This is a genomic window from Ensifer sp. GW823-FHT05D09 (assembly GCF_058795755.1).
This window is the reverse complement of sequence record NZ_JBXAIA010000008.1, coordinates 285,376-337,866: the sequence shown is the minus strand read 5'-3', so window position 1 is coordinate 337,866 and position 52,491 is coordinate 285,376. Positions and strand designations below refer to the sequence as shown.

General features: G+C 63.1%; 48 protein-coding genes (1 of these 48 only partly in view). 18 read left to right on the top strand and 30 right to left on the bottom strand.

Annotated elements, in window-relative coordinates:
* Both AC1Q80_RS22710 and AC1Q80_RS22705 read left to right on the top strand, forming a co-directional pair.
* The coding region (locus AC1Q80_RS22710) for a sulfate/molybdate ABC transporter ATP-binding protein (RefSeq protein ID WP_492361928.1) at positions 1–1,054 on the top strand (1,054 nt) is incomplete at its 5' end.
* Positions 1,055–1,146: 92 nt separating this feature from the next.
* Positions 1,147–2,511, top strand: coding sequence for an FAD-binding oxidoreductase (locus tag AC1Q80_RS22705; protein ID WP_492361927.1), 1,365 nt, complete (start codon positions 1,147–1,149; stop codon positions 2,509–2,511).
* 16 nt (positions 2,512–2,527) lie between these two features.
* Here AC1Q80_RS22705 and AC1Q80_RS22700 read toward each other — a convergent pair whose 3' ends face one another.
* The 13 genes from AC1Q80_RS22700 to bcsN form a co-directional block, all read right to left on the bottom strand.
* The gene (locus AC1Q80_RS22700) at positions 2,528–3,034 is read right to left on the bottom strand and encodes an RES family NAD+ phosphorylase (RefSeq protein ID WP_492361926.1); all 507 of its coding nucleotides are present in this window, start codon (positions 3,032–3,034) and stop codon (positions 2,528–2,530) included.
* Positions 3,034–3,405: an antitoxin Xre/MbcA/ParS toxin-binding domain-containing protein gene (locus tag AC1Q80_RS22695; protein ID WP_492361925.1), complete on the bottom strand. Its 372-nt coding sequence runs from the start codon at positions 3,403–3,405 to the stop codon at positions 3,034–3,036. The genes AC1Q80_RS22700 and AC1Q80_RS22695 overlap by 1 nt, the downstream gene beginning before the upstream one ends.
* A 61-nt stretch (positions 3,406–3,466) precedes the next feature.
* Entirely contained in the window at positions 3,467–4,264 is a 798-nt protein-coding gene (locus tag AC1Q80_RS22690) for a crotonase/enoyl-CoA hydratase family protein (RefSeq protein ID WP_492361924.1), read from the bottom strand.
* Positions 4,261–5,130 (bottom strand): hydroxymethylglutaryl-CoA lyase, encoded by an 870-nt coding sequence (locus AC1Q80_RS22685; protein ID WP_492361923.1) that lies wholly within the window; start codon positions 5,128–5,130, stop codon positions 4,261–4,263. Before AC1Q80_RS22685 ends, AC1Q80_RS22690 begins: the two co-directional genes overlap by 4 nt.
* Complete coding sequence (locus AC1Q80_RS22680; RefSeq protein WP_492361945.1) at positions 5,127–7,115, bottom strand: acetyl/propionyl/methylcrotonyl-CoA carboxylase subunit alpha; 1,989 nt, start codon at positions 7,113–7,115, stop codon at positions 5,127–5,129. Before AC1Q80_RS22680 ends, AC1Q80_RS22685 begins: the two co-directional genes overlap by 4 nt.
* 16 nt (positions 7,116–7,131) lie before the next feature.
* Complete coding sequence (locus tag AC1Q80_RS22675; protein WP_077502463.1) at positions 7,132–7,515, bottom strand: RidA family protein; 384 nt, start codon at positions 7,513–7,515, stop codon at positions 7,132–7,134.
* A 9-nt stretch (positions 7,516–7,524) separates the two neighbouring features.
* Positions 7,525–9,132: a carboxyl transferase domain-containing protein gene (locus tag AC1Q80_RS22670; protein ID WP_492361922.1), complete on the bottom strand. Its 1,608-nt coding sequence runs from the start codon at positions 9,130–9,132 to the stop codon at positions 7,525–7,527.
* A gap of 53 nt (positions 9,133–9,185) precedes the next feature.
* Entirely contained in the window at positions 9,186–10,349 is a 1,164-nt protein-coding gene (locus AC1Q80_RS22665; RefSeq protein ID WP_492361921.1) for an isovaleryl-CoA dehydrogenase, read from the bottom strand.
* 284 nt (positions 10,350–10,633) lie between these two features.
* Entirely contained in the window at positions 10,634–12,847 is a 2,214-nt protein-coding gene (locus AC1Q80_RS22660; protein ID WP_492361920.1) for a tetratricopeptide repeat protein, read from the bottom strand.
* Positions 12,844–13,893, bottom strand: coding sequence for a family 8 glycosyl hydrolase (locus AC1Q80_RS22655; protein ID WP_492361944.1), 1,050 nt, complete (start codon positions 13,891–13,893; stop codon positions 12,844–12,846). Before AC1Q80_RS22655 ends, AC1Q80_RS22660 begins: the two co-directional genes overlap by 4 nt.
* A gap of 2 nt (positions 13,894–13,895) precedes the next feature.
* Positions 13,896–16,241 carry a cellulose biosynthesis cyclic di-GMP-binding regulatory protein BcsB gene (locus tag AC1Q80_RS22650; protein WP_492361919.1) on the bottom strand — a complete coding sequence of 782 codons (2,346 nt, stop codon included), beginning with the start codon at positions 16,239–16,241 and terminating at the stop codon, positions 13,896–13,898.
* The gene (gene bcsA / locus AC1Q80_RS22645) at positions 16,238–18,415 is read right to left on the bottom strand and encodes a UDP-forming cellulose synthase catalytic subunit (protein WP_077502468.1); all 2,178 of its coding nucleotides are present in this window, start codon (positions 18,413–18,415) and stop codon (positions 16,238–16,240) included. Before bcsA ends, AC1Q80_RS22650 begins: the two co-directional genes overlap by 4 nt.
* A 112-nt stretch (positions 18,416–18,527) precedes the next feature.
* The gene (gene bcsN / locus AC1Q80_RS22640) at positions 18,528–19,412 is read right to left on the bottom strand and encodes a cellulose biosynthesis protein BcsN (protein ID WP_492361918.1); all 885 of its coding nucleotides are present in this window, start codon (positions 19,410–19,412) and stop codon (positions 18,528–18,530) included.
* Positions 19,413–19,808: 396 nt separating this feature from the next.
* On the opposite strand from bcsN, the gene AC1Q80_RS22635 reads away from it, so the two are divergent.
* Together AC1Q80_RS22635 and AC1Q80_RS22630 are read left to right on the top strand one after the other, a co-directional pair.
* Positions 19,809–20,978 carry a methyltransferase gene (locus AC1Q80_RS22635; RefSeq protein WP_492361917.1) on the top strand — a complete coding sequence of 390 codons (1,170 nt, stop codon included), beginning with the start codon at positions 19,809–19,811 and terminating at the stop codon, positions 20,976–20,978.
* A gap of 716 nt (positions 20,979–21,694) precedes the next feature.
* Positions 21,695–21,817 carry a hypothetical protein gene (locus AC1Q80_RS22630; protein ID WP_268833724.1) on the top strand — a complete coding sequence of 41 codons (123 nt, stop codon included), beginning with the start codon at positions 21,695–21,697 and terminating at the stop codon, positions 21,815–21,817.
* Between the two features lie 68 nt (positions 21,818–21,885).
* Here the strand turns inward: AC1Q80_RS22630 and AC1Q80_RS22625 are convergent, their stop codons facing one another.
* Entirely contained in the window at positions 21,886–22,749 is an 864-nt protein-coding gene (locus AC1Q80_RS22625) for a LysR family transcriptional regulator (protein ID WP_492361916.1), read from the bottom strand.
* A gap of 75 nt (positions 22,750–22,824) precedes the next feature.
* On the opposite strand from AC1Q80_RS22625, the gene AC1Q80_RS22620 reads away from it, so the two are divergent.
* Genes AC1Q80_RS22620 through AC1Q80_RS22610 form a run of 3 tightly spaced genes read left to right on the top strand, consistent with a single transcriptional unit; the run spans position 22,825 to position 25,685 of the window.
* Positions 22,825–24,003 carry a four-carbon acid sugar kinase family protein gene (locus AC1Q80_RS22620; RefSeq protein WP_492361915.1) on the top strand — a complete coding sequence of 393 codons (1,179 nt, stop codon included), beginning with the start codon at positions 22,825–22,827 and terminating at the stop codon, positions 24,001–24,003.
* Positions 23,996–25,000 carry a 4-hydroxythreonine-4-phosphate dehydrogenase PdxA gene (gene pdxA / locus AC1Q80_RS22615; RefSeq protein WP_492361914.1) on the top strand — a complete coding sequence of 335 codons (1,005 nt, stop codon included), beginning with the start codon at positions 23,996–23,998 and terminating at the stop codon, positions 24,998–25,000. Before AC1Q80_RS22620 ends, pdxA begins: the two co-directional genes overlap by 8 nt.
* 1 nt (position 25,001) lies before the next feature.
* Positions 25,002–25,685 (top strand): 4-hydroxythreonine-4-phosphate dehydrogenase, encoded by a 684-nt coding sequence (locus AC1Q80_RS22610; protein WP_492361913.1) that lies wholly within the window; start codon positions 25,002–25,004, stop codon positions 25,683–25,685.
* A gap of 32 nt (positions 25,686–25,717) precedes the next feature.
* Here AC1Q80_RS22610 and AC1Q80_RS22605 read toward each other — a convergent pair whose 3' ends face one another.
* The 8 genes from AC1Q80_RS22605 to AC1Q80_RS22570 all read right to left on the bottom strand — a co-directional run bounded on the left by AC1Q80_RS22605 (position 25,718) and on the right by AC1Q80_RS22570 (position 34,217).
* Positions 25,718–26,269 carry a gluconokinase gene (locus AC1Q80_RS22605; RefSeq protein ID WP_492361943.1) on the bottom strand — a complete coding sequence of 184 codons (552 nt, stop codon included), beginning with the start codon at positions 26,267–26,269 and terminating at the stop codon, positions 25,718–25,720.
* Between the two features lie 214 nt (positions 26,270–26,483).
* Positions 26,484–27,179 (bottom strand): class II aldolase/adducin family protein, encoded by a 696-nt coding sequence (locus AC1Q80_RS22600; protein ID WP_176355482.1) that lies wholly within the window; start codon positions 27,177–27,179, stop codon positions 26,484–26,486.
* Positions 27,180–27,199: 20 nt separating this feature from the next.
* A complete protein-coding gene (locus AC1Q80_RS22595; protein WP_492361912.1) occupies positions 27,200–28,645 on the bottom strand; it encodes an FGGY-family carbohydrate kinase in 1,446 nt (481 codons plus the stop codon).
* Between the two features lie 43 nt (positions 28,646–28,688).
* Complete coding sequence (locus AC1Q80_RS22590; protein ID WP_209790097.1) at positions 28,689–29,537, bottom strand: sugar phosphate isomerase/epimerase family protein; 849 nt, start codon at positions 29,535–29,537, stop codon at positions 28,689–28,691.
* Between the two features lie 2 nt (positions 29,538–29,539).
* Positions 29,540–30,538 (bottom strand): ABC transporter permease, encoded by a 999-nt coding sequence (locus AC1Q80_RS22585; protein ID WP_492361911.1) that lies wholly within the window; start codon positions 30,536–30,538, stop codon positions 29,540–29,542.
* Entirely contained in the window at positions 30,535–31,536 is a 1,002-nt protein-coding gene (locus AC1Q80_RS22580; protein WP_492361910.1) for an ABC transporter permease, read from the bottom strand. The genes AC1Q80_RS22585 and AC1Q80_RS22580 overlap by 4 nt, the downstream gene beginning before the upstream one ends.
* Positions 31,529–33,043: a sugar ABC transporter ATP-binding protein gene (locus AC1Q80_RS22575; protein ID WP_492361909.1), complete on the bottom strand. Its 1,515-nt coding sequence runs from the start codon at positions 33,041–33,043 to the stop codon at positions 31,529–31,531. The genes AC1Q80_RS22580 and AC1Q80_RS22575 overlap by 8 nt, the downstream gene beginning before the upstream one ends.
* A gap of 181 nt (positions 33,044–33,224) precedes the next feature.
* The gene (locus AC1Q80_RS22570; RefSeq protein ID WP_492361908.1) at positions 33,225–34,217 is read right to left on the bottom strand and encodes an autoinducer 2 ABC transporter substrate-binding protein; all 993 of its coding nucleotides are present in this window, start codon (positions 34,215–34,217) and stop codon (positions 33,225–33,227) included.
* A 242-nt stretch (positions 34,218–34,459) separates the two neighbouring features.
* Here AC1Q80_RS22570 and AC1Q80_RS22565 point away from each other — a divergent pair, with 242 nt between their 5' ends.
* The 3 genes from AC1Q80_RS22565 (at position 34,460) to AC1Q80_RS22555 (ending at position 36,682) form a co-directional block, all read left to right on the top strand.
* Positions 34,460–35,518: a LacI family DNA-binding transcriptional regulator gene (locus AC1Q80_RS22565; protein WP_173423177.1), complete on the top strand. Its 1,059-nt coding sequence runs from the start codon at positions 34,460–34,462 to the stop codon at positions 35,516–35,518.
* 87 nt (positions 35,519–35,605) lie between these two features.
* The gene (locus tag AC1Q80_RS22560) at positions 35,606–36,055 is read left to right on the top strand and encodes an Lrp/AsnC family transcriptional regulator (RefSeq protein ID WP_173423178.1); all 450 of its coding nucleotides are present in this window, start codon (positions 35,606–35,608) and stop codon (positions 36,053–36,055) included.
* 3 nt (positions 36,056–36,058) lie between these two features.
* Complete coding sequence (locus tag AC1Q80_RS22555) at positions 36,059–36,682, top strand: LysE family translocator (RefSeq protein ID WP_492361907.1); 624 nt, start codon at positions 36,059–36,061, stop codon at positions 36,680–36,682.
* 33 nt (positions 36,683–36,715) lie between these two features.
* Here AC1Q80_RS22555 and AC1Q80_RS22550 read toward each other — a convergent pair whose 3' ends face one another.
* From AC1Q80_RS22550 to AC1Q80_RS22535, 4 genes are all read right to left on the bottom strand, one after another.
* Complete coding sequence (locus AC1Q80_RS22550; protein ID WP_209790103.1) at positions 36,716–37,132, bottom strand: GFA family protein; 417 nt, start codon at positions 37,130–37,132, stop codon at positions 36,716–36,718.
* A gap of 165 nt (positions 37,133–37,297) precedes the next feature.
* A complete protein-coding gene (locus tag AC1Q80_RS22545; RefSeq protein WP_492361906.1) occupies positions 37,298–38,302 on the bottom strand; it encodes a DUF535 family protein in 1,005 nt (334 codons plus the stop codon).
* Positions 38,303–38,517: 215 nt separating this feature from the next.
* Positions 38,518–39,690: an ATP-binding protein gene (locus AC1Q80_RS22540; protein WP_492361905.1), complete on the bottom strand. Its 1,173-nt coding sequence runs from the start codon at positions 39,688–39,690 to the stop codon at positions 38,518–38,520.
* Positions 39,687–40,382: a response regulator gene (locus tag AC1Q80_RS22535; RefSeq protein WP_173423182.1), complete on the bottom strand. Its 696-nt coding sequence runs from the start codon at positions 40,380–40,382 to the stop codon at positions 39,687–39,689. Before AC1Q80_RS22535 ends, AC1Q80_RS22540 begins: the two co-directional genes overlap by 4 nt.
* Before the next feature lie 358 nt (positions 40,383–40,740).
* Here AC1Q80_RS22535 and fabZ point away from each other — a divergent pair, with 358 nt between their 5' ends.
* Both fabZ and AC1Q80_RS22525 read left to right on the top strand, forming a co-directional pair.
* Positions 40,741–41,229, top strand: coding sequence for a 3-hydroxyacyl-ACP dehydratase FabZ (gene fabZ, locus AC1Q80_RS22530; RefSeq protein ID WP_492361904.1), 489 nt, complete (start codon positions 40,741–40,743; stop codon positions 41,227–41,229).
* A 254-nt stretch (positions 41,230–41,483) separates the two neighbouring features.
* Complete coding sequence (locus AC1Q80_RS22525; protein ID WP_492361903.1) at positions 41,484–42,281, top strand: phosphatase PAP2 family protein; 798 nt, start codon at positions 41,484–41,486, stop codon at positions 42,279–42,281.
* A 39-nt stretch (positions 42,282–42,320) separates the two neighbouring features.
* Here AC1Q80_RS22525 and AC1Q80_RS22520 read toward each other — a convergent pair whose 3' ends face one another.
* Entirely contained in the window at positions 42,321–43,322 is a 1,002-nt protein-coding gene (locus AC1Q80_RS22520) for a LacI family DNA-binding transcriptional regulator (protein WP_173423185.1), read from the bottom strand.
* 192 nt (positions 43,323–43,514) lie between these two features.
* Between AC1Q80_RS22520 and AC1Q80_RS22515 the strand changes: the two genes are divergently transcribed.
* The 4 genes from AC1Q80_RS22515 to AC1Q80_RS22500 all read left to right on the top strand — a co-directional run bounded on the left by AC1Q80_RS22515 (position 43,515) and on the right by AC1Q80_RS22500 (position 48,821).
* Positions 43,515–44,543, top strand: a complete 1,029-nt coding sequence (locus AC1Q80_RS22515; protein ID WP_209790107.1) for an ABC transporter substrate-binding protein — start codon at positions 43,515–43,517, stop codon at positions 44,541–44,543.
* Positions 44,544–44,680: 137 nt separating this feature from the next.
* Positions 44,681–46,918 (top strand): ABC transporter permease, encoded by a 2,238-nt coding sequence (locus AC1Q80_RS22510; protein WP_492361902.1) that lies wholly within the window; start codon positions 44,681–44,683, stop codon positions 46,916–46,918.
* Positions 46,915–47,976 (top strand): ABC transporter ATP-binding protein, encoded by a 1,062-nt coding sequence (locus tag AC1Q80_RS22505; protein ID WP_492361901.1) that lies wholly within the window; start codon positions 46,915–46,917, stop codon positions 47,974–47,976. The genes AC1Q80_RS22510 and AC1Q80_RS22505 overlap by 4 nt, the downstream gene beginning before the upstream one ends.
* 32 nt (positions 47,977–48,008) lie before the next feature.
* Complete coding sequence (locus tag AC1Q80_RS22500) at positions 48,009–48,821, top strand: inositol monophosphatase family protein (RefSeq protein ID WP_173423189.1); 813 nt, start codon at positions 48,009–48,011, stop codon at positions 48,819–48,821.
* A gap of 21 nt (positions 48,822–48,842) precedes the next feature.
* On the opposite strand, the gene AC1Q80_RS22495 is transcribed toward AC1Q80_RS22500, so the two are convergent.
* Both AC1Q80_RS22495 and AC1Q80_RS22490 read right to left on the bottom strand, forming a co-directional pair.
* Positions 48,843–49,616, bottom strand: a complete 774-nt coding sequence (locus AC1Q80_RS22495; protein ID WP_492361900.1) for a slipin family protein — start codon at positions 49,614–49,616, stop codon at positions 48,843–48,845.
* Positions 49,617–49,642: 26 nt separating this feature from the next.
* On the bottom strand, positions 49,643–51,001 hold the full coding sequence (locus AC1Q80_RS22490) for an NfeD family protein (protein WP_492361899.1): 1,359 nt from the start codon (positions 50,999–51,001) through the stop codon (positions 49,643–49,645).
* Between the two features lie 244 nt (positions 51,002–51,245).
* Here AC1Q80_RS22490 and AC1Q80_RS22485 point away from each other — a divergent pair, with 244 nt between their 5' ends.
* Both AC1Q80_RS22485 and AC1Q80_RS22480 read left to right on the top strand, forming a co-directional pair.
* A complete protein-coding gene (locus tag AC1Q80_RS22485; RefSeq protein ID WP_492361898.1) occupies positions 51,246–51,947 on the top strand; it encodes a DUF2161 domain-containing phosphodiesterase in 702 nt (233 codons plus the stop codon).
* 19 nt (positions 51,948–51,966) lie between these two features.
* Positions 51,967–52,335 (top strand): YbaN family protein, encoded by a 369-nt coding sequence (locus AC1Q80_RS22480; protein WP_209790112.1) that lies wholly within the window; start codon positions 51,967–51,969, stop codon positions 52,333–52,335.
* Between the two features lie 142 nt (positions 52,336–52,477).
* Here AC1Q80_RS22480 and AC1Q80_RS22475 read toward each other — a convergent pair whose 3' ends face one another.
* Positions 52,478–52,491, bottom strand: partial view of a NapC/NirT family cytochrome c gene (locus tag AC1Q80_RS22475; RefSeq protein ID WP_173423194.1) — the 3' end only. Its footprint extends 682 nt past the window's final position; 14 of the gene's 696 nt are visible here — the last part of the coding sequence; its start codon lies beyond the right edge, outside the window — the gene reads right to left on this strand; it ends in the stop codon at positions 52,478–52,480.

Here is a 52,491-nt window from a genome sequence, read left to right as displayed (position 1 = left end):
TATCCGCTCGGGCGAGCTGATCGCGCTGCTCGGTCCCTCCGGCTCGGGCAAGACGACGCTGCTCAGGCTGGTGGCCGGTCTTGAAAGCCCGACCGACGGCACGATCTTCTTCGGCGACGACGATGCCTCGCAAAAGACCGTGCAGCAGCGCAACATCGGCTTCGTCTTCCAGCACTATGCCCTGTTCCGGCATATGACGGTGCTCGACAATGTCTCCTTCGGCCTCAAGGTGCGGCCATCCAATCGCCGGCCGCCGGCGGCCGAGATCCGCAGCCGAGCCCTCGACCTGCTCGATCTCGTCCAACTCTCCGGCCTTGAGAAGCGCTATCCGGCGCAGCTGTCGGGCGGCCAGCGCCAGCGCGTGGCGCTCGCCCGCGCCATGGCGGTCGAACCCAATGTGCTTCTGCTCGACGAACCGTTTGGCGCGCTCGATGCGCAGGTCAGAAAAGAACTCCGGCGCTGGCTGCGCGAGATCCACGACCGCACCGGCCACACCACCATCTTCGTCACCCATGACCAGGAAGAGGCGCTGGAACTCGCCGACCGGGTCGTGGTGATGAGCAAGGGCGCAATCGAACAGGTCGGCACCCCCGACGAGATCTACGACCATCCGGTCTCGCCGTTCGTCTTCGGCTTCATCGGCCAGTCGAACGCGCTGTCCGTCACGCTTCAAAACGGTGAGATCTGGTTTGAGGACCGGCCGATCGGCCTCAGAGCCCCGACCGAGCCCGATGGTGCGGCCACGCTCTACTTCCGCCCGCATGACATCGAGCTGATCGATGGCTGCGGCGGCTGTCTTGCTGGCCTCGTCACCGCCAGCCGCCGTGTTGCCGGCACTCGCCATCTCGAACTCGACCTCGGCCGCAACCACCCGCATGCCGAAATCGAACTGCCGCCCGAACGCACAACAACACAGGACCGCGCAAGGGTCGCATTCCGGCCGACAAAGTGGAAACTCTTCAGGGACGACAAGGCGGGCGCCGAGGTCACCAGCACCGATGTCGAAGCGGAAACGCAGGCACAGCCGTTCGAACTGGCACGCACCGGAACCTGACGGGTTTTCCGCCGCCCGGTCCACCCAATTCCCGTTTCTCACGAGATGCGCTACAGCGTGCTATGCGGTGAGAAAAGCGGGAGACCAGGCGCATGTCCGTCATTGACGATTTGAAACAGGCACTCGGCGATGCCGTGCTGACGGGCACCGAGATCGGTGAGCGTTATCGCAGCGACGCCAGCCTCACCGGCCGCACCCTGCCCAAGGCCGTCATTCGCCCCGCAAACACGCACGAGGTCTCAACCGTGCTTCGCATCTGCGACGCCTACGGCCAGGCGGTCGTCGTGCAAGGCGGCCTGACCGGCCTTGCCGGCGGCGCCAACCCGGATAATGACGCCATTTCCCTCTCGCTCGAGCGCCTCGTGGGCATCGAGGAAATCGATCCGCTTTCCGCAACCATGACCGTCCTTGCCGGCACGCCGCTCGAAGTCGCCCAACGCGCCGCCGACGATGCAGGCTTCCTGCTACCGATCGATCTCGGCGCGCGCGGCTCCTGCCAGATCGGCGGCAATCTCGCCACCAATGCGGGCGGCATCCGCGTCATCGCGCACGGCGTCACCCGCGACAACGTGCTTGGCCTGGAAGCTGTGCTTGCCGACGGTACGATCCTTTCCTCGCTCAGCAAGATGATCAAGAACAACACCGGCTACGATCTGCGCCAGTATTTCATCGGCTCGGAAGGCACACTCGGCGTCATCACCCGCGCCGTCCTGCGATTGAAGCCGCGCCCTGCAGGCCGCCTGACGGCGCTTTGTGCGCTCGACAGTTATGATCAGGTCGTCGCCTTCCTGGCGCGGGCGCAAAGAGGGCTGCCGGGCCTCTCGGCATTCGAAGCCATGTGGGACGGATACTTCCGCTTCAATTGCGAGGCGGAAGGACAGCGCTTCTTCGAGACGCCCCCCGCCTTTGCGGTGATCGTCGAGCAGGATGTCCAGGGCCGTGACGAAGAAAGCGAGGATTTCGAGAATTTCCTCGGCGCCGCCCTTGAAGACGATGTCATTGCCAACGCTCTCATCGCGCAGTCGGAGAAAGAAAGCCGGCTGTTCTGGCAGGTGCGCGAAGGGCACGCGATGGACCGCCTGCTGCCGGGACTGATCAATCTCGATGTCAGCCTGCCCATCGGCGAAATCGGCCGTTTCGCGGCGGAATGCGGCACGGCGCTCGCCGCTCGCTTTCCGCAGGCGCACATCTCCTTCTTCGGTCATGTCGCCGACAGCAACCTGCACATCGCCTTTTCAACGCCTGAAAGCGACGAGCACACCCAGCATACGGTCGATGGCATCGTCTACGACATCGTCCGTCGTTATCGCGGCTCGATCTCCGCCGAACACGGCATCGGCACCTTGAAGCGGGAGTTCCTCGGCCATTCGCGCAGTGCTGCTGAACTCGAGGTAATGCGCCGGATCAAGAACGCGCTCGACCCGAAAGGCATCCTCAACCCCGGCAAGGTGATTTGAAACGGGCTTGCCTGCATCACAGCCACGAAGCAGGAGTCTTCGGCAAGCGATTTTCCGGATCGACTACCGTCAGCTCCGCCCCGCCTGCATTCCACCGCCAGAGTGCGACGCAGCTACCGCCCGGGGACATGAAGGAGGGGTAGATCAGGCCATCGAAGCCGCGTGCGGCCAGATCCGCCTGTAGGCGATGCGTCGCAGGCACGACGCCGCGATCGAGCGCGTCGCGCCATTCCTCACGATGAATAGCCTCGGTCACGCCGAGATCGGCGAGTACATCCGCCGCCATCGTGTCCGCAAGCCGCGCATGCCGGAGTTCCAGCTGAGCGATGAGCGCCGGATGCTGGACAAAGCCCTGGTTATATTCCGCCCAGGCGGTCGACAGTTCGCGCGCTGCATAGATCGTCGGCAGCCCGACCGGGTTCCAGCGGCCACCGAAGCGCGCCGCACCATCGCCCGAAAACGGCGCATGCGCCCAGCGCGGCACATAGGCACGCCAGAGGCGCACCGGCTCCTCCGTCGACATCAGGCGTAGACACCCGACCGAACGGCTTCGAGATAGGCGAGAACCTTGTCGGCATTGCCTTCTCCCACAAGATCATAGGCGGTCTTGCCCGCCCATCCCGGGATTGGCTGGTGCTTGAACCAGATGACCGCCCGGCTCTCTTCACCGGCCATTTCCGCAGCCATCGCCAGGATTCGCACGACATTGCTGAGCGCTGAATCGACCTTGCGGGCGCTCGACTTCGCCGTCAGCGTGTTTCGCGCGACGCCGATCAGCTTCGCCAATTCGGCAAGTGTTACGCCAAGACGGTCCGCGACCAGCCGCGCTGACAGAAAGGACGACTGGCTTTCGCCGAAATGCGAAGCAGAGATGTTGAAACCGACCGCTGACATGGCACAATACAATCTCATTCTGATCACTACTGGATCAAAATAAGCTCAAAATCCGCCCAAATCAAGGAAGAGACGGTTGTCGCCAGGAGGGGTCGCGCCGCTCGAAGAAGGCGGCAACGCCTTCGCGCGCCTCTGCGCTTTCCCAGCAGTCGGCAAGCTGCTCGATCGTGGCGGCGATGGTCGCCTCGGTGATCGGCTGCCCGAGCGAGCGAGCAAGCCGCTTCGCCCGTCCCGTCGCGGCGGGCGCCGTCTGAAGATAGGGCTCGATTTCCGCTTCGATGGCTGCATTCAGCGCATCGGGCGCGGCAATCGACGTCACCAGCCCCGCCTCCCTTGCCTCTTCGGCGCCGAACAGGCGCGCGGACATGAACAAAGGCCGCGCCCTGCCCTCGCCGATGCGGGCAACAACATAGGGGCTGATGGTCGCTGGAATGAGGCCCAGCCGGGTTTCCGTCAGCCCGAAGCGCGCATCGGCAGACGCGATGACGGCATCGCAGACGCTCATGAGGCCGACGCCGCCGCCAAAGGCATTGCCGTGCACGCGCGCGATCACCGGCTTGGCGATCTCGTTCAATGCCTTGAACATCAGTGCCAGCCGCGTTGCCTCGGCGATACGGGTCGACCGATCCGCCTCGAACTGCTCGCGCATCCAGGCGAGATCACCGCCGGCGCAGAAGCTGCGCCCCTCGGCATCCAACACCACGACGCGCACTGCTGCATCGGCTGACAATCGTACCGCCGCCTCGGTCAGTTCACTGATCATGACGGCGGAAAGGGCATTGTGCTTTTGCGGCTGCGCCAATGTCAGCCGGGCGACACCTTTCGCATCGACGGCGTATCGGATCGTTTCGAACATCATGCAGAACTCCTCAACGATCTGGCGAAGGCGGCAGCCTCTTCAAGCTTTGCCGCATCCAGCCCCGTCGAAAATCCGCGGCCGAGGACAAAGGCGTTGACTGCCAGCGTGTCAATATTGCCGGCCGCACCCGGCGCGTAGGGGCATCCGCCGAGGCCGCCGGCCGAGGCGTCGAAGACGCGCAAGCCACGCTCGAGCGCGACGCCGATATTGTCGAGTGCACGTCCGGACGTGTCGTGAAAATGGCCCGCCAGTTGTCCGGCCGGCACTTGCGCCAGCACGGTTGCCAGCATCGTGTCCACCGCCTCCGGCGTGCCGCGTCCGATCGTATCGCCGAGGCTGATCTCGTAGCAACCGAGCGCCAACAGGGCGGCGGCGACTTGAGCAGCACTCTCCGGGGCAATCGCGCCTTCGTAGGGGCACTCGACGACGCAGCTGACATAGCCTCGCAACGGCACTCCGTTGGCGCGGCAGGCTTCGGCAACGGGGCGAAAACGCTCGATGCTTTCAGCAATCGAGCAATTGATGTTCTTCTGCGAGAAGGTCTCCGACGCAGAGGCAAAGATCGCCACTTCGTCGGCCTTGGCCGCAAGGGCCGCTTCAAAGCCCTGCATGTTCGGCGTCAGCACAGTGTAGCGCGTGCCCGGCCGACGCCGGATTCCGGCCATGACAGCCGCCGCATCCGCCATCTGCCGCACCCATTTCGGGCTGACGAAGCTCGTCACCTCGATGCGTTGATAGCCGCAGGCCGACAGGAGATCGACAAGGCGGATCTTGTCGGTCGTATCGACAAGCCGCTTTTCGTTCTGGAGGCCATCGCGCGGCGCCATTTCGACAAGCGTCACATGCTCGGGCGCCGCCACGCTCATTCGCCGCTCTCCGCCTTCAACACCACGAGGATCGCCCCGGCACTCACCTGTTCGCCAGACGAGATCAGCACATTCTCGATGATGCCATCGCGTGATGCCGCCAGCGTCAGCTCCATCTTCATCGCCTCCATCACCACCAGCGGCTGGCCTTTCGTCACCGGGTCGCCGGCGCTGATATGGATGAGTTTGACGATACCGGGCATTGGCGCCGCAATCTCGTCCGCGGCCGCCTCGCCCGCATGAGCTTCGGCAAGTGGATCGGGAAGGCGAAGAACGAATGTCTCGCCTCCAACAAAAAGCGTGATTGTCTCCCCTTCGCGCAGAAAGCGGAAGACGCGCTGCTCGCCTGAGATCTCCACCCGGGCACCATCGTCGAACCGATCGAGTACGAGCACAGGAAAGGTGCTTTCACCAGCCCGGACCGCGAACTGATCGCGCCCGCGGGCTGCAAGCGTGACGACCGATCGTCCGCCGGCATGCTCGACGGCGACGCTTCTGTGCGCATCTCCCCAGATCTGCCAGTGGCCGAGTGACGACCAGGGATCGTCGGATTTCATCGGTCGCAGCACGCCGGTGGCGGCGATGGCGGCCAACGCCAGTGCCTCATCTCCCGCGACGACCGGCGTGGTCAATTGCTCGATCGACCGGTCGATCAGCCCGGTGTCCGGCCGCCCGGCACGAAACTCGGGCTCGGCGGCGAGCCGGGCGAGGAAATCGAGGTTGGTGATGGTGCCGCCGATGCGGCAGGCCTTGAGCGCACTCTCCAGTCGGGCAAGTGCTGAAGAGCGGCTTGGACCATGCACGATCAGCTTGGCGATCAACGGATCGTAATAGGGGGCGATGACGTCGCCCTGCCGGACGCCGGCATCAACCCGGACGCCGTCGACAGGAAAATCGAGCATGGCAAGCCGACCGGTCGCCGGCAGAAATCCGCGCGACGGGTCTTCGGCATAAATCCGCGCCTCGAACGCCCAGCCATCGATGGCGATTTCGTTCTGCCGCTTGGGCAAGGCCTCGCCGACGGCGGCGCGCAACTGCCATTCGACGAGGTCAATGCCGGTGATCGCCTCGGTGACGGGATGTTCGACCTGCAGCCGGGTGTTCATCTCCATGAAGTAGAACTGGTCCGGCCAGAGCCCGTTGGTGACATCGGCGATGAATTCCACCGTGCCGGCACCGACATAGCCGATCGCCCGCGCCGCTTTGACCGCCGCCTCGCCCATGGCGCGGCGCACTTCTGCCGTCATGCCAGGGGCCGGCGCCTCTTCGATCACCTTTTGATGGCGGCGCTGCAGCGAGCAGTCGCGTTCGAACAGGTGCAGGATGTTGCCGTGGCGATCGCCGAAGACCTGGACTTCGATATGCCTGGGCTTGGTCAGGTATTTCTCGATCAGCACCGCGCCGTCGCCGAAGGCGGCTTCGGCTTCGCGGCGCGCTGCTTCCAGGGCCGCGACAAATTCATGCGGTTGCTCGACCTTGCGCATCCCCTTGCCGCCACCGCCGGCGCGCGCCTTGATCAACACAGGAAAGCCGACCTCGGCCGCCCGGTCCGCCAGGTAGGACGGGTCCTGTTCATCGCCGTGGTAACCGGGCACGACGGGCACACCAGCCTGTTCCATCAGCGCCTTGGCCGCATCCTTCAGCCCCATGGCGCGAATGGCGGCCGGAGACGGACCGACGAAGGTCATGCCCGCCGCTTCGACAGCCTCGGCAAACTTGGCGTTTTCCGACAGGAAGCCGTAACCCGGGTGAATGGCATCGGCATCGACGCTTCTCGCCGCAGCAATAATGCGCTCGATCGAGAGATAGCTTTCGGATGCCGCCGCCGGTCCGATGCGGATCGCCTCGTCGGCCAACGTCACATGCAAGGCATCGACGTCGGCGTCGGAGTAAACAGCAACGGTTCGGACGCCCAGACGTCTGGCGGTGCGGATAACACGGCAGGCGATTTCACCGCGGTTGGCAATCAGAAGCTTTGAAAACATCGGCATATGGCCCGCCCTATTGCGCCGCTATCACTTCGACTTCGAGCAACCAGCCGGCGTCGAAGATGCCGGCAATCACCACTGTCATCGCCGGCGCAAGCGGACCCAGATATTCCGCCCGGGCCGCACGGTTGGCCATGGTGTGGTTGCGGTCGGCGAGAAATGCCGTGACCTTGACGATATCGGCCTTGCTCATGCCAGCGGCCTTCAACTGGGCATCGATGTTCAACCAGACCTGCCGGGCCTGCGCCTCGAAGCTGTCGGGCAGTTCGTCGTCCGAATTGAGCGGCACCTGACCGCTGACGAAGACCAGCCGCTCGAAATTCTCAAGCCGCACGGCCTGCGAGTAGCCGCCGCGCGGTTGCGGCGCATTCTTGGCGTTGACGTTTTCGCGCTTCATCGCGATCTCCTACATTCTGAACAGGCCGAAACGCGTTTCTTCGATTGGTGCATTGAGCGCCGCCGAAAGCGATAGTGCCAGCACGTCACGGCTCTTGCGCGGGTCGACGACGCCGTCGTCCCAGAGCCGGGCGGAGGCATAGAGCGGATGGCTCTGGCGCTCGAAGAGATCAAGAACCGGTTGTCGGAACTTGGCCTCCTCCTCTTCGTTCCAGGGCGTTCCCGCCCGCTTCAGCGCCTCGCCGCGCACCGTCGACAGCACGCCTGCCGCCTGTTCGCCGCCCATCACCGAAATCCGGCTGTTCGGCCAGGTCCACAGGAACCGCGGCGAGAAGGCCCGACCGCACATGCCGTAGTTGCCCGCACCGAACGAGCCGCCGACAAGCATGGTGATCTTCGGCACCTGCGCCGTCGCCACGGCGGTCACCAGCTTGGCGCCGTGCTTGGCAATGCCTTCGGTCTCGTATTTGCGCCCGACCATGAAGCCGGTGATGTTCTGCAGGAAGACGAGCGGGATCTTGCGCTGGGCGCAGAGCTCGACGAAATGCGCGCCCTTCAGGGCGGATTCGGAAAACAGCACGCCGTTGTTGGCGATGATGCCGACAGGAACGCCGTGAACATGGGCGAAACCGCAGACGAGCGTGGTGCCGTAGCGCGCCTTGAACTCGTCGAAGCGGGAGCCATCGACAAGACGGGCGATGACTTCGCGGATATCGTAGGGCGTGCGCAGATCGGCCGGGACAATACCGGCAATTTCCTGCGGATCGTAGAGCGGCGGCTCCGGGCTCTGCAGCTCCACCGACGCCGGTTTGTGGCGGTTAAGTGCTGCAACTGCCCGGCGCGCAAGTGCCAGCGCATGGGCATCATCACGCGCCATATGGTCGGCAACGCCGGACAAGCGGGTGTGCACGTCGGCGCCGCCAAGATCCTCGGCCGAGACCACTTCGCCGGTCGCCGCCCGCACCAGCGGCGGGCCGGCCAGGAAGATCGTGCCCTGGCCCTCGACGATGATCGTTTCGTCCGACATGGCGGGCACGTAGGCGCCGCCCGCCGTGCATGACCCCATGACCACGGCGATCTGCGGAATGCCGGCAGCGGACATATTGGCCTGGTTGTAGAAGATCCGGCCGAAGTGATCCCGATCCGGAAAGACCTCATCCTGGTTCGGCAGGTTGGCACCGCCGGAATCGACCAGATAGATGCATGGCAGCTGGTTCTCGGCAGCGATCTCCTGTGCGCGCAGATGCTTCTTGACCGTCATCGGATAGTAGGTCCCGCCTTTGACGGTCGGGTCGTTGCAGACGATCATGCATTCACGGCCGGACACCCGGCCGATGCCGGTGATCAGGCCTGCTGCCGGCGCATCGCCGTTGTACATGCCGTGGGCAGCGGTCGAGCCGATCTCGAGGAAGGGCGTTGCCGGATCGATCAGCGCGGCGACCCGGTCACGCGGCAGAAGCTTGCCACGGCTGACATGGCGCTCGCGCGCCGTGTCGCCGCCACCGCCGACCGCCATCTTGACGGCATCCTCCACGGTCGCGATCGCCTCCGCCATCGCCGCCTGATTGGCCCTGAACACGTCGGATGAGGGCGAGATGTGGGATTTCAGAACAGTCATGAAGTCCTCATTCGATCAAGGCGGATTGCAGCTTCGGCGGCTCGTTCGGGCGACTATCTGGTCTCGTTGAACAGTTCGCGACCGATCAGCATGCGGCGGATTTCACTGGTTCCGGCGCCGATCTCATAGAGCTTGGCGTCACGCAGCAGCCGCCCCGCCGGATAGTCGTTGGTATAGCCATTGCCGCCGAGCGCCTGGATTGCCTCCAGCGCCAGCGCCGTTGCCTTCTCGGCAGCGTAGAGAATGCAGCCGGCCGCGTCCTTGCGGGTGGTCTCGCCGCGATCGCAGGCCGCGGCCACCGCGTAGACATAAGCGCGCGCTGCGTTCGCCGTGACGTACATGTCGGCAAGCTTGCCCTGCATCAGCTGGAACTCGCCGATCGCCTGACCGAACTGCTTGCGCTCGTGGAGATAGGGGACGACGACGTCAAGGCAAGCCGACATGATGCCGAGCGGTCCGGCGGACAGGACCACACGCTCATAATCAAGGCCGGACATCAGCACGCGGACGCCGCCGCCCTCGTTGCCAAGGATGTTTTCCGCCGGCACCTCGCAATCGCGAAAAATCAGCTCGCAGGTGTTGGAGCCGCGCATGCCGAGCTTGTCGAGCTTCTGGCCGGTGGAAAACCCGACGAAACCCTTTTCGACGAGAAAGGCGGAAATGCCGCGCGGGCCTGCACTGGGGTCCGTCTTGGCGTAGACCACCAGCACATCTGCATCCGGCCCGTTGGTGATCCACATCTTGCCGCCGTTGAGGACATAAGCGTCGCCGCGCTTCTCTGCCCGCAGCGTCATGGACACGACGTCGGAGCCGGCACCCGGCTCGGACATGGCGAGCGCGCCGACGTGCTCGCCAGAAATCAGCTTCGGCAGGTAGCGCGCCTTCTGCGCCTCGTTGCCGTTGCGGCTGATCTGGTTGACGCAGAGATTGGAATGGGCGCCGTAGCTCAAGCCCACGGAAGCGGATGCACGGCTGATTTCTTCCATGGCGACGCAATGGGCGACATAGCCCATGCCCGCACCGCCATAGGCCTCGTCTGCGGTGATGCCGAGCAGGCCGAGATCGCCCATTTCCCGCCAGAGCGGTGTCGGGAAAGCATTGCTGCGATCGGTCTCGTCCGCCAGCGGCGCGATACGCTCGGCCGCAAAACGGCGCACGCTGTCGCGCAATGCGTCAATGTCCTCGCCGAGCGCGAAGCTCAATCCGCCCTGAAACATCTCTCGTCTCCTCCCCTCGGCCCTGTCGGCGATCTCCTCACCGCCAACCGGGTCGTCTGCGCTCCATCCTCTACGCGCCACGCGGCGATTGCAATGATGCTCAACGCCGCGAAGTCGAGCGACGATAGCACCGCGCCTTGCTAATTTCCTTCCAAAGAGGAAATCCGCAAAGCACGATCTGCAAAGTTTAAGAGCGTTTGGCGATGCATCCGCTGCGCGAAGCGGTTTCGGTCAATCTGGCTCGCCGCAGCGTTCGCGTTGCGATGGAATCGCTTGCTAAGCGTTTACTTGTTCGGCCAGATTTCCTGCGCCTTGCCGACGTCGGCAAGGCCGCGCTGCGCGTCCCGGTTGCCAGTCGCAGCGACAGCCTCGAAGATGCGCCGGGCTTCGGCGTAGCGCTTGAGATTGAGATAGGCGTAACCGCGCAGCACCATCAGGTCCGACCGCTGCGTCGAGATCTGCCCAAGCTGATCGAGGAAAATCAGCGCCTCGCGATACCGTTTCGCATCGAAAGCGGCAATCGCCCTGTCGGAGAGAATGGCGCTCTGCAATTCGTCGGCACGGCGACGGCTCTGGGTCGATTGCGTCGCGGCCACCGCAGCCCTATTGGTCAGCCCGGCCCGCAGATAGGCAAGGCTTTGGCCATAGGCGGCATCTTCGCGCATCTGCGATGCCGGTGCCTGCAAGGCGACCGCGAAGGCTTCGGCCGCTTCCAGCGGACGATTGAGGTCCATCAGGCACCAGCCGCGCGTCAGCGCCGCCTGCGGTGAAAGCCGCGCCGGGTTAATGGTCGTCCGGCATCCCGTTGCGTTCCTGCCAGTCGTTTGCGTTTGCCGCGCAACCGCAACAGGCTGCTCGACCACATAGCGCGTCGCCGTTCGCGGCGCTGCCTGCGTCACGACCGCAGGTGCCCTTTGTTGCCCACCGGATATGGGTGCCTGCTCGCGCGCCAGCGGCTGTTGTTGCCGGGCAATGGCGTCGCGCCGTTCCTCCTCGGTCTCGCCCAGGCGCGCAATGCGCTCGGAGCGTCCCGCCCAAAGCCTCTGGATTTCCGCGACGCCGGCGGCATCACCGAGTTGGTTGCGGCTCAGCGCCAGACCATAGGCCGAAGGCTCATCATCCGGCTTCCAGCGTAGGGCCGTTGTGAACCATTGTGCAGCCGTCGCCGGCTGTTCCATGGCACGGGCATACCAGCCGAACTGCTGCGCGGTGGCCGGATCACGCCCCTTTGTCGTCTCCTGCGCGATGCGGCTCAGCACTTCCTCGCTGAGCGCCACGGGCGGCTCGATCGCCAGCAGGTTTGCCGTCGCGGCAAAATAGGTGGCCTTGGCATCCTCCGACGCGTCGCGCCAGGGATACAGCACCTTCTCGGCGTCCTCATGCGCCTTGCGCGCGATCAACGTCAGCGCCAATCCTTGCGAGGCAGATGCGGAATCCTCTTTGTCATGGGCGCGCCGGAACCATTGCTCGGCCGCGCTCATGTTGTCGCGGCGCAGCTGGTACCAGCCCAGAAGAAGGGCATCGCTCGCCAAGCCATCGGTTTCTACCAGGCGTTCGAGGCGCAGGATGTATTTCGGGTCGACGGCCAGCTTGCCATCCCCATCGCCTTCGGCGACGAAGCGTCGGGCCAGATCGTCGCCAATGCTCTCGAACTCGCCGCCGCCGCCGGGCGCCGTGCGTTCAAAGGCCAGCAGTTCCTGGGCAATGTCATAGGGCAGTCCGGATACCGCCTTCTGCACGGTCGCCAGCCGTTCCGGGGCACTGTCGCAATTCTTCAGCACATAGAGATAGGCATCTCGAGCGCGATCCGGCCGCTTGGTCTGCGCGAACGCATCAGCCACCCGCCAGAGCACGTCCACTTCAGAACACGTCAGCAGGCTCGGCGTACTCGCCGCCACTTCGATGACCGTCTCGTACTGCTTGAGATCGGAGGCATTCACCAACCGCGCTCGGGCTTCGGCAACATTCAGCCGCTCGAGCAGATCTGCCGGCGGCTTCCAGGCGGCCTCGGCTGCCTGGCGCTCGGCGATCGCTTTTCGAACTTCCGCGTAGCGCCCCTCCGAATAGAGCTGCCACATCGTTTCGAGCTGGGTATCCTTGTTGCGCGGAACGGCCAGGGGATCCTCGGGAGGCGTCCAATCGGGATAGAGCGCCCTCAGCCGCGATATCTCGGCCTGCAGCCGGGCCGTATCGCCCTTGCTTGCGAAATAGCGCAGCGCCGATTCGTCGACCACCGGCGCCGTTGCCTGCGGCCGCGTTGCCTCGGCGGCAGGCTGCGTGTTCTGCGCGACCTGGCGAAACTCGGGTGCGGCCTGTCTCGATGCCTTGTCAACTATGCCGAACGACGCCTCGCCGGGAGGCCCGCTTCCCTGCTCGCCGTTGATCGGCGTACCGGCGACGCCGCTCAAATTCTTGCGCAGAAGCCCGTCGTCGGCAAATCCGGCAATCCCGGCCGCCGTGAGCATAATGCCGGCGATGACAACGGTTGAGGACTTCATAGACACTCCGGACGCTTCTCCTTCGCATAAGACAACCCGAGAAGGTGCAGTGTCGAAGGATAGTATTGCGTCGGGCTGAACACCTTGACGCTGTCGGGCAACGGTACCCGCTCCAAGACACAGGCCAGAATATGGTTAACAAATTGATAACCGGGGTCCGTCAAGGCCGACCGGACGGCCCCCGTCGCGACGTCACTGATGAGCAAATCGCCATTGCTGCCAAGCATGCCCTGCCGCAATCTTGAAAGCAGTTCGGTATCACCATTGCCTGCGCGAACGAGATAGAGGGGGATGCGCAGGGCGTTGTAACCGAACTCCGCCGGAAAGCCCTCGGCCGCCTTGAGGCGCGTCCTGGCACTGACCCAATCGGCCGGCATCTTGCGCGGCCCGAGCTGCAATGCGTCGAGCATGCTCTCACCATCGACTCGCAGGGATTCCCATTTCGGCGAAGGTGCCACACGGTTGAGGACGGGGAAAGCCTCGAAGATCCAATAGGAAGGGTTTATGACAGGGCCATCGTTTCGATCGGTGGCAGAAAACCCGGCAACGCCCGGCAGCAACAACGTCCGGCCGCCATAGTCGATCACGGCCCTGTCGAGGATTGCCTGGGCGATCTTGGCCGCCGCCGCGAGATAGTCCTCCCGTTTCCATTGTTCGCCGGCCAGTGTCAGCGCATAGGCGATCAGGATATCGCCATCGGTCGCATTGTTGACGTCGATGACATGGGGTTTTTCAGCCGGGCTCCATTTCCAGGCTGCAAGTCCGTCGTCGCGCAGGAGCAGTTCACGTAGCGTGAAGGACCAGATCAGCTCGAAATCGGCAGCGTTGTCCGCGAGCACCGCCAGCAACAGGCCGTAGCCTTGACCCTCGCTATGGCTGATGCCGCCGTTGCCGTCGTCAATGATGCGCCCGCCGGCGTCGACGAACTTGGCCTTGTACGTCTGCCAATCCTCAGCACTCACGGTTCCGCTCCGTCCCTGGGCTATCGCGGGCGCCTGCGGTAGAGCAGCGACAAGAGCAAGGGCGAGGACGAGAACCGCGCGCAAGCTCATGGCCGGCGCCCGAGCCGGCTGAGCATGGACGACGTGGCAAGCCCGAGCAGCACCGACAACACAACCAGCGCCACGGCATAAAAGAGGATGTTGCTCGAAAGCCAGTTGGCAATGATCAGACGGTAGTTGCCGATCGATGCCGGCCTTGTCTGCACAAACGTGAAATTGGTCACCGGCACCACGTTGATGGCGCTACTGGCCGGCTCGTAGGTCGCGATGTGTCCGGCGATCCGTTGCCATTGACGGATGTCGGAAATGGCTGACACGCCGTCGTTCAAAAGCTTGGCGGTCGGTGCCGCGACCAATGTCCATGTGGCGTCATCCGTCGGATTTGCCCCTTGGGCGACAAGCAACGTTGCCGTTTCCGGCGGCGCGAACTCGGCCTGTTCCTGTGGCAGGATACGCAGCGAACTCAGGGAGATGTCGAACTCCTGCTTCACCCAGTTCTGAAGCGCCGTCATCTGGGTGCGCCAGGCGCCACCGCTCAGGCGCGTCTGCCATTCATCGATCGCCTTCTGCGTATCCTCGCCGCGACCGGTGGCCTGTGCACTGCCCCAGGACATCTGGCGGCCGGGATCGATGCCGACCTGGGTGAGTACCGTCTTCGGCAATTCAGGCAACGTACCAACGAAGAGTGCGTTGCGCGTGCCCGCGGCCAACGGTGAAGCGATCATCTCCACGGCAATCGGCCGTCCGCCGGCAACCGCAAGCCGTGCAAGGAATGTCGCTGCGGCCGACAGTGTGTCGGCGTCCGCCCGGTCGATGAAGAGCGGGATCGTTCCGGCACTGTTGCGATAGGGTGCCGCCGCGCCGGACAACGCCGCGAGATTGGGCCGAAGACCGATCCGGGCAAAGTTGGGCATATGGAGCTCGGACGTATCGAACAGTGCAAAACGCGAATCCGTCGACGCCGGTGCCCCCGGCGCGCAAACCTTGTCCTGATCCGTCAAGAGCACGGCCTCGAGCTCGATCAGGTTCGGTCCGGGCCGGAAATGGCGCATCGTCACGTTGATCGGCAGATGGCGCAGAATGCCGCCGGTCGCCGAATCGAACGGTACGGTCGACGCGATGTTGCCGTTGACGTAGATGTCAATCCGGCTGCCTGGGCGAACCGTCTCGGTATAGGCGGCGTCCAGCAGGATCGTCGCCTCGCCATAGGCGTCCGCGTAGAAGTCCGACGGCACAGCCACCGAAAACCTCGACCGGAAACGGCGCCCGGTAAATTCGCTTGTCGAAACACCCAGTTCCGAGAAACGCAGGCGCGTGTTGCCCGCGACCACCGGCGTTTCGGGCAAGAGCCAGCGCTCCGTATTGATGACGTCGCGGGGAACATCGCTCGGTCGATCCATCGGTTCGGCGACAGCCTCGATGGCGGCCCGCACGGCCGACCAGTCAGGACCGCTCAGAACCAGAACCGGTGCATTTGTCTTGTCGTCGCGCACAAAAGCGGCGACCGATCCGCCGGCGGCCCCATCGGGCAGCGCGGCAATAAGCGGTGACACCTCGTCGACGGTACCGACAACCACGGTCAATTCGCCGGGCTTTCCCAACTCCGGCAGGTCCTGGCTGAGAATGACCCTCTGCGCCGGCATGTGACCGCGCAGCGCCAAGCCCTGGGCAAGACGCATCAAATCGGCAGCGCGGCTCGGCTGCGCCATTCCCGGAACGACGAGATTGAACTGCGTGCGGCCTTTGCCGTCGACGCCAACGGCACGGATGTCGTCAACGCTCGTAAAGACGGCGCTCTCGGCATCGGCAAAGCTGATGAAAGCCGTGTCAGGCGCAATTTCGGTCCACAGTTCATAGGTGGATTCGATCGTGCAGTCGGTGCGGTGGCGTTGTTGAACCCGGAACCGGATGTCATTGGAACCGGGGCGCAGCAAACCGGCACGCAGCTCGTAGCGACGTTCCTCGGGGGTATCCGACGCCTTGATCGGCCCTTCGCCAACCAGCTCTCCATTGACGAAAACCGAAAGGGACGAGACCTCCGGTGCAATCACGATCGCATTCTGATAACCGAAATTCAGCGTTGCGGGCGATTGCGCCTGGGCCGGCGTCAAATACATCGACCAGGTGCGTTCATCGACCTCGCCGCTGAGCGACAGCGCGTCGAAGGGCACAATAAACCGCCTGAAATCGTCGCGCTCGCCGCCACCGAGTGTGTCCGCGCCGGCGTCTGGCTCGCTTGCCTTCTGGCCCCCGCCCTCCTCTTGCCTTGGCATTTCGACCGGCGGTTCGGCCGCCGGACGTTCGCTCGACATGTCGAACGGGTTCGATTGAGCAAAGGTTTGCGTGGTCGCGGCAAGAAGCACCACAAGAAGGGCGGCAAGCGTCCGGTTCATCGCGTCGCCTCCGCTTGGTCGGACGAACGCAGGCTGCGGGCGAAATAGATCAGGCCGCGGCTCATCTGGTAGAGAGCCAGCCACAGGAACCAGACCGTGCCGCCGACCAGACCAGGATTTCCGCGCCGCGCCTTCTGGAATTCGCTCCATTGCTGGGAGTTCGCAAAGATCAGATCCGCCACCAGGCTGTGGTGGCGCGCCACCTCCGGCAGGTAACGGCAACCGAGCGTGGTGATGTCGCCGGCGATTTCCTTGTTCTTGACCGCAACCGGCAAGGTCTCGGAGGTGCCGTCGCCGCTATAAGGCTCGAAGCGGATGAGACCGTCCGTGTCGACGGGAAGCGTCGCCGCATCGACGCCATAGACCTGAACGCGGGCGCCGTTGGCCGATACGTCTTCGATGGTCGCCGGGTACCATTGGTCCGCGACGCCGAATTCGCAGCGCCGGCTGACCTTAACGCGCCGTGAGGCCGCCTTTTCCCCACGCTCAGAAACGACGCCGAGCGCGCAGCCTGCCATGATCAGGTTGAGGAGGTTCCACCCTCCCACGACCAGGGTGACGTCGGCCTTGTAGGGTTCGGTGTAGACCCGGTAGACCGTCATCAGAAGCGCGACGAAAAGCACGGCAAAGATGACGAAGAACGGTCGGCTGATTTCCGACAGCCGGCTTTCCTGGATCGACTCGTCCTTGGCGGTCACCTTGAACGTCGGCCTGCTCGGGCGCATCAGCACCGAGATGACGGCCGGCAACAGATGCACGGTCTGGGCATATTCGTACAGCTCCGATATCCACGGCCAGCGGAAGGCACCGTAGAGATAGTTCTGCATCATCAGGTTCACCATCATATAGGCGAGCGTATAGGCGAGGAACTCGCCGCCGGATGCGGTGAAGATCTCCAGATCGAAAAACAGGTAGAAAAGCGGTGCGAACAGAAAGATCGTGCGCGACACCGGAAAGAGCCAGAACAGCGTCGATGACATGTAGCAAAGCCGCTGCGGGATCGATAGTCCGCGCTTGAACAGCGGAAACCGGAACAGAAGGATCTGCATCATGCCCTGGGCCCAGCGGCTGCGCTGGCCGATGAAGCTGGCAAAGGTTGCCGGCTGCAGTCCGGCAATCAATGGCCGGTCGACGTAGATGCTGTTCCAGCCTCGGCCATGCAGCGCAAGTGCCGTTTCACAGTCCTCGGTGATGCTCATGCCGCTGAAGCCTTCGGTATCCTCAAGCGCCTTGCGTCGAAGCACCGCTGCCGAACCACAGAAGAAGGCCGCGTTCCACTTGTCGAGGCCGCGCTGGATGATGCCGTAGAACATCTCGTTCTCGCTCGGCATCTTCTCGAAGGTCCGCAGGTTGCGCTCAAGCGGATCGGGGTTGAGGAAGAAGTGCGGTGTCTGCACCAGGAAAAGCTTCGGGTCGCTCTCGAAATAGCCGACCGTTTCCAGGAGGAAATCGCGCGCTGGCGCGTGGTCGGCGTCAAAGACCGCGATCAGTTCGCCGTCCGAATGCAGCATGCCGTTGTTGAGGTTGCCGGCCTTGGCGTGTTCGTTGCGCTCTCGGGTCAAATAGCGCACGCCAAGATCGTCGCAGAGCGCCTGCAGCTCGACATGCCGGGCAGAGGCACGCTGCGCCTCAACCAGATTCATCGAGTAGCGCTTTTGCTGCGTGCCGCCATCATCGAGCAGCCAGACCGTCAGCTTGTCGGCCGGGTAGTCCATGCCCTTGGCCGCGGCAAGCGTATTGGCCAGCAGCCCCGCATCCTCGTTGTAGGACGGCACGAAGACGTCGACCTTCGGAAACGCGCCAGGCGAGACGGCCTTTGCCTTGCGCGGCGGCAGCGGCATCGCGACGACGAACAAGCTCAGCGACAGCATCATGACGCTGTACATTTCGGCGAGATAGAGCAGGAAGCCTGGGATGAAGTTCTCAAGCTGGTTCAGCGGAGGCAGCGTGCTGGTGGTGCGCCAATACACATATCGAAGCACGATGGCCGTACCGAAGGCGAGCGCGATCAGGCGCCAGCGACCTTCGGCCTTGATGAGCTTCAGGATCGCCATGAATGTGACGACCAAAACGCTCACGATCAGCTGGGTCTGAAGATTGACCGGCAACGTGATGACTGCAATGACGCAAAGGGAGAAAAACGCCCATGCCGCAACGGGACCGATCTTGCTCATTCATTCTGCCTTCCAGCATTCGGCATCATGCCACTGGTATCGCTTGACCTGATTTCACCTGGGCTTTTCCAAGCCCGATACCAGCCCATACCAAATGATGGTTAGGAGCTGATTAAGGGCAATTGCCTCCCGCCGGCGCATCGCAAGCGGGCGGGGGAACAATGACAGTCGCTCCAGCCTTTGCCACTCCACCTGGCTCAGGTAACGGGACAGAATTCGCCGTCGCCGGCACGGCAACTGGCTGCTGACGCACGGGTTGCTCAACGCGGACCGCACGCCTGACCGGCGCGGGTGCCGTCATCACGCTTACCGGTCGAATGTCGGCGGGCGCCGGTTCCTTGCGGTAGATCGGGTTTCCAACCCTGCCAATGCCCGCCTCCAGCGGCGGCGGCGCGCCGTAAGGATTCCAGGCGGGATCGCCGAACGTCCCGGTAATCGTGTATCCGTAGACGGGCGCCAGAAGCTCGTTCTCGCTCGCACCAGCAGCGCAATAGCGAAAGCGGATTTGAATGGTGCCGTAGCCCCTGAGCGGCGAGCGATGGTTCTCTGCGCCACGGATCTGCTGCCAGGCGAAAATGCAGGCGTCATCGCCACGGCCACGGCCATAGGCATAACCGAACGGCCCGTAGTTGTTCTGTAGAAAATCCGACGACTGCGCCAGCGCCACGCCGGGGAGCGCACGCCGTGCCTGCCGCATCATCTCGGAGCTTCTGACCGCGACGTAGCCGCTCGTCTTCTGCTGGTCGAACCGGGCCTCCATCGGACCGAAGAACTGCGCGCGCAGGACATTCTGTCCAGGCGTCGAAGCCGAGGTGAAAAGGTAAATATCCTGCTCGATCGCGTTGGTCTTTCGACGCTCGACCACGTTGAGAACCGCCGGCCCACCCGGCGGCGGCAGGATCAGCGCATTTTCTGCCGGAACAATGACCGCATTCGTCGGCGTGCCGACATCGTTATGTGTCGAGCAGCCGGAAACCAGGGCGCCTGCAGCGAACACAGCCGCAAACGCGACCGTGCCTCGCAGCCAGACAGCGGGTGCGGAACGTTCGCTCCGTGCGCCGAATCGCTTGCTGAAAAATCGTCCTGCCATACCGGAGCATTAGTTGATTCAGGCAAATTCGCAAACCCGTGAAGGATAGGGGATAACATTTCGACGTTCGCCCCGAGAGACAGACCTGATGCCGGACGCTATCGCAAGCGGCGGAGCCGGATCGCCATTGCACATCCGGTCAATGGTCGTCGTACCGCCAGCGGCGCCTCGATCGAAAACAGGCCACCAGAGGTATCGCTACTCCCTTTGCTCCTTCATGTACGCCATTTTTGCAGATCGACGGACGATGAAGCCGCCACTTAGACTTTCCCGTCTGCACCAGTCGAGTGGAAGAGGGACAAAATGGGGCTGCCTGCTGTCACATCGAAACCAGAGGATCGCGTCGCGATTGCGCACCTGGGTCAAGCCTTGAAGACCGCGCTCGCAGACGAGAAAAGCCCATTGAGAGCGTTTCTGAATGGAGATCCGCAGTCTCGCCGGGCGATCGAGCGCGACCTTGAACCGGCGGCGGTCGATGACCTCCTGCGCTTCGGCGTTGCCGAACAGACAGACGACCTTTTACGCCCACGATTCCAGGCGCAACTTATCGGCCCACACCTCGTCTTTTCGGACCTGCGCCAGTCCATGCGCGTGGTGCGCAAGACGGAAGAGCGAAACGCCTACGTCGATCCGATGTGGGAGGGGCCAACCCTCTCCAATCTGCTCGTGAGGGAACCCGCCGAAAGTGGTCTGGACATGGGATGTGGCTGCGGCGTCATCGCCCTGGCGATGTCTACCTATTGCAGGAGGGTCGTGGCGCTGGACATGAACCCGCGGGCGCTCATGCTCGCACGCTTCAACATGGCGCTGAACGGTGTCGACAATGTCGAAGTCCTGGAGTCCGATCTCTTCTCGGCCGTGGAGGGAGCGACCTTCGATCGGATCGTTTTCAACGCGCCCGTCGGCATGGAACTGCTGCCGCGCAACGCGCTGGAGTCCGGGGAGCAGATCTTGATCCGGTTCTTCAGCGCGCTGAGCAAGCACCTCAAGAGCGGCGGCATGCTTCACATGAACGTGTGCGTGAAGGAATGGAGCAGGGCGAGCTTCGCCACGAACCTGCGCGCGTGGCTTGGAGAAAACCAAAAGGACTTTCAAAGCCTCTTCATCGAGTTATGGCGCGTCGAAAGAGGCCTCAAGTTCAAGGTTCGCAGATGGATCGCCCCCTTCGTGCTGCCGCGCCAATACGGGCGATTGCTTCACATTCGGCGCGGCCTGCTTATTGCCGAAAGAAACGGCGTGGCACGACATGCAGAGACAGCCTCTGCTTACGACACCTGGGCGACATCTCTCGGGCCTCGGTTTGGCGCATCATTGGTGAGGTCCTTGATGGGTGCCGATCCCGGCAAGGCACCCGCCGGCCCTTCCACGGCAGTGCTCAATACCTTGGATGACGACCACCGGCCGTTGGGTGGCTCGGTGACGACCGCAATTTTCAACAAGCTGCAAAACGTGCCGGCAGCCGCCCTGCTTTGACCGGTCGCCGTCATCGTCCGACAGGATTTGGCCGGCACGAACACGACAACGCCAGGGCCGGTCTGGCTGGGATACCGCCACGTCCGACCACCCGCGTTCCCACGGCACATCGAGAACGCATGAGCAGGTGTTGCAATCACGCCTCGGCACCCACCTGCTGCCTATCACGGTTCATACAGGGTGCCGGATAGACCATCTGGCGCAGCGACGAAAGCACCGGAAAGCGTCACGGCCCATTGGAAGAATTCCTGCCCGTCCTGGCACCCGCTGGCGCTTTCGTCGTTGGATGCGAGGCAGTTCTGCTGCGACCACCTCCGAACACCAACGGAAACCGCTGCTCGATCAAATAGAGAACAAGTTCGGTCACAGGAAATATGTCGTCCCCATACGGCTACGGCTTGTTAATACTTCACGCCGGCTTCGTGATTAACCGTTAAATGTTCTCACCAAGAGAGATTTATCTTATCTGCGCATTTACTTCTCAAAAACCGGCGCGCAGAATAGAAAAACTTTCCAGCCAAAGAATTTTTCGGCCTTCTTCGCAGGAGAACGAGCCGGATCGAGATTAGGTTGGAGATAGATTCGATCTGCCTGATCGAATTCTTGAACGAGCCAAAGCCTCTGCCAGCGGGTTCCTTTGAGACCGTCTCGTCATCGCAGCGTGCTGTCAGCCATGGCTGACTGCCGTCGCAAGCAGAGTGAAATTGGAGCTCGTCATGAGAAGCCTACTTCCTGCCCGTTTCCAGGATTACGATTTCAGCCCCATTTTCGTGGGCGCCGGATTCACGCTTGCGATCGCCATCATCGCCTATGGCTCCCTGTTCGGCCGCATTCTTTAGATCGCGGTCCGTTCAGAAGCACGCTCCAGCGTTGGCCGCGAGTCCGTGAGCGCAAGCAGGTGCTTTGCTTATGCGACCTGCGTCTGCAGCCAGGTCTTGAACAGCGATGCATGCGGCGTCTCGGGTTTCAACGCCGATTGGATGAGACCATATTCGGAGCCGTCGGGCGTGAACCCCATCGGGGCGACCAGCCGCTCGTTGCGGATATCGTCCAAAGCGATGATCCTTGGGCACATGGCCACACCGAGGCCAGCGGCAGCGGCTTCAGCCATGAGGAAATGATGATCCATGTGGCGCGTGGCGCGCGGCTTCGGTGCGCCCGGGTTTGCCCGCTCCCAGTTATCCCAGGCATCGGGCCTCGTCTTTGACGCCAATGCGACATAATCACCGGCCCAAAACCGCTCGACCATGCCTGCCTGCATTACGGGCCCCATTTCCTCCCTCGCCAGGGTCGTGATCGCGCACCGCGAGTCGATGGCAAAATCCAGCCGCCGGATGGCCAGGGTCACGCGGTCACGGGTGAAGTCGAATGCTCCGCCTCCGACAGCGAGGTGCAGATCGACGTCCGGATACCGGTCCTGAAACTCGGCCAACCGCGGGATCAACCAGCGCATCGCCAGCGATCGTTCGCAGGAGACCAGAACCGGCTGCGCCGACGCTGCACTGCGCAGTTCATCAAGGGTCGTGGAAACGACGGCCAACGCCCTGGTCGTTGCCTGGGCCAGCTTCTCGCCATCTGCGGTCAGGCGCAAACCTCGGCCGTGAGGTTCGAGAAGCTCAAGACCGATGTCACCGGCAAGCTTGGACACACGGCGACTGACGGCGCCGTGGGTGAGGTTCAGCTCTATGGCGGCCGCGCGCACCGAGCCCAGCCTCGCCACGACTTCGAAGGCGCGCAGGTCGTCAAGAGAGGGAATATCCGAGCGTTTCATTGGTGATTATCTATCACCAATACAGGTCAGATCATATCGCTTTTTATCGACTTATCCGGGCGGTATTTTCACCGCATGGAAAACTTTGGTGACATATTCGATCGCATCGGCATCATTGCCGACGACCTTACAAGTGCGGCGGACGGGGCTGGCCCCTTCCTGGAACGGGGCCACCGACCCTGCATCCATCGCCGAACTCTGGCGACCGTCGAAACGGCCATCTTGTCGGTCGATACCGGCAGCCGCGGCATGTCGGTGACCGACGCGGCCGGCGCAACGAGAGCGGCCGCCTCGGCATTCGCCAGAGATCGTACCCTCTACAAGACCATGGACTCGACCTTGCGCGGCCATATCAGGGCGGAGATACTGGCGGCCTTCCACGCGAGCCGACGGCAGCGCCTCGTGATCGCACCGGCCTTTCCCGCCGAAGGGCGCACGACGATCAACGCGATCCAGTGGCTTGATGGAACGCCTGTTGCCGACACTATCTACGCGCAGGATCCGGCTCATCCCACACGCACCTCCAACATCCGCGACCTCGTCGACCCCAGCCTAGGCGACACTGCCCTCGTCACAGTGGAGATGAGCGACGCGGAGGTTCGCAACGTTGCCTCCAGCAATCGTGTCGTCATTGTCGATGCGGACAGCCAGGAAAAGCTGAACGAGAGAGTGGCATGTCCTGCGCGGATGGGGCCGGCGCTGTGGGTCGGCTCACCCGGCATGGCCCAGGCGCTCGCCGCCCTGACGGCGGCCGCCGCATCCACCGCACCCGCAACGCCGATGCCTTCGGTTCGACGCGTTCTTGTCGTCGTCGGCAGCGCCAACAGGGTCAGCCGCGGGCAAACGCCTGCGCTTCACGCAGCTGGCGCCGCCATCGCCACACGAGCCTCCGACATAACCGGTGAAGCGCAGATCGCCTGCCTCAGAGCGCCGGCGTCACGCGAGGCGGATGCCAGGAATGTGCTTTCGACGCTTGTCGACGAGGCCTATGCGGTGCTCCAACAACACCGCTTCGGCGCGGTCATTGCGACTGGCGGCGAGACCATGGACGCTCTTCTGCAGCGGCTGTCTGTCAAAAGCTTCGCTCTGATCGGGGAACTCGAACCCGGATTTCCCATGGGATACGCCACGCGAGAAACGGGGCAATCGCTCGTCATCGCCTTGAAGGCCGGAGGCTTTGGCACACCAAAGACACTCTTGAACGCGGCACGGCACCTTGTTTCGGCACAGAACGGACACAGCACCCATGATTGACCCAGAGCGCCCCATCGCCATCACCATGGGCGACCCTGCAGGCATCGGCCCGGAAATCGTTGCCAAGGCAATGCTCGACAGGCAGATTCGTCGACGATGCGTCGTCATCGGCGACCCGCTCGTCGTCCAGCATGCCTTCGCGCAGATAGACGCCGCGGTCCGCGTCCATACGATCCGGAACACCAAAGCATCCCGATTGGCGGACGGATCCGTAAACCTGATCGCATCGTCTTCACTCGACGTTCTGCCACCGGCCGGGACCGTCGATCCGGCCAGCGGCAAGGCCGGCTTTGACGCGATCACGACGGCAATTGATCTTGCCCTTGTGGGCGCAGTGGCTGGCATCGTCACGGCGCCGATCCACAAGGAGGCCCTTGCCGCCGCCGGCGTCTCCCATCCCGGGCATACGGAAATCCTCGCGGAGCGGGCCGGAGCGTCGCGTGTCGCGATGATGCTGGCCAACGAGGATATTCGAACGGTTCTCGTCACCATCCATTGCTCTCTGCTGGAAGCGATACGGCGTGTGGATTTCGATGCCGAGCTATCGGCCATCCGGCTCGCACATGCAGGTGGTCGCGCGCTCGGCATAGAAGCGCCGCGGATCGCGATCGCAGGCCTCAACCCGCATGCCGGAGAAGGTGGCTTGTTCGGCGATGAGGAGATCACCATCATCGCACCGGCGATCGAAGCGGCGCGGCGAGAAGGCATCGATGCCAGCGGCCCATGGCCGGGCGATACCGTTTTCATGCAGGCGCGACACGGCCGTTTCGACGTGGTGGTGGCGCAATACCACGATCAGGGGCTTATCCCCGTGAAGTACCTGGGGCTGGAGAAAGGCGTGAACATTACGCTCGGTCTGCCATTCGTCCGAACCAGCCCCGACCATGGAACCGCGTTCGACATTGCCGGGCGTGGCATCGCAGACCCGGCAAGCCTCAAGACCGCAATCGACTATGCCCTCCGCCTTGCAGACGCGGCGCACGCACAGGAGCAATAACATGTCCGAACCAGACTTCATCTTCATGCTGACGCGCAATGATCGCACCGTGCCGGACGCTGCCGTTCACGTGCGCACAGCGCTTGCCGCAGGCGTGCGAGATATCGGCTTCAAGGATATCGGACTGCCCTTTGCCGAGCTTGCTGCCCTCAACCGGACGATCCGGGACAATGGCGCGCGCAGTTACCTCGAAGTGGTGTCGCTTGATGGCGACAGCGAAATCGTCTCCGTCCGGGCAGCGGTCAAATTGGGCGTCGATTATCTGTTGGGTGGTACCCGTGTTGCCGACGTGCTTCCGCTGCTTGCAGGAACCGGCATCAAATATTATCCCTTCGCCGGCGGGATCACCGGGCATCCAAGCGCCTTGGAGGGCTCGATCTCCGACATCACGGCCAGCGCCATCGATCTGGCAAACCACGATGGCGTCCACGGGCTGGACCTGCTTGCCTATCGCTCTCAAACAGATGTGCCGGCGCTGATCAAAACCGTTTGCGCCGCCGTGAACAAACCGGTGATCGTCGCCGGATCGATCGACAGAGCCGCCCGCATCCAGGCCGTTCTCGACAGTGAGGCTGCCGGCTTTACGGTCGGCACCGCTGCACTCGACGGCGTCTTTCCAGCATCGCGGCCGGGGCTGACCCAGCAATTGTCGGCGATCAGGGCCACAATGGCAAAAGCGCCCTAACGCGCGCCGCAGCCGGCATCCCGCAACGCCGCCTAGCTCGACAAACCCAGATCGCGGAGTGCTGCAAGCGTTGCCTTGATCACATCGGCCGCGGATTGATCGACATCGACGACGACGGTTCGGGGCTCGCCGATTGGCTCTTCCAGCGTCGCCAACTGCGTATCGAGCAGCGACGCCGGCATGAAATGTCCTTCGCGGTGCTGCATCCGGCCGGCGAGGACATCACGGCTGCCTTGAAGATAGATAAAGATCAGATCGCCACCGGCACGCTCGCGCAACAAGGCGCGATAGCTCCGCTTCAACGCGGAACAGGAAACAACGAGAGGCTCGGTACTTGTGGAAAGCTGCCGGCCGATCTCGCCAAGCCAGGGCCATCGGTCCTCATCGGTGAGCGGGATGCCGGCCGACATCTTGGCGATATTACTTTGCGGATGCAGGCCATCGCCCTCGATGAAGGCGCAACCGAAAGCCCGCGCCACGGCCTCGCCGACGGAGGTCTTGCCGCAGCCGGAGACGCCCATGACGACGATCGAGCCGGGGAATTTGCCCACCTGGTCAAGGGGGGATGTTTCGGGGCTCGCCATGGATCGTTCGTCTCTCCGGCTCGTGATTGCGACGCCGTTTGCTGATAGCGCCGCACCGGCGCCGAGACAAGCCGACTTGCTGCGAAACGACGTCCGCCGCTGACGGTAGTCCTCGGGCGTCGTGCCCTGCCTGAGCGAAACCAGTTCGCAGCTGCCCTCGGAGATCCTAGGGCAGCTCATCCGCCTTCATCATTTCACATGAAAGCGGGAGGCTCTAGCTGGCGACACGTGGGCGTGCGATGTCGTTGACGCCCTCGTCGTCCGGCGCCTGGCCGTAACTCATGCGGCGCATCTGTGCGATCACCCGCTCCATCTCGTCATCCGGCAGAACCGGCGGTTCACCGAGCGTCAGCGCCTGCACGTACATGCGCGAAAGGGTCTCGATCTCGATTGCCATCCACAGCGCCGATTCCAGCGTCTTGCCGAGCGAGATCTGCCCGTGCTGACCGAGCAGGCAGGCGGTGCGATCCTTGAGCGCCACGAGCGCATTGTTGGAAAGCGCCTGGGTGCCGAAGGTCGCATATTCGGCACAGCGGATCGTCGTCCCGCCGGCAATGCCCGTCATGTAGTGGAAGCTCGGAATGGTCCTGTGGTGGCAGGCCAGCGTGGTCGCATAGATCGAATGGCAATGAAGAACCACGTTGATATCCGTGCGCTCGCGCAGGATGTCGCGGTGAAAGCGCCACTCGGATGACGGTCGCGGACCGGTGTAGTTGCCTTGGAAATCCATTTCGACCAGATCGTCGGGCTGCATCGTGTCATAGGCAAGCGAGGACGGCGTGACGAGGAAGCCGTCGGGGGTGCGTACCGAAAGATTACCGGCCGTCCCCTGGTTGATGCCGCTTGAATTCATTCGGCGGCAAATGTCCACCATCTCGCGGCGGAGGGAGAGAATATCGGGCTGGCTCATCGGAGTTTCCTTTCGAAGTGTCATTGAAAAACAGGTTCGGCTTGCCGGCGCGCGCTGGCGCGCCATTCTGCTGCGTAGTTGGAAATTGCGGTGGTGAGGGGCGGGACATCTGTGGCTTCGGCCAGGGAAAGCGGTGCCGGCCGTTTCCGCGTGCGTTGACCGGCAAGCAGAGCGGCCCCTGAGGCGACGCCGTAGGTATCGAGATTGAACCGGACCTGCCGGCCCGGCAACAAGGCTGCGACAAGGCGGGCATAAAGCGGGTCGCGCAGGAAGCTGCCGTCGAGAACGACGAGCGGTCCCGCCCCCAGCGCCTCGACGCATTCGGCCGTCAACAGCGCACAATAGAAGAGGGCCAGCGCCTTGCGCTCCATCGGCGTCTCCGGCTTGGGCCCGGTGATATGTCCTTGACCGGCGCTGCCGGGAAACAGACCGTTATCGTCACCGAAGGATGGCAGCGCCATGGTCTTCAACGCGATCAGTTGCCGAACGATTTGTTCAGGCACAGGTCCGCCCGGCTGCCCGTGACCCGCAACATGCGAGAATTCACGCCCGCCCATGGTCAGCACGCCGCCGAGCGGCTTGCCGAAAACATCGCTGTTGAGCGTCATGCCCCTGTCTTCGTCGAGCCGGTCGAGGGGAGTCTGCCCGCAGAAGCCGACAATCCAGGTGCCGGTGGAAATGACGGTGAAATCGCGCAGTCCCGCAGCATGGTAGCGGTAGTGATTGAGGCTGCTATCGTGCGCGCCGGTAAGGATACGAAGATCCTGCGGCAAGCCATGACGGCGTGCCAATTCCACCCGCACCGGACCGAGATCCTGCCAGGCATCGGCAAAGGGCGGCATCAGCCGGCCCCAGCCGCGCTGATCGACGATCGGGGCGAAATGCCGCTCCGCCACGTTCCAGAGATGGGACTGCGCGCCGAGCAGGCTCGCTTCGGATGCCACGACGCCGGAGAGACGCCACGCCCAGTATTGGGGCAGACCGAGATACCACCGCGCCCGGGCAAAAGCTTGCGGTTCACACTCCTGCATCCAGAAGAGTTGTCGGGCCTGATGGGTCGCGGCGTGCATCGTCGCGCTGCCGCGGTCGAAGAATGAACCGGAGAGCGGAGCATAGCCCGCCCGGATGGCCTCGGGCGGCGCCTGTTCGTAGTCGATCATCGGCAGCGCCGCGCCGTCGCCTTGCTCCGGATCGGCCCCGACCAGCACGCCGCCGGAACCATGCCCGGAGGCGACGAAGGTCGAAAGCCGGTGGCGCCGGGCGAGCTGTGCGAGGCCGGAAAAGACCCACTCGCCGATAGCGCCGAGATCATGATGAGACCAGGGCGGGCCTGGCAGCACCGGGTTGGCGATGCTGAGGGTCTCGAGCACGGCGCCATCGGCCGTGACGGCATTGAGCTTGACGTTGGTCTTGCCGACATCGAGCACCGCGATCGTGCCTTCATCGTCGCGTGATGACGTTGGCATGACGCCGCACCTCCCTCACCTTCCGAACCGCCAAGCCTGCCTTCTAGATCAGGCCGTATTGTTTGGCCTTGTTGCGCAGGAACGGTAGGCCGTTGCCCATCACTTCCTCCTCGTCCTTGGCGACGGGTCGCCAGACGGCGAGGCCATAGGCGACTTCCGGCGGCATGTTGATGAAGCTTTCCATCGCAAGACCGCCCTTGAAGCCGATCGCTGCAAGTGTCGCGAAGATCTCGTCCCAGGCGCAGTTGCCGTAGCCGGGCGTGCCGCGATCACTCTCGGAGAGGTGGATGTATTTGATGTGCTCGCGCGCATCGAGGATGCCGGTGCCGATGCCCTTTTCTTCGATGTTCATGTGGTAGGTGTCGAGATGCACGAAGACATTGTCGGCGCCGACGCGCTTGATCATGTCGACGGCCTGCCAGCCAGTGTTGATGAGATGGTTTTCATAGCGGTTGACTGCCTCGACGCCGAGTTCGATACCACGCGACTTCGCATGTTTTGCCGCCGCCTGCAGCACGCGGGCGATGTTGTCGTATTCGGCCTCGGTCGGCGGTACGCCGGTGCGCTCGCCGATGCCGCCATAGATGACGCCGGACAGCGCTTCGCCGCCGAGGTCGGCCGTCTTGTCGATCGCGACCTTGAGGTGCTCGATCGCCGCATCGGGCCGGACGGAAGCCCAGGCGCGCTCGGGAAGGCCGAGCGAGCAGACCGCGCGCAGCTTGTTCTTCTCCAGAAGTGCCTTGGTGTGGGCGGTGTCGACCGCCGGCGGATTAAGCATGGGGATCTCTATGAAATCCACCTTGTACTTGACCGCCGCCGCGACGGCCCGCTCGGCGCCGGGCCGATCCCAATTCATGGTCCACATGCTCGTATGGACGCCAAAACCCTGCATGATCACGTTCCTTTTCTGACAAATGAAATCTTGAATTTGGAGGCGGCGAACCGCAGCACCATGACGCCGACGAGAAGCAAGCCCCAGACGGCGGTCGCGAGATGTTGATTGGCGCCGATCAGGTTGAGCCCTGATGACAGCAGCTGCAGCACGACGAGCGCCACGAACACCGGGATCACCCGGCCGAAGCCGCCGAACGGATTGACGCCGCCGAGGAAGCAGGCAAGCACCGTGATCAGCAGATAGGACTCGCCGTGGCCGATGCGCACCGAGTTGAACCGAGCCAGCATGATGATGCCGGCAATGGCGCACATTGCGCCCGAGAGCGTGTAGACGAGTACGATCACTTTGCGGGTATTGATACCGGAATAGCGCGTCGCCTCGAGATTGGAGCCGATCATGTAGGTGTTGAAGCCGAGCTTGGTGCGGGTCAAAAGAAGATGCCAGGCGAGCACGCAGATGATGAAGACGATCAGCGGCACCGGTATGCCCGCGATCGAGCCATGGCCGAGCGGCCCGATGAAGGCGGGAAAGCCGGAGACGTCGCCGCCGCGCGTCAGAAACTCGCCGAGGCCGCGCAGGAAGATCATCATCGACAGCGAGACGAGGATCGGGTGCGCGCGGGTGAAGGCAATGACCAGCCCCATGACCACGCCGCTTGCAGCGCCGACCATCACGGCTAGGACGCAGCCGAGCGCGAAGGCACCGGCGCCGGCATCCGCACCGCCATTCGCCTGCAAGACCCAGGCAAGCGTCAGCCCGGCAATATTGGCGGTGAAGGTGACGGCAAGGTTCAGGCCACCGGTCAGGATCGGCAGCAGCATCGCCAGCGTCAGTAGCCCGAGTTCGGGAAGCTGAAACGCGACCGAACCGAAGGTCGCAGCGCTCAGGAACTGCGGCGAGACGAGACCGAACACCAGGATCACGGCGACCAGCGCCAGGCCGGGACCCGCCATTTCGGGGCCGAACCATGCCTTCAGGCGTTCCGAAAAACCTGTCATCGGCGTGCACCTTTCTGGGTGGCGAAGGGCAGAAGCCGTTCGATGCTGGTGTTGGAAAGGGTGATGGCGATTAGGATGATGGCGCCAACGATCATCTTGAAGGCGAAGGGGGAAACGCCCATCAGGTTCAGGCCGTTCTGGGTGATCGCGATCAGGAGCACGCCGAGCACGCAGCCGAGCACCGAGCCCTTGCCACCGCCGAGTCTTGCGCCACCGAGAACGACGGCGGCCAGCACGTCGAGTTCTCGCCCATAAAGTGCGTTCGGCACCACTTCCTGCGCGTAGTGCGCCTGCACCAGCCCGCCGATCCCGGCCATAAGGCCGAGCCAGCCGAAGGCGATGAACTGCATGGCGCCGATGTTGATGCCGAAGCGGCGCGCGCCTTCCGGATTATCGCCGAAGGCATAGAGTTGCCGTCCGGTGGTCGTGCGGGTGATCAGTACCCAGGTGGCGATGACGCACAGCACCATGACCAGCACCGGAAGCGTGATCTCGATCCAGCTGCCGTCTGCCATTTCATGTTCGAACAGAACGACACGATCGGTCAGCCATTCCGGCAGGTCGTAGATCGACACGCCCTTGGTGAAGAACATCAATAGCCCGAAGTAGATGTTGAAGGTCGATATCGTCGCGACGATCGAAATGATGCGGAAGCGATGGATCAGGAGCGCATTGACTGCGCCGAGGCAGATGCCGATCGATCCGGCAATGACGAGGCCGGAGATCCAGCCACCGCCGCCGATCCAGCCGAGCGCGATCGCCGTCCCATACTGCACGACCGAGGCGGCGACGGCGAAGGAGATGTCGATGCCGCCGGCAATCAGCACGACCAGCAGGCCAACGGCGAAGATGATGTTGACCGAACTGGTGTTCAACAGATCGAAGGCGTTGCCGATCGAGAAGAAGTTGGCCGTCGCGAACGACAGAACCGTGCAGATGACGGTTATGACGGCGAGAAGCGCGACCTCGGTCGCATGTGTACGGGCGAAACTATGCATAGACCGCTCCCTCGATTTCGGCGAGCGGAACGCTACAGGGATCGTAGCTGCCGACGATGCGACCCTGCGCCATATGCAGGACGCGGTCGGCGTTGAAATAGACTTCCGGCACCTCGTCGGAAATCAGGATGATCGCAAGGCCTGTCTCGGCGAGCTTGGCGACGATGTCGAAGATGCCGGCACGCGCGCCGACATCGACACCGACAGTGGGGGCGTCGAGGATCAACAGCTTCGGGTCGGTCGCCAGCCATTTGGCAATGGCGATACGCTGCTGGTTGCCGCCTGACAGCGTCGAGATCGCGTCGCCCTGCAGGCCGATCTTGACGCCGAGATCGGCAATCCAGCCGGCGACGAGCTTGCGCTTGCGCTCGTCCGACAGGAAGCCGCCGGAAACGATCTTGCCGAGCGAACTGATGACGAGATTGTCGGCGATCGACTGCGGCTGGATGAGGCCAAGCGACAGGCGATCCTCCGAGAGATAGGCGACGCCCGCCTTGATCGCATCGCGGTTGGAGGAGAAATGCACCGGCTTGCCCTCGAGCGTGATCGTGCCGGCGGCCGGCTGCAGCATGCCGAAGAGCGTTTGCGCAAGCTCGGTCCGGCCGGCCCCGAGAAGGCCGGTAATCCCGAGCGTCTCGCCGCGTCGGACGGTGAGTGAAATATCGTCGAACTGGCCGGGTCGGCTCAGCCCCTTTACCTCAAGGACAACAGGTTGATCGTCGCGCGATTTTGCGCGGACCTGCTGGTCAAAAGTCTTGCCAGTCATCAGTTCGGTGATGCGCGATTGCGTCATGCCGGCGGCGGGATAAACGCCGACCAGCGCGCCGTCGCGCAAGACGGTGATCCGGCTTGAAATTTCCAGCACTTCCGCCAGGCGGTGACTGACGAAGACGACGGCGACGCCTGCGGCCGAAAGACCGCGCACGATGTCGAGCAGATGGTCGGTTTCCGATTGCGTCAGCGATGCGGTCGGCTCGTCCATGAAGACGAGCTTCGCTTCGCCGACGAGCGCGCGGGCAATCGCCACGATCTGGCGCTGGGCAATGGCGTATTCCTTGAGCGGCAGGTCGACGTCGAGCGTGATGCCGAGACGCTTAAGCGCGTCCGTCGCAATCTTGCGCATGCGGCCATAGTCGACCAGCTTCGGCCAGCGGCCGAGGACGGTCTGGAAGGCGATGTTTTCCGCCACGCTCATTTCGGGGAAAAGCGCCAGATCCTGCCAGATGACCTGGATGCCGCGATCCTGGGCGGTCACCGGCGACATGTGGGAATAGGTCTCGCCGTCATACTCGATCGAGGCGCCATCGGCGGGACGGTAAACGCCGGTGATGATCTTGATCAGGGTGCTCTTGCCACAACCGTTCTCACCGGCGAGGCAGTGCACCTCACCCGGGCGGACGTCGAAGCTCACATTCTTGAGCGCCTTGACGCCACCGAAGGTCATGTTGATGTCGTGCAGGGACAGAAGCGGCTTTTCGCTGCCTCCCGTGATCGCAAGCTGTTGCATGAACGTGTGTCCTAAGGACCGTTTTTGAAGGACGTGCCAGGCCGACCGAAGCCGGCCCAGCAGCCGGGAGAACCCGGTGCATGCCGCCCGGGATCGCATCGATCCGGGGATAGGGCATGCAACTATTCAAAATGCGGCAGCGGCGGTGGCGCGTCTGAGGCGTGCGGGCCGCTGCGGCAGATCAGAGCCCCATCGCCGCGAGATCGGCGACCGTGTCCTTGTTGATCGGCACGAGCTGATCAACGATGATGTTGCGGTTTTCAAAGTCCGGCTTGACCTTGCCGAGACCTTCGATCTCGTCGCCGTCCTTCACCTCTTCACCCTTCATCAACTTGTCGGCAAGCGTCACGAACACCTCGCCTGCCTGTTTCGGATTCCACATGAAGCCGCCGGAGATCGCGTCCGACTTGACGAGCTTCTGGCCCTGCCCCGGCGAGAACGGGCCGAGCACGAAGATCTCGCCAACCTTGCGGCGCTCTTCGACGGCACGGCCTGCCCCGATCGGTCCCTGGCTGCCGAACGCGAGGAAACCCTTGAGGTTGGGATGGGCAGAGATCAGGTCGAGCGCTGTCGACCGGCTTTTGTCGACGTCTTCCGCGACCCCGTAGCGTTCGCCGACCAGCATCATGTCAGGATGGTTCTTCTTGATATAGGCGATGGCAGCATCAGCCCAGGCGTTGTGCAGCGGCACGGTCAGCGAGCCGACGAACACGGCATATTCGCCCTTGCCGCCCATTTTTTCGGCAAGCAGCTTGCCGTGCGCTTCGCCGAAGCCGGTCGATGACGCAAGCTCGAAGTCCCAATCGGCACCCTTCTGGCTCGGCGATTCATGGGTGATGACGATGATGCCCTTTTCCTTGGCCTTGGTCAGAACCGGCTCCAAAACCTTGGCATCATTGGGCACGACGCCGATGACCTTGACGCCCTGGGCGATCAGATCCTCGATGGCGCGCACCTGCAGCGCCGGATCGGCGCTCGTCGGGCCGACCATGAAGGCGTCGATGCCGAGCTTTTGGCCCCGTTCCTTGATGCCTGCCTCCATGGCGTTGAACCACGGAATGCCGCCGATCTTGACCACGACGCCGACCTTTCCGGCATCCTGAGCGAATGCGGCAGCCGCACCGGCAAGCGAAAGCGATGTCGCTAGCGCAGCGACCAGAATTTTCTTGATCATGTCTCTCCTCCACTCGTTCCCCATAGGGAACACGCCCGGCTGCAGAAGCGCCGGCCTCCAGTTTCAAATCGCAACTGGCTGGGAACGAATTCCCGCCTCCCTGATCGCCGCCTCCTCAGACGACCCATCAATTTGCACAATCGATATTTCTTGTTTGCACAATCGATGGTGCAAAGACTATTGTGCAGACTTAATCTTTCGTCAAGGGGAAATCGGCACTAAGACGATGAGGGAGGCCAACGATGACGAAGACGAGCAAGAAGAAGGCGACCATCTACGACTTATCGGTGCTGTCAGGCAGCTCGCCTTCAACCGTGAGTGCGGTTTTGAACGGCACCTGGCAGAAGCGGCGGATCAAGGAGAGCACCGCGGCCCTGATCCGGGATCTGGCGGAGACCCACCAATATACCGCCAACCGTCAGGCCCGCGGATTGCGCAGCTCCCGCTCCGGCCTCATCGGCCTGCTGTTGCCGGTCCATGACAATCGCTACTTCTCCTCGATGGCGCAGACCTTCGAAGCGCATGTCAGAAGCAAGGGTCAATGCCCAATCGTCGTCAGCGCCAGCCGTGACCCGGAAGAGGAAAGAAAGACGGCCGAAACGCTGATCTCATACTCGATCGATGAGCTGTTCATCTGCGGCGCGACCGACCCGGACGGCGTGCACGAGGTCTGCGAGACCGTCGGCCTGAAGCACATCAACATCGACCTGCCCGGCACCAAGGTTCCGTCCGTCATCAGCGACAACTACCAAGGCGGCCGGATGCTGACGGAGGCGATCATCCGACACTTCCCCGCGGATCAGCCGCTCCGCCCGGATGAACTCTACCTCTTCGGCGGTCGCGACGACCACGCAAGCCGCGAGCGTATCCGCGGGTTCCGTGCGGTGAAGCGCGAGCTTCTGGGCGAAGACCCGGACGGCTGCATCCAGCCGACCGGCTACGCGCCCAACAATGCAAGGCTCGCTTTCGAAGCCTTCTACGAAAAGCACGGCAAGCTGCCGCGCGGCGTCTTCATCAACTCCTCGATCAACTTCGAGGGCCTGTTGCGCTTCATGGCTGGCCACCCGCATGAAAACTTCGCAGACCTCACCGTCGGCTGCTACGACTACGACCCCTTCGCCTCGTTCCTGCCCTTCCCCGTCATCATGATCCGCCAGGATGTCGAGGGCATGATCACCAAGGCATTCGAGGTGATCGAGGAGGGGCGGCCACAGCCGCGTATTCACCTGATCAGTCCAGAGCTCGTCCAGCCGCGCACCGCGCTGACCGGACCGCTCGACGCGCTCAAGGATATCGGCTGAATGGCACATCGCTGAATCTTCGGCCGTACGGCATAATAGCAACCGATTTTTCTGTACACACGGCTAGTTTCAACGTATTCATTGGAAATGGATGAGATCGACAGAAAAATCATTGGAATTCTCGCGCAGGACTCCCGCAGGTCGCTGACCGATATCGGTGCGGCGGTGGAGTTGTCGCCCTCCTCGGTCAACGAGCGCATCCGCCGGCTCGTCGCAAGCGGAGTGATCCGCCGTTTCACGATCGACGCCGACCATCGCGCGCTTGGGCTTGACGTGCTCGCCTTCGTCTGGGTCGGGCTGTCCCCGGATGCGGATGAGGAAGCGTTTCGCACCTTCATGGCCGGCCATCCTTCCGTTACGGAATGTCACCACGTCACCGGCGCCTGGTCCTATTGCGTCAAGGTTCGCATGCCGTCGCTTGGCGATATCGAGCCTTTCCTGGCCGAACTCAAGCGTCGCCGGTTTCTCGCTCGCAGCGAGACCGTGATTGCCCTGTCGACCGTCAGGGAAACCTCGTTCACCGGCCCGGAGCGCTGAGCAATGTCGATGCTGCTGTTCGCAAAAGGCCTGCTGCTCGGCCTCGCCATTGCCGCTCCCCTCGGCCCGATTGGCGTCCTGTGCATCAACCGCACGCTCGAACGCGGCTTCTGGGCCGGCGTCGCCGGCGGATTGGGAACGGCGCTCGCCGATGCCAGCTACGCGCTGCTGGCGGCAGCCGGCTTTGCCGCGTTCGCGACCCTTCTCGCCACGGTGGCGACGCCGCTCAGCCTTGCCGGTGGCGCCTTCATGATCTGGCTCGGCTGGCGCGGGCTGCAACCGAGCCCGGTCGCAGCCGCAGCCAAGGTCGGTGCGCGCGATCTCATCCAGACGACCGCAGCGACCTTCCTGCTAACGATCGCCAATCCGCTGACGATCCTGTCCTTTGCCGCGTTCTTTGCGGTCCTTGGTCTGGCGAAAGCCGGTGGACTTGCAAACGCCACCGTCGTCGTTGCCGGCGTCTTCCTCGGCTCGCTCGCCTGGTGGATGCTTTTAAGCGGCGGGATTACCCTTGCCCGAACACGCCTGCCCGACAGTTTCGTCACGTGGGTCTCACGCCTTTCGGGCCTGGTCCTGATTGCCTTCGGCGCAGTGGCAATCGGCTCGGTCGTGGTGAACCTCATCTAAGGCTACAGCCGAAGAAGGCGGCGCTGCCGCAGTCTATTCAGCCGCCGGTCTGACGCATTCGACATGCCACCATTTCGGGCGTCCGCCACGGTAGCTGTGCGAGACCGGGATGAGATCGGCGGCGTTGGTCTTGTCGAAGCACCCGAGCATCAACGCGACGACGGGCGCATCGTCGATCGCGCCGAGCGTGCTGCCGCAGGTGCCGCAGAAGGCCCGGCTGGAGTAATCGGAGGAGCGATAGGTTGCGGGCGCTCCCCCAGGCCCGGTCCAAGCCACGGCGTCGCTTGGGAATTCGACCCAGGCGACGGTCAGCGCGCCGGAATGCTTTTGGCACAGTTTGCACGAGCAGGTGTGCGGCTTTCCGGCCGGCCCTTTCGCCTCGAACCGAATTGCTCCGCAAATGCATCCGCCTGTGTGCGGCTTGTTCTTTTTGGTCGCGGCTCTTGTCACGCATTACCTCCAGCTGCAGTCTCGAATCATCAGCAGTATAACTTGCGACGGGCAGATTAGTGTATCGCCGCGATGATACACCCCATAAGGGCATTCGTTCATTTGATCTTGGCGGCAGCGGCCTCAGTATCGACCTCGCAAAGATCCGAAAAGCGCATCCGGCGCTCAGTAAAACCACGCGCCAATGTCGCGAAACGCGCGTTTGCTCTGGTCGCGCCTGTTTCCATCCCGCGCAGACGTGCCCTCGCCGATCGGCAGGCTGAAACCGAAGGGATCGGACGGTTCGCCGCCCCTGTCCGCCCAATAGGCATCGAGATCGGCCACCATCATCCGCCGACGTTTGCGCCGTCGGCGGTTGATCACGTGCCTGTCGTTGGAGACGGCATAGAGGTGCGTTGCGTTGCCCTCAGAGGCGAGCCCCTGCAGCGTGAGCAGAACCGCATCCTTTGGCCGCAAGCCCCCGAGGTCGCGGGTCGCGGTAATCAGCGCCCGTTTTCCGTCGCCTTCACGCGGCCCCTGCATGCCGCCGATCACCAGGCTATAGGCGTCATCATCGCAGCGCACGAAGGCGAAACTGACCGTGCAAAGCGCGTAACGATCGCTTTGGCGGCTAAGCCTGATCGCAAAGGCGCCCTCGTGGCGCCCACCGCAATGGTCGGCCAACAGCAACTGGACAGGGTAATTTTCACCGCGCCCGGCGACCGTTCCCATCTCCATCGACGTACCGCGCCAAAGCGCCATCAGCGACCGGCGTGACAGGACTTCGCTCGCGACATCGAAATGGTTCATCAGCAGTTCAAGCCGTTGGCTTGAGCGAGCTCCGTGCAACAGAAATGTCGGTACCGACTTGCGAATAAGATCGTCGTGCGGAAGACCCAATTTGTAGCGGTCGCCGAACGCGCTGAGAAAGGTGAGCCAGCGCGTCGTCAGCAGCGGATGTCGGGCGAGCCGCATCGAGAACACGACCGCGCGCTTCAAGGTCAGCCGCCCGCCAAGCTTGAGAACCTGCCACAGGATCTGACGGGCCGACCGGCCACGCTCCGGCATGTTGGCAGCGGCGACAAAGCCGACAGATGCCGGCTGGGTTTCAACTCTCTCACCACCGCCGTTGGGCAGCGATGGCAAGTCCGATCGAGCGCTGTATTGCGGCAAACGACCTTCCAGGGACATGGCGTAATTCCTTGAAAGCAAATGCTTGTCCAAGCATCGCCGGGATATCCGGCACCGCTGGGTTTGCATTCTGTTTGTCAAGGGAATGCGGAGAAGTGATCCGGAATCGAGCGCCTGTTGGCGGAGCGATCCGCCCGCATGGACAGAGCCGGCGTGCGGCCCTCACCGAACGCCGAACGGCCCCGATCAGGCCTTCAAGACGATAACGATGGCGCTCAGGCGGCGCTTTCGCGCGGCAGCATGATGGTGATCATCGCTCCGCCGCCGGGGCGCGCTGCGAATTCCAGCCGGCCGCCATGGGCCTTGGCAATCGCCTGCACGACGGAGAGACCAAGACCCGTTCCGCCGGTTGCCCGCGAACGGGACGCGTCCCCGCGCCAGAACAGGTCGATCGAGTGGGTCGATACATCGTCCGGAAGCCCCGGCCCGCGATCAAGCACCCGGATGAAGGCTTCGTCCGCGCCACGCGCGCCGGTTTCGCACCGAAGCACGCCGCCTGATGACGCATAGCGACAGGCGTTTTCAACGAGCGCAAGCAACGCCTGCCGCAGGCGCTGGGAATCGCCGGACACCACAGCTGGGACAAGTGCCATCTCGAGCGAGAGACCGGCAGATGCGAGGATCGTGCGGGAGGCGCCGAGCACCTGCGTCGCCTCGGCCGCCAGATCGACCGCACCGCGTTGGGTGACGAGCTTTTGGCCTGCGGCAAGCGAAAGGGTGCGCAGATCCTCGACCAGGGCGGATAGCCCCTCCACCTGGACGAGCAGCTGCCGCACGCGCTCCTGCTCCAACGGAAAGACGCCATCGGCCATGCCCTGCAGATTGCCTTGCAGGATCGTCAACGGCGTGCGCAATTCGTGGGCCACCGCCATCGTGTTGAAACGCAGGCGGCTTTCCATGCTTTCGAGTTCGGCCGCCAGCTCATCGAAAGTCTTGATCAACGTTGCCACTTCTTTCGCCCCCTTCCCAACGGAGCCGACACGAACCGCGAAATCGCCGGCACGCAGGTCTTCGGTTGCCTGAGCGAGCAGTTCCAAAGGACGGCTGATCTTGCGGGCGAGCCAATAGCCGATCAGGCTGCAGGTTGCCGCAGCGATCGCACCGAAGGTAATGATCGACAGGTCGATCTCGTTGTTGCCCCATTCCTCGATCGCGGGAACGCTGGTGACAAACGCGCGAAGGTTTTCCTCCGTCGGCATCCGGCCGGCATTGATATCGGTATAGGCTTGCGCCGCCCCGCGCGACATCATCTTGAGCATCCGCTCCTCGAGGTCCGCCTCCATCCACATCACGCCGAAATAGACGATGCAGACACTGACCACGAGCAGGACAGCCTGCAGCATGGCGGTGAGAACGCCAAGTGGCAGGCGCGATATTCTGATCTTCATCTCGGCTCCACGAAACGGTAGCCGACGCCGCGAACCGCGGAGAAGAAACCGCAGGCGCCGAGATCCTCGAGTTTGCGGCGAAGGTTGGCGACATGGGTGTCGACCGTTCGCGCCAGCGCGTCACTGTCGGGAAGGCAGGCATCGAGAATGTCGGCTCGCTCGAAGGCATGCGTCGGGCGCCGGATCATATGGGCCAGGATACGAAACTCGCTGAGTGTCAGCGGCAGGGACTGGCGCTTGCCGGTGGTTTCGACAAAGGCCGCATGCGCATCGAGATCGACCTCGACATTTTCGAAGCGCAGCACCGTGGCGCCGGCGCCGTTTCGCGTCCGCCGCAGAACTGCATTGACGCGGGCCACGACCTCCTGCGGGTTGAACGGCTTGACGACGTAGTCGTCCGCACCGAGCCTCAGCCCCGCCAGCCGATCGAGATCCTCGGCCAATGCCGTCACCATGATCGTCGGCGTGTTGCTCTCGCGGCGGATGCGCGCCAGCACCTCGAAACCGTCGAGCCGCGGGATGCGCACGTCGAGGAGAACGAGATCAGGCGAAAGCACGGAATGATGGGTGAGCGCGGTTTCGCCGTCCGCCGCCCGTACCGTCCTGAAGCCGTCACGCACGAGGTAGGCATCGAGGATCTGCGCGATCTCCGGCTCGTCCTCGACCAAAAGGATGAGACCCTTGTCGACCATCTGCAAACTCCTCGCGCATGTGTTGTGGCAACGAGCTTATGGGATGAAAAAATTCGGGTTGCAATTCATCCGGGCAGCGCTGGACACCATCGCCGGCCGTTCCGCATCAAGCGTTCTTCGTTTCTCCGCCATTTCTTGACAAATCGCGTCGAGTGTCCGCCTGCCACCGTCTGATCGAGTGTCGAACGCACGGTGTATGTGCCCTCGAATGCCGATTTTGCGGCTTCACCCCAGATTCCACCGACCCACATAACAAACGTCCCGGAACGCCTTCGCGATCCCGGCCAAGCAAGCGGCGCTGACGCTTTCCGTACGATGGCTCGCGCAGGGCCGCAAGCAACCCAAGAGGGGAATTCTCATGCCTGTTGAAACGAGCGAACTGACGTCAGCCGATATCGGCAAGATCTTGCAATGTATCCCGCATCGTTACCCCTTTCTGCTGATCGACAGGCTCGTTTCGATCCGCGGCGAAGAAAGCGGCATTGGGATCAAGAACGTTTCGATGAACGAACCGCAGTTCCAGGGGCACTTCCCTGGCAATCCGGTCTTTCCCGGAGCGCTGATCATCGAGGGCATGGCGCAAACTGCCGGTGTCATGTGTGCGGCCGCCAAGCTTGCCGTGGGTTTGACGCCAAAGATCATCTACATGTTGACGGTGGACAAGGCCCGATTTCGTAAGCCCGTTCGCCCGGGTGACGTCATCGAGTATCACATGACGAAGCTGGCCTATCGCCGCAATGTCTGGCGCTATCGCGGCAAGGCACGCGTCGATGGCGCATGCGTTGCCGAGGCCGAGATTGCGGCTTACCTGGAGACAGAGCAACAGCGGCCCGACGCCGCCGCTTGAACCCGTTCCCCGCGGCGGGCGGCGATCCGAACCGTCGCCACCCTCTCCTATGCGAAGGTGCCGCGTAGCACCTCCTCCGCCTCCGGGTCCGCAACGATGGGCGGGCGGAAAACTCTGCCCGACAGCCTGGCGCCGTACGCGGAAGACCGATGCGTTTTCCGCTCCGAGCCTTCTCCAGTTGCCCGCCCATCCTTGACAGTCACCAGCAATTCTCGTGCTCGCCTCCTCCTGTTTTCCCATCGCGAGCGTTCGGAATGTCCAGCATCCTGCAATCCATCACGACACCAGCTGCCGGCCATTGGCGGCGGGTTGCCAATCCCCTGACATGGCCTGCCCGATTGCAGGCCCAGATCTGCCAACACCCGGTTCAGACGGCCGCTTCGGCAACGATATTTGCGGGCTTCGTGTTTATGGCTTTTCCCGGCATCGATCTGGCCGTGTCACGCTGGGCGGCGGCAGGCAATGCAGACTTTCCGTTGTCGCGGGAGCACGCACTGCGTCTGCTGCGTGATTTCAACCGCCTGATGCCGATTTTGCTCCTGCCCGCCCTCGCAGTCATGCTTGCCGGGCAGATGCGCCGGCCGCGCGCATGGCTGCCACGTCCGCATAAAATATTGTTTTTCCTGACTTTCTATGCGCTCGGCCCCGGCCTTGCCATCCAGTTGCTGAAACGGCTGGTCGGCCGCGCCCGCCCTTCCGAGATCGTCGAGTTCGGCGGAACGCTGCCGTTTACGCCCGCCTGGCAGGTTTCCGGCGCGTGCTCGCGCAGTTGTTCGTTCGCGTCTGGCGAATCGGCGACGGCGATTGCCTTGTTCGGCTTGGCATTTTTCCTGCCCCTGGCTTGGCGTTGGAAGGCGATCGTTGCGCTCGTGCCTGTCGTGCTCGTCTTCTCGCTCAACCGCATTGCATTCGGCGCGCACTTCCTCTCGGATGTCGTGCTCGCCTGGCTGCTGATGCTCTGGATCATGCTGTGGCTCTGGTCCGTGTTTGCAGCCCATGGCGCACGCATCGATGCCGCGCTGACGCGTGGCGGACTGTCCATCGCCGCCTGACGTCGGTGGCAGCCTTGCCACCGACCGCTCACCGTCCGATCAGGCGCTACGGACGGATCGGCGCCAGACGAAGGGGGCGTTGAGCCGCAACGATTGCGATTGTCCGACGTCGTCGCTCATCAGCCATGCAACCGCCGCCGCCGCAATCTCCTCGATGGGCTGGGCGAACGTGGTCAACTCGTAGGAACTCCAGGCGGCCTGCGGAATGTCGTCAAAACCGACGACGCAGAGATCGTCGGGGATCGAAAGCGAAAACTGATGCCGGGCCGCATCCATGAAACCGAGCGCAACGAGATCGGTCACGCAAAAGACCGCATCCGGACGCTCGCGACGGGTCATCAACCGCTGCGCCAGGACCTTGCCGCTTTCATAACCCGTCGGGCCGAAGCGTTCGACGGTCACATCGAGCCCCTGCTCCCGCGCCGCTGCGACAAAACCCACTTCGCGCGTCATGAGGCTCGGTGTCCCGGCTTCTGAATTGGCAAAAGCGAGACGGCGACAGCCGGCCCGCAGGAACGCCGTCACCACGCTTTGCGCCGTATCATCGTCGTCGAGGTTAATTCTGAGTGGGCCTTGATGCTCGTCGTCGCGATTGATCAGAACCAGCCGCTGACCGTTCCGGACGCAGAGATCGACGAGCGACTTGTCCGGCATGCCCGACAGCACGATCGAGGCATCGGCGCGGTACCGGATTGCCTGGCGCAAAGCCATGTCGACGCGTTCGTCGGATCGATCGGTATTGACGATCATCGCGATCTTGCCGGCATTCTGCAGCTGCTGCGTCAACGCCTTGATCAGCGCCGAACGGTAAGGCGTGCCCATGTCGGAAACGACGAGGCAGACAATGCCGCTTTCATTGCGCATCAATCCGCGGGCCAGATGGTTGACGTGATAGCCGAGTGCTTCCGCCGCCTCCATGACCTTGCGGCGCGTCTCCGGCGCGATGCTCGCACCCGCTGTGAACGCGCGCGAAACCGCGGAGCGGGATACGCCGGCCTTCCTTGCCACTTCCTCTGCACTGACGAATATCTTGTCGCTCATCGTGACCCACCCTTGCACGGCTTTGCAAACTTCTTGCAACAAATATCAGACCTGTGCAAGCTTGCACAAACCCAATCGATTAAACTTTCCACTTTCGGCCGAACTCGGATTGACAACATTCCGATCCATGTGACACCTTGCACGCGCTTGCATTACTGCGATGTGGAGGCATCGCACCATTGGGAGGAAGTTATGAAAGCTGTATCCATTTCGGTCGCGCTTGCCGCAACCGGCCTGACATTCGCGGCGTCTCAGGCGCAGGCGGCAGGCAGTCTCAATCTGATTTGCTCGGCGGACGTCGTCATATGCGAGCAGATGACCGCCGATTTCGAGAAGGAAAGCGGCATCAAGGTCAACATGGTTCGCCTGTCTTCCGGCGAGACCTATGCCAAGGTGCGCGCCGAAGCGCGCAACCCCAAGACCGATATCTGGTGGGCAGGCACCGGCGACCCGCACCTGCAGGCCGCATCCGACGGGCTGACGCTCGAATACAAGTCGCCGATGCTTGATCAGTTGCAGGATTGGGCCAAGAAACAGGCCGAAGGCTCGGGCTACCGCACCGTGGGTGTCTACGCCGGCGCGCTAGGCTGGGGCTACAACACCGAGATCTTCCAGAAGAAAGGCTTCAAGGAGCCGAAATGCTGGGCCGACCTGCTGGACGCGTCGCTGAAGGGCGAGATCCAGATGGCCAACCCGAACTCGTCGGGCACTGCCTATACGGCACTCGCATCGCTGGTGCAGATCATGGGTGAAGATCAGGCCTTCGACTACCTGAAGAAACTCAATGCCAACGTCGCGCAATACACCAAGTCGGGTTCGGCACCGGTCAAATCGGCCGCGCGCGGCGAAGCCGGCCTCGGCATCGTCTTCATGCACGACGCCGTCGCGCAGACAGCCGAAGGCTTCCCGATCAAGGCGATCGCCCCTTGCGAGGGCACCGGCTACGAAATCGGCTCGATGTCGATCATCCGCGGCGCCAAGAACCTGGACAATGCCAAGATCTGGTACGACTGGGCACTGAAACCTGAGGTCCAGTCGCGCATGAAGGACGCCAAGTCCTTCCAGCTGCCGTCCAACAAGAGCGCGGAAGTGCCGAAGGAAGCACCGAAGTTCGAGGACATCAAGCTGATCGACTACGACTTCGCCACCTATGGCGACTCCGAAAAGCGCAAAGCTCTGCTCGAGCGCTGGGACCGCGAGGTTGGTGCCAACGCCAACTGACGCCATTCGGTTTGCGGTCGGCCGGGTCGAACGATCCGGTCGACAGCACCTCGAAAGACCGCAGGTGTCTCCGGCTCTCGCCAGCCGGCCCTGCACCATGATCGACATTCCAATAGCGAAAAGACGCGAGGACCGTGATGGAACATCGCAACCGTAGGCTCGACCTCACGCTCGGGCTTGGGCTGGCCGCATTTCTGGTCGTGCCCTGGTACCGCATCGAGGGAGGCTTCTTCGGCCTTGGCTGGCTTTCCAGCTTTCCCTCCGACGCTGCCGTGGCACCGGGCCTTGCGCAAATCTTTGCCCACGGTCGTCCATGGCTTGTGGTCGCGCTCCTGCTTCTCGGCGCCTGTGCCGCCGCCCGGTTCATCCGGGACCCGGATCGCCGCGGCCTGGTGCTGGCGGTGGCCGGTGCAGCCGGCCTCCTGTTCATTGCTCTCCAGGGCCTGGCGATCGGCTTTACCGGCTGGACCTGGACGATCAGCGAAACCCTCTTCGGCCCACTTGCCGACGGCCAGCCTTCCATGGGTGCCGGCGCCGTTCTCGCGTCCCTCGCCTTCATTCTCATCTTCGCATTCGGGCTGGCTGAACGTGGCGCCATGAAGGGCGATGCCTTCATCGTCGCGTCGATCTCGCTGCTCGTCTGCCTCGTGGTCGTCTTCGTGTTCTATCCCGTTGGCAGCATGTTTGCGGCGTCCGTCCAGGATTTCGACGGCTCGTTCAAGCCGGATGGCTTCCTGCGCAACATTCAGGACGGTTCGATCTGGAGCCTTGGCTGCGTCACGGGCGGCGAGCGCTGCGGCGTCGCCTGGCGCACGCTCTGGCTGGCGCTGATGACCGCCTCCGGCTCGACCCTGCTCGGCCTTGCCTTTGCGCTGGTCGCAACCCGCACCCGCTTCCCCTTCAAGAAGGGCATGCGCCTGTTGACGGTGCTGCCGATCATCACGCCGCCCTTCGTCATAGGCCTGGCGCTGACGCTGCTCTTCGGGCGCGCCGGCGTCATTACCGAGTTCCTGTCCGACGCCTTTGGCATCGAGCCGGGGCGCTGGCTTTATGGCCTCACCGGCATCTGGATCGCGCAGGTCCTGTCCTTCACCCCGATCTCGTTCCTCGTGTTGATCGGCGTCGTCGAGGGCGTCAGTCCGTCGATGGAAGAGGCGTCGCAGACGTTGCGCGCCGATCGGTGGCGCACATTCTGGCACGTTTCGCTGCCGCTGATGAAGCCGGGTCTCGCCAACGCCTTCCTGATCGGCTTCATCGAGAGCATGGCCGATTTCGGCAATCCGCTGGTTCTCGGCGGCAGCCACGGCGTGCTTTCGACGGAAATCTTCTTTGCTGTCGTCGGCGCACAGAACGATCCATCCCGCGCCGCCGTGCTCGCGATCATCCTGTTGTGCTTCACCCTGTCGGCTTTCCTCGCCCAGCGCTATTGGCTGGCGGGCAAGAACTATTCGACCGTAACCGGCAAGGGCGACAGCGGCTCGCATATCGCGCTGCCACGGCCGCTGTCGATCGGCCTCCATGCCGTGGTGATCCCGTGGATGATCTTCACCGTCGTCGTCTACGGCATGATCCTGTTCGGCGGATTCGTAAAGACCTGGGGTCTCGATAACTCGCTGACGTTAGATCACTACATCAAAGCCTTCTCGATCTCGCTGACCGACGGCGCCCTCGCCTGGACGGGCGTCGCCTGGAACTCCTTCTGGACGACGATGGAGATCGCGCTGATCTCGGCACCCTTGACGGCGATCGTCGGGCTGTTGACCGCCTACCTGATCGTTCGGCAACGTTTTGCCGGACGGGATGTGTTCGAATTCGCGCTGATGCTGAGCTTCGCCATTCCCGGCACGGTCATCGGCATCAGCTACATCATCGCCTTCAATCTGCCGCCGCTCGAAATGACCGGTACCGCGCTGATCCTCGTTGCCTGCTTCGTCTTCCGCAACATGCCCGTCGGCGTGCGCGGCGGCATCGCGGCGATGAGCCAGCTCGACAAGAGCCTGGACGAGGCCTCGCTGACGCTGAGGGCAACGAGCTTCCGCACGTTGCGCAAGGTCATCCTGCCGCTCTTGCGTCCGGCCATCGTCGCTGCTCTCGTCTATTCCTTCGTCCGCGCGATCACGTCGATCAGCGCCGTCGTCTTCCTCGTCAGCGCCGAATACAACATGGCGACGTCCTACATCGTCGGCCTTGTCGAAAACGGCGAGTTCGGCGTGGCGATCGCCTATTCGTCGGCCCTCATCGTGGTGATGATCACCGTCATCACCGGCCTGCAACTGCTTGTCGGCGAGCGCAAGCTTCGGCGGGAGAACCGCGTCCTCGGCGCGGCCCCAGTCCGCACCGCCACCAAGACCCTTTCCCAGGAGAACCCCGCATGAGCACTCCCCGCACCGGCTCGGTCGTCTTCCAGAACCTGCGCAAACAGTTCGGCGCGTTCACCGCGATCCACGACCTGTCGCTGACCATCGAACCCGGCACCCTCGTCACCCTGCTCGGGCCGTCGGGCTGCGGCAAGACCACGACGCTGCGCATGCTTGCAGGCCTTGAGCACCCGTCTTCCGGCCGGATCATCATCGGCGGCAAGGACGTCACCATGCTGCCGGCCAATGAGCGTGACGTGTCGATGGTGTTCCAGTCCTACGCGCTGTTTCCGCATATGACGTCGCTCGACAACGTCGCCTACGGCCTCGAATCCTCCGGCATGAAGAAGAAGGAGGCGCGGGACCGGGCAGAGGAAGGCCTGAAGCTCGTCGGCCTCGGCGGACTTGGCCAGCGGCTTCCCGCTGAGCTGTCGGGCGGCCAGCAACAGCGTGTCGCCGTCGCCCGCGCTCTGGTGCTCGAACCGCAGGTGCTTTTGCTCGACGAGCCGCTCTCCAACCTCGACGCGCGGCTGCGCCGGCGTGTTCGCACGGAAATCCGCGAATTGCAGCAGCGGCTCGGCTTTACGGCCGTCTACGTCACGCATGACCAGGACGAGGCGCTTGCCGTTTCCGACCGGATTATCGTGATGAAGGACGGCGCGATCGCCCAGGAAGGCGCACCACGCGACCTCTACGAGTCGCCGGCATCCGCCTTCATCGCCGATTTCATGGGCGAGGCCAATGTGCTGCCCTGCGAAGTCACCGGGTCCGATGCCGGCCTTGCCACCATCCGCATTGGCGGGCTCGAACATCAGCTGCCGTCGCGCGATGCCCGGCCCGGTCCGTCAAAGCTCGCCGTGCGTCCCAATGCCGTGACGCTGACGCCGGCAAGTGCCGCTGCCCTGCCCGGCGTCATCAGCACGGCATCCTATCTCGGTGGCCACATCGAGTATGAAGTTGAAACAGAAACTGGATTGCTATTTGTGGTTGATGACGCGATCGAACGGATGTTATCTCCTGCGACCGAAGTCGCCATCGGCTTCCGCAATCGCGGCCTTGCTTTGATTACGGCATAATTTTCGAAATCGACACAGGAAGGACTTTTTGCATGACTTCGCCAATCGCGGGCCTTGATGCCCGTTTCGCGCTCGCCAAGACCGTCGCCATAGAAGCCGGAAAGCTCGCCCACGACTACTTCCTGCGGCGCGAGACGCTGGTCATCGAGACCAAGGCCGACGCCCATGACGTCGTCTCGATCGCCGATCGCAACGTCGAGACGCTCATCCGCGATCGCATCAGCGCTGCATTCCCGAGCGATGGAGCCCTTGGCGAAGAACATGGACTTGTCAGCAGCACGTCGGGCTTCACCTGGGTGATCGATCCGATCGACGGCACGACGCCTTTCGTCAACGGCATGCCCAACTGGTGCATCTCGATCGCCGTGCTTTATGCCGACAAGCCGGTGATCGGCGTGATCCAGTCTCCATGCCACGACGAACTCTATGCGGCCGCGTCCGGTCAGGGAGCAACGCTCAATGGCAAGACCCTGCGTCTTGACGGCACGCGAACGATCCGCGATGCGGTGACCGGTCTTGGCGCCAACAATCACGTGACGCCGGCCGAAGTCGCCGGGATCGTCGAGCGGCTCCTTGAAGCCGGCGGCAATTTCATGCGCAACGGTTCGGGCGCGCTGATGATCGCCTATGTGGCCGCCGGTCGGCTCGTCGGCTACTACGAGCCCTACATGCATGCCTGGGATTGCCTGGCGGGCTATTGCCTCGTCAACGAGGCGGGCGGCTGGTCGCTGCCTTTCCCGACACAGGGCGAAGCGCTGACACGGGGAAGTGCCGTTCTGGTCGCAGCACCCGGTGCGATCGACGACCTGCTCAAGGTCGCTCAGCTGGAACGCAAGGCGGCCTGAACACAACGACCCCGAACGCGATCAGCTCGCCTGCTTGTCGGCCTTGGCCGTCAGCAGGTTGACGAGCTCCATCGGGAACGGAAAGACGATCGTCGAATTCTTTTCGCCGGCGATGACGTTCAAGGTGCTCAGATAGCGCAACTGCATGGCTTGCGGCTGCCGGGCAAGGATCTCGGCCGCTTCGAGCAGTTTTGCGGCCGCCTGCTGCTCGCCCTCGGCATTTATGACCTTGGCACGGCGTTCGCGCTCCGCCTCCGCCTGGCGGGCGATGGCACGGACCATGCTTTCGTTGATGTCGACATGCTTGATCTCGACGGTCGCAACCTTGATGCCCCAGGCATCGGTCTGGCTGTCGAGGATCTTCTGGATGTCGTCGTTCAGCCGGTCGCGCTCCGCCAGCATTTCGTCCAGGTCGTGCTTGCCGAGCACGGAGCGCAATGTCGTCTGGGCGAGCTGGCTCGTCGCCATCATGAAATCCTCGACCTGGATCGTCGACTTTTCGGCGTCGATCACCCGGAAGTAGATGACGGCGCTGACGCGGACCGACACGTTATCGTGCGAGATGACGTCCTGGCTCGGAACGTCGAGCACGCGGGTTCTCAGATCGACCCGCACCATCTGCTGGACATAGGGCAAGAGCAGGATGAGCCCCGGCCCTTTCACGCCGGTGAAGCGACCGAGGGTGAAGATGACGCCGCGTTCATATTCGCGCAGGATCCTGATCGCGTAGGCGATCACGAGCAGGACAAAAAACAGGATCGCGAGATAGGGAGCGAGGCTCCCAAGCATGTCCATGATCTCTACTCCTTCTACCGCAGGCGTCAGGCCTTCGCCTCGTCGCGCGCGACCTCGAGCGTCAGCCCGTTCCGCCCAACCACTTTCACGTTTTCACCGATTGTGAGCGTCTCGCTGCTGACGGCCTGCCAGCGCTCGCCGTGGGCAATGACATAGCCCTTGGCACCAGCCCAACTGTCGACCTTGCCGGCGATGCCGATCATCTGCTCGCTTCCGGTGACCACGGCACGGCGGCGGGAACCGAAGGCGAGGCGCCCGACGAGCAGACTGAAGCCGAGGCTGGCGATGCCGACACCGGCGAGCAACGCCCAGGACACCCGCAGCCCCGGCGTGTCCGTATCGAAAAGGATCGCAGCGCCGAGAACAATCGCCAGGGCACCGCCCGTCCCGAGCACGCCGAACGAAGGCGAGTGCGCCTCTGCAACCAGCAGGCCGATGCCGAGCAGGATCAGGCCGACGCCGGCATAGCTGACCGGCAAAACGGCCAATGCGTAGAGGCCGAGCAGCAGACTGATCCCGCCGACAGTGCCCGGCACGACAGATCCGGGCGTCAGGAACTCGAAGATCAGTCCATAAACGCCGATCATCGTCAGAATGATCGCGATGTTCGGATCGGTGATGACCGCAAGCAGGCGCGTGCGCCAGTCGGGTACGAAAGTCTCCACGCCAAGCCCAGCCGTTTCAAGCGTCACGTCCGTCTGCTCGACGCGAACACTCCGCCCCTGCGTCTGCTTCAACAGGTCGTCGATGGAAACGGCAGTGAAATCGACGACTTTCTGCTGCACGGCCGCCGCGGCCGACAGGCTGGCCGCCTCACGCACCGCCCGCTCCGCCCAGTCGGCGTTGCGTCCGCGCAACTCGGCCAATCCGCGGATATAGGCGACGGCATCGTTCACCAGCTTTGCATCGCTCGCCGTCTGCGCCGGCTTGGCGGCAGTGTCTTTGCCTTTTCCGTCGGGGCTCTCATCCTTCTCTCCGCCAAACATGTCTCCGCCAATGGCGATCGGCGTTGCCGCCCCGAGATTGGTTCCCGGCGCCATGGCCGCGATATGGCTCGCGTAGAGGATATAGGTGCCGGCGCTGGCAGCCCGCGCCCCGCTCGGCGCGACGAAACTCGCAACGGGGACCGATGAGGCGAGGATCGCCTGGATGATCTCGCGCATCGATGTATCGAGACCGCCGGGCGTGTCGATTTGCAGCACGACAAGCGGCAGGTGCCGGTCGTTTGCCCGCTGCAAACCGCGTTTGACGTATTCGGCCGTTGCCGGACCGATTGACCCCTTCAGATTGAGCACCAAGGCAACCCGCTCGGTTTCTGGCGCGGACGCTGCTGGAAACACGCATGTCGATATCAGGGCAAGCAACAGGCTGAGGATTCGCAACATCCGTCGTCAAAGCCTCGGAATGCGGGCACCTTCGGCGAAGACGTCCCGCGCCAACAATATTAGCACACCATAAAGTTAAGACGAAGCACAACACACCACCGCAGTCCGGACGGTGAGCGGGATGACAAAGTCCCGCATCGGGGCTATCTGCATGTCAGGACAACCGCACTGCTTCGCAGAAATGAACGACTTGCCGTGCTTGCCGAGGCGAGCCGCCTTCGACCTCTAGAGGAAACCCGCCCGCTTGGAGACAACACTCTATCTGCCGATCAAGCGCTTCCTCGAAGAGGCCGGATATTCCGTCAAGGGCGAGATCGGCGGCTGCGATATCCTTGCGCTCAGCAACGACGAGCCACCGCTCGTCGTGATCTGCGAATTGAAGCTGACGTTCAATCTGGAGCTGGTCTTGCAGGCGGTCGATCGGGCCAATGCCGGTGACGAGGTCTGGATCGCAGCACGCGTTTCGGCAAAAGGCAAAGGGCGCGAGAGCGACCGGCGCTTTCGCGATCTGTGCCGCCGGATCGGGTTCGGCATGCTCGCGGTTGCCGACAACGGCACGGTCGACGTCATCGTCGCTGCGTCCGCCGCCATGCCGCGCAAGAACCTGAAGAAGCGGGCGCGTCTCATCAAGGAGCACCACCGTCGCAAGGGCGACCCGACGCTCGGCGGCAGCACGCGTTCGCCGATCATGACGGCCTACCGCCAGCAGGCGCTTGCCTGCGCCGCCGCCTTGCAAAGTGGACAGCTGCGCCCGCGTGACCTGCGCGAAGCCGCGCCCGACGCCGCCAAGATCCTGCAGGGCAATGTCTATGGCTGGTTCGAACGGGTCGACCGCGGCATCTATGCGCTGACCGAAGCGGGGACGGAAGCGCTTCGGCGCTGGCCGCAAGCTGCGGTTTCGGGCGCGTCAGAGATCGAAACGATGGCAACAGTGTCCGAAGACTGAGCTGGCGCGGAGAGCACAGATGAACCTTCCCCTCCGTTTGCTCTGTCTTGGCCTCGGCTGGCTGATGGTCGGCTTCGCCATCGCCGGCATTTTTCTGCCTATCCTGCCAACCACGCCGTTTCTGTTGCTGGCGGCGGGCCTGTTTGCACGCGCCTCGCCACGGCTTGAGCGCTGGCTGCTGGAGCATCCGACATTCGGCCCCTCCTTGCGGCTCTGGCGGGAAAAAGGCGCGATACCGGCCCGGGCAAAGACCATCGCCCTCGCGCTGATGCTCGTGAGCTTCGTCTTCTTCTGCCTCGCCAGCAAACCGAGCCTGCTGCTCGCGGCGATCGTCGGCGGGGCAATGCTGCTCCCGGCCCTTTTCATCATTACCCGGCCGAACGCCTAGAGCATTTCCAGGAAAAGTGCGAAGCGGTTTTCCGTCAGGAAATGCATAAAAACAAGGTGCTAGAGCGCTTCTGCGACTCTGTCCAAGCCGGAAACGCTCTAAAAGATCAATCCCTTCGCCGTGGCATTGCCGGAAGCGGCGATCAAAAATTGCTGG

Coding starts and splice junctions, on each gene's coding strand:
- AC1Q80_RS22660 (WP_492361920.1), bottom strand. CDS start 12,847: ATGAAGTCCTCAACCGTTGTCATCGCCGGCATTATGCTCACGGCGGCC.
- AC1Q80_RS22535 (WP_173423182.1), bottom strand. CDS start 40,382: ATGGTCGACAAGGGTCTCATCCTTTTGGTCGAGGACGAGCCGGAGATC.
- AC1Q80_RS22540 (WP_492361905.1), bottom strand. CDS start 39,690: ATGAAGATCAGAATATCGCGCCTGCCACTTGGCGTTCTCACCGCCATG.
- AC1Q80_RS22505 (WP_492361901.1), top strand. CDS start 46,915: ATGAGCACTCCCCGCACCGGCTCGGTCGTCTTCCAGAACCTGCGCAAA.
- AC1Q80_RS22545 (WP_492361906.1), bottom strand. CDS start 38,302: ATGTCCCTGGAAGGTCGTTTGCCGCAATACAGCGCTCGATCGGACTTG.
- AC1Q80_RS22700 (WP_492361926.1), bottom strand. CDS start 3,034: ATGTCGACGGAGGAGCCGGTGCGCCTCTGGCGTGCCTATGTGCCGCGC.
- AC1Q80_RS22625 (WP_492361916.1), bottom strand. CDS start 22,749: ATGAAACGCTCGGATATTCCCTCTCTTGACGACCTGCGCGCCTTCGAA.
- AC1Q80_RS22510 (WP_492361902.1), top strand. CDS start 44,681: ATGGAACATCGCAACCGTAGGCTCGACCTCACGCTCGGGCTTGGGCTG.
- AC1Q80_RS22620 (WP_492361915.1), top strand. CDS start 22,825: ATGGAAAACTTTGGTGACATATTCGATCGCATCGGCATCATTGCCGAC.
- AC1Q80_RS22685 (WP_492361923.1), bottom strand. CDS start 5,130: ATGAGCGTGGCGGCGCCCGAGCATGTGACGCTTGTCGAAATGGCGCCG.
- AC1Q80_RS22600 (WP_176355482.1), bottom strand. CDS start 27,179: ATGAGCCAGCCCGATATTCTCTCCCTCCGCCGCGAGATGGTGGACATT.
- AC1Q80_RS22575 (WP_492361909.1), bottom strand. CDS start 33,043: ATGCAACAGCTTGCGATCACGGGAGGCAGCGAAAAGCCGCTTCTGTCC.
- fabZ (WP_492361904.1), top strand. CDS start 40,741: ATGCCTGTTGAAACGAGCGAACTGACGTCAGCCGATATCGGCAAGATC.
- AC1Q80_RS22590 (WP_209790097.1), bottom strand. CDS start 29,537: ATGCAGGGTTTTGGCGTCCATACGAGCATGTGGACCATGAATTGGGAT.
- AC1Q80_RS22670 (WP_492361922.1), bottom strand. CDS start 9,132: ATGACTGTTCTGAAATCCCACATCTCGCCCTCATCCGACGTGTTCAGG.
- AC1Q80_RS22630 (WP_268833724.1), top strand. CDS start 21,695: ATGAGAAGCCTACTTCCTGCCCGTTTCCAGGATTACGATTTCAGCCCC.
- AC1Q80_RS22520 (WP_173423185.1), bottom strand. CDS start 43,322: ATGAGCGACAAGATATTCGTCAGTGCAGAGGAAGTGGCAAGGAAGGCC.
- AC1Q80_RS22555 (WP_492361907.1), top strand. CDS start 36,059: ATGTCGATGCTGCTGTTCGCAAAAGGCCTGCTGCTCGGCCTCGCCATT.
- AC1Q80_RS22705 (WP_492361927.1), top strand. CDS start 1,147: ATGTCCGTCATTGACGATTTGAAACAGGCACTCGGCGATGCCGTGCTG.
- AC1Q80_RS22585 (WP_492361911.1), bottom strand. CDS start 30,538: ATGACAGGTTTTTCGGAACGCCTGAAGGCATGGTTCGGCCCCGAAATG.
- AC1Q80_RS22675 (WP_077502463.1), bottom strand. CDS start 7,515: ATGAAGCGCGAAAACGTCAACGCCAAGAATGCGCCGCAACCGCGCGGC.
- AC1Q80_RS22480 (WP_209790112.1), top strand. CDS start 51,967: ATGAACCTTCCCCTCCGTTTGCTCTGTCTTGGCCTCGGCTGGCTGATG.
- AC1Q80_RS22515 (WP_209790107.1), top strand. CDS start 43,515: ATGAAAGCTGTATCCATTTCGGTCGCGCTTGCCGCAACCGGCCTGACA.
- pdxA (WP_492361914.1), top strand. CDS start 23,996: ATGATTGACCCAGAGCGCCCCATCGCCATCACCATGGGCGACCCTGCA.
- AC1Q80_RS22570 (WP_492361908.1), bottom strand. CDS start 34,217: ATGATCAAGAAAATTCTGGTCGCTGCGCTAGCGACATCGCTTTCGCTT.
- AC1Q80_RS22635 (WP_492361917.1), top strand. CDS start 19,809: ATGGGGCTGCCTGCTGTCACATCGAAACCAGAGGATCGCGTCGCGATT.
- AC1Q80_RS22610 (WP_492361913.1), top strand. CDS start 25,002: ATGTCCGAACCAGACTTCATCTTCATGCTGACGCGCAATGATCGCACC.
- AC1Q80_RS22500 (WP_173423189.1), top strand. CDS start 48,009: ATGACTTCGCCAATCGCGGGCCTTGATGCCCGTTTCGCGCTCGCCAAG.
- AC1Q80_RS22690 (WP_492361924.1), bottom strand. CDS start 4,264: ATGATGTTCGAAACGATCCGATACGCCGTCGATGCGAAAGGTGTCGCC.
- AC1Q80_RS22495 (WP_492361900.1), bottom strand. CDS start 49,616: ATGGACATGCTTGGGAGCCTCGCTCCCTATCTCGCGATCCTGTTTTTT.
- AC1Q80_RS22525 (WP_492361903.1), top strand. CDS start 41,484: ATGTCCAGCATCCTGCAATCCATCACGACACCAGCTGCCGGCCATTGG.
- AC1Q80_RS22595 (WP_492361912.1), bottom strand. CDS start 28,645: ATGCCAACGTCATCACGCGACGATGAAGGCACGATCGCGGTGCTCGAT.
- bcsA (WP_077502468.1), bottom strand. CDS start 18,415: ATGAGCAAGATCGGTCCCGTTGCGGCATGGGCGTTTTTCTCCCTTTGC.
- AC1Q80_RS22580 (WP_492361910.1), bottom strand. CDS start 31,536: ATGCATAGTTTCGCCCGTACACATGCGACCGAGGTCGCGCTTCTCGCC.
- AC1Q80_RS22665 (WP_492361921.1), bottom strand. CDS start 10,349: ATGTTTCAGGGCGGATTGAGCTTCGCGCTCGGCGAGGACATTGACGCA.
- AC1Q80_RS22605 (WP_492361943.1), bottom strand. CDS start 26,269: ATGGCGAGCCCCGAAACATCCCCCCTTGACCAGGTGGGCAAATTCCCC.
- AC1Q80_RS22650 (WP_492361919.1), bottom strand. CDS start 16,241: ATGAACCGGACGCTTGCCGCCCTTCTTGTGGTGCTTCTTGCCGCGACC.
- AC1Q80_RS22560 (WP_173423178.1), top strand. CDS start 35,606: ATGGATGAGATCGACAGAAAAATCATTGGAATTCTCGCGCAGGACTCC.
- AC1Q80_RS22680 (WP_492361945.1), bottom strand. CDS start 7,115: ATGTTTTCAAAGCTTCTGATTGCCAACCGCGGTGAAATCGCCTGCCGT.
- AC1Q80_RS22490 (WP_492361899.1), bottom strand. CDS start 51,001: ATGTTGCGAATCCTCAGCCTGTTGCTTGCCCTGATATCGACATGCGTG.
- AC1Q80_RS22565 (WP_173423177.1), top strand. CDS start 34,460: ATGACGAAGACGAGCAAGAAGAAGGCGACCATCTACGACTTATCGGTG.
- AC1Q80_RS22695 (WP_492361925.1), bottom strand. CDS start 3,405: ATGTCAGCGGTCGGTTTCAACATCTCTGCTTCGCATTTCGGCGAAAGC.